Annotated in this window: 52 protein-coding genes (2 of these 52 only partly in view); 22 read left to right on the forward strand and 30 right to left on the reverse strand. The window is 59.1% G+C overall.

Annotated features, from left to right (window positions below; genetic code table 11):
- Positions 1–84: 84 nt before the first annotated feature.
- The 5 genes from relA to ACRC4F_RS20945 all read right to left on the reverse strand — a co-directional run bounded on the left by relA (position 85) and on the right by ACRC4F_RS20945 (position 7,057).
- Positions 85–2,328, reverse strand: coding sequence for a GTP diphosphokinase (relA, locus tag ACRC4F_RS20925; RefSeq protein WP_438661055.1), 2,244 nt, complete (start codon positions 2,326–2,328; stop codon positions 85–87).
- A 75-nt stretch (positions 2,329–2,403) separates the two neighbouring features.
- Complete coding sequence (gene rlmD / locus ACRC4F_RS20930) at positions 2,404–3,804, reverse strand: 23S rRNA (uracil(1939)-C(5))-methyltransferase RlmD (protein ID WP_438661056.1); 1,401 nt, start codon at positions 3,802–3,804, stop codon at positions 2,404–2,406.
- Positions 3,804–4,706, reverse strand: coding sequence for a cysteine synthase CysM (cysM, locus tag ACRC4F_RS20935; protein ID WP_169374307.1), 903 nt, complete (start codon positions 4,704–4,706; stop codon positions 3,804–3,806). Before cysM ends, rlmD begins: the two co-directional genes overlap by 1 nt.
- Positions 4,707–4,923: 217 nt before the next feature.
- On the reverse strand, positions 4,924–6,348 hold the full coding sequence (locus ACRC4F_RS20940) for a histidine kinase sensor domain-containing protein (RefSeq protein WP_438661057.1): 1,425 nt from the start codon (positions 6,346–6,348) through the stop codon (positions 4,924–4,926).
- Positions 6,335–7,057, reverse strand: a complete 723-nt coding sequence (locus ACRC4F_RS20945) for a response regulator transcription factor (protein WP_438661058.1) — start codon at positions 7,055–7,057, stop codon at positions 6,335–6,337. The genes ACRC4F_RS20940 and ACRC4F_RS20945 overlap by 14 nt, the downstream gene beginning before the upstream one ends.
- A 214-nt stretch (positions 7,058–7,271) precedes the next feature.
- Between ACRC4F_RS20945 and ACRC4F_RS20950 the strand changes: the two genes are divergently transcribed.
- Together ACRC4F_RS20950 and ACRC4F_RS20955 are read left to right on the forward strand one after the other, a co-directional pair.
- Complete coding sequence (locus tag ACRC4F_RS20950; RefSeq protein ID WP_438661059.1) at positions 7,272–10,025, forward strand: response regulator; 2,754 nt, start codon at positions 7,272–7,274, stop codon at positions 10,023–10,025.
- Between the two features lie 224 nt (positions 10,026–10,249).
- Entirely contained in the window at positions 10,250–11,239 is a 990-nt protein-coding gene (locus ACRC4F_RS20955; protein WP_438661060.1) for a 2-hydroxyacid dehydrogenase, read from the forward strand.
- A gap of 5 nt (positions 11,240–11,244) precedes the next feature.
- Here ACRC4F_RS20955 and ACRC4F_RS20960 read toward each other — a convergent pair whose 3' ends face one another.
- On the reverse strand, positions 11,245–11,658 hold the full coding sequence (locus ACRC4F_RS20960) for a hypothetical protein (RefSeq protein WP_438661061.1): 414 nt from the start codon (positions 11,656–11,658) through the stop codon (positions 11,245–11,247).
- Positions 11,659–11,792: 134 nt separating this feature from the next.
- Here ACRC4F_RS20960 and ACRC4F_RS20965 point away from each other — a divergent pair, with 134 nt between their 5' ends.
- Together ACRC4F_RS20965 and ACRC4F_RS20970 are read left to right on the forward strand one after the other, a co-directional pair.
- Complete coding sequence (locus ACRC4F_RS20965; protein ID WP_131060340.1) at positions 11,793–12,227, forward strand: hypothetical protein; 435 nt, start codon at positions 11,793–11,795, stop codon at positions 12,225–12,227.
- A complete protein-coding gene (locus ACRC4F_RS20970) occupies positions 12,227–12,631 on the forward strand; it encodes an META domain-containing protein (protein ID WP_438661062.1) in 405 nt (134 codons plus the stop codon). Before ACRC4F_RS20965 ends, ACRC4F_RS20970 begins: the two co-directional genes overlap by 1 nt.
- 235 nt (positions 12,632–12,866) lie before the next feature.
- Here the strand turns inward: ACRC4F_RS20970 and ACRC4F_RS20975 are convergent, their stop codons facing one another.
- Positions 12,867–13,334, reverse strand: a complete 468-nt coding sequence (locus ACRC4F_RS20975; protein WP_438661063.1) for a TlpA disulfide reductase family protein — start codon at positions 13,332–13,334, stop codon at positions 12,867–12,869.
- A 114-nt stretch (positions 13,335–13,448) separates the two neighbouring features.
- On the opposite strand from ACRC4F_RS20975, the gene arsC reads away from it, so the two are divergent.
- The 3 genes from arsC to ACRC4F_RS20990 are packed head-to-tail and all read left to right on the forward strand — an operon-like array spanning position 13,449 to position 14,822.
- Positions 13,449–13,802, forward strand: coding sequence for an arsenate reductase (glutaredoxin) (arsC, locus tag ACRC4F_RS20980; RefSeq protein WP_438661064.1), 354 nt, complete (start codon positions 13,449–13,451; stop codon positions 13,800–13,802).
- Positions 13,799–14,395 (forward strand): NAD(P)H:quinone oxidoreductase, encoded by a 597-nt coding sequence (wrbA, locus tag ACRC4F_RS20985; protein WP_438661065.1) that lies wholly within the window; start codon positions 13,799–13,801, stop codon positions 14,393–14,395. The genes arsC and wrbA overlap by 4 nt, the downstream gene beginning before the upstream one ends.
- 1 nt (position 14,396) lies before the next feature.
- Positions 14,397–14,822 (forward strand): DUF2069 domain-containing protein, encoded by a 426-nt coding sequence (locus ACRC4F_RS20990; RefSeq protein WP_438661066.1) that lies wholly within the window; start codon positions 14,397–14,399, stop codon positions 14,820–14,822.
- Positions 14,823–14,921: 99 nt separating this feature from the next.
- Here ACRC4F_RS20990 and ACRC4F_RS20995 read toward each other — a convergent pair whose 3' ends face one another.
- Both ACRC4F_RS20995 and ttcA read right to left on the reverse strand, forming a co-directional pair.
- Complete coding sequence (locus tag ACRC4F_RS20995; RefSeq protein WP_438661067.1) at positions 14,922–15,596, reverse strand: DNA-3-methyladenine glycosylase I; 675 nt, start codon at positions 15,594–15,596, stop codon at positions 14,922–14,924.
- 131 nt (positions 15,597–15,727) lie between these two features.
- Positions 15,728–16,552 carry a tRNA 2-thiocytidine(32) synthetase TtcA gene (gene ttcA / locus ACRC4F_RS21000; protein ID WP_438661068.1) on the reverse strand — a complete coding sequence of 275 codons (825 nt, stop codon included), beginning with the start codon at positions 16,550–16,552 and terminating at the stop codon, positions 15,728–15,730.
- A 439-nt stretch (positions 16,553–16,991) separates the two neighbouring features.
- Between ttcA and ACRC4F_RS21005 the strand changes: the two genes are divergently transcribed.
- Together ACRC4F_RS21005 and ACRC4F_RS21010 are read left to right on the forward strand one after the other, a co-directional pair.
- Complete coding sequence (locus ACRC4F_RS21005; RefSeq protein WP_438661069.1) at positions 16,992–17,594, forward strand: Yip1 family protein; 603 nt, start codon at positions 16,992–16,994, stop codon at positions 17,592–17,594.
- Between the two features lie 151 nt (positions 17,595–17,745).
- Positions 17,746–18,240, forward strand: coding sequence for a SprT family zinc-dependent metalloprotease (locus tag ACRC4F_RS21010; RefSeq protein WP_438661070.1), 495 nt, complete (start codon positions 17,746–17,748; stop codon positions 18,238–18,240).
- 100 nt (positions 18,241–18,340) lie between these two features.
- Here ACRC4F_RS21010 and ACRC4F_RS21015 read toward each other — a convergent pair whose 3' ends face one another.
- On the reverse strand, positions 18,341–19,522 hold the full coding sequence (locus tag ACRC4F_RS21015) for a CaiB/BaiF CoA transferase family protein (protein ID WP_438661071.1): 1,182 nt from the start codon (positions 19,520–19,522) through the stop codon (positions 18,341–18,343).
- 145 nt (positions 19,523–19,667) lie between these two features.
- A complete protein-coding gene (locus ACRC4F_RS21020; RefSeq protein WP_438661072.1) occupies positions 19,668–21,002 on the reverse strand; it encodes a dicarboxylate/amino acid:cation symporter in 1,335 nt (444 codons plus the stop codon).
- 338 nt (positions 21,003–21,340) lie between these two features.
- Between ACRC4F_RS21020 and ACRC4F_RS21025 the strand changes: the two genes are divergently transcribed.
- The gene (locus ACRC4F_RS21025; RefSeq protein ID WP_438661073.1) at positions 21,341–22,339 is read left to right on the forward strand and encodes an AraC family transcriptional regulator; all 999 of its coding nucleotides are present in this window, start codon (positions 21,341–21,343) and stop codon (positions 22,337–22,339) included.
- A gap of 150 nt (positions 22,340–22,489) precedes the next feature.
- Here ACRC4F_RS21025 and ACRC4F_RS21030 read toward each other — a convergent pair whose 3' ends face one another.
- The 4 genes from ACRC4F_RS21030 to ACRC4F_RS21045 all read right to left on the reverse strand — a co-directional run bounded on the left by ACRC4F_RS21030 (position 22,490) and on the right by ACRC4F_RS21045 (position 26,152).
- Positions 22,490–22,846 carry a DUF6124 family protein gene (locus ACRC4F_RS21030; RefSeq protein WP_438661074.1) on the reverse strand — a complete coding sequence of 119 codons (357 nt, stop codon included), beginning with the start codon at positions 22,844–22,846 and terminating at the stop codon, positions 22,490–22,492.
- 513 nt (positions 22,847–23,359) lie between these two features.
- Positions 23,360–24,706: an ATP-binding protein gene (locus tag ACRC4F_RS21035; protein WP_438661075.1), complete on the reverse strand. Its 1,347-nt coding sequence runs from the start codon at positions 24,704–24,706 to the stop codon at positions 23,360–23,362.
- Positions 24,703–25,380 (reverse strand): response regulator, encoded by a 678-nt coding sequence (locus ACRC4F_RS21040; RefSeq protein WP_438661076.1) that lies wholly within the window; start codon positions 25,378–25,380, stop codon positions 24,703–24,705. Before ACRC4F_RS21040 ends, ACRC4F_RS21035 begins: the two co-directional genes overlap by 4 nt.
- Before the next feature lie 169 nt (positions 25,381–25,549).
- Positions 25,550–26,152, reverse strand: a complete 603-nt coding sequence (locus ACRC4F_RS21045) for a hypothetical protein (protein ID WP_438661077.1) — start codon at positions 26,150–26,152, stop codon at positions 25,550–25,552.
- A gap of 147 nt (positions 26,153–26,299) precedes the next feature.
- Here ACRC4F_RS21045 and ACRC4F_RS21050 point away from each other — a divergent pair, with 147 nt between their 5' ends.
- Positions 26,300–27,091: a dienelactone hydrolase family protein gene (locus ACRC4F_RS21050; RefSeq protein WP_438661078.1), complete on the forward strand. Its 792-nt coding sequence runs from the start codon at positions 26,300–26,302 to the stop codon at positions 27,089–27,091.
- 211 nt (positions 27,092–27,302) lie between these two features.
- Positions 27,303–28,028 (forward strand): 4'-phosphopantetheinyl transferase family protein, encoded by a 726-nt coding sequence (locus ACRC4F_RS21055; RefSeq protein ID WP_438661079.1) that lies wholly within the window; start codon positions 27,303–27,305, stop codon positions 28,026–28,028.
- A gap of 141 nt (positions 28,029–28,169) precedes the next feature.
- On the opposite strand, the gene ACRC4F_RS21060 is transcribed toward ACRC4F_RS21055, so the two are convergent.
- Positions 28,170–29,780 (reverse strand): ATP-binding protein, encoded by a 1,611-nt coding sequence (locus ACRC4F_RS21060; protein WP_438661080.1) that lies wholly within the window; start codon positions 29,778–29,780, stop codon positions 28,170–28,172.
- Positions 29,777–30,490: a response regulator gene (locus ACRC4F_RS21065; protein WP_438661081.1), complete on the reverse strand. Its 714-nt coding sequence runs from the start codon at positions 30,488–30,490 to the stop codon at positions 29,777–29,779. Before ACRC4F_RS21065 ends, ACRC4F_RS21060 begins: the two co-directional genes overlap by 4 nt.
- Positions 30,491–31,222: 732 nt before the next feature.
- Between ACRC4F_RS21065 and ACRC4F_RS21070 the strand changes: the two genes are divergently transcribed.
- Complete coding sequence (locus tag ACRC4F_RS21070) at positions 31,223–34,117, forward strand: ribonucleoside-diphosphate reductase subunit alpha (protein ID WP_438661082.1); 2,895 nt, start codon at positions 31,223–31,225, stop codon at positions 34,115–34,117.
- Between the two features lie 222 nt (positions 34,118–34,339).
- Here ACRC4F_RS21070 and flgE read toward each other — a convergent pair whose 3' ends face one another.
- The 6 genes from flgE to ACRC4F_RS21100 all read right to left on the reverse strand — a co-directional run bounded on the left by flgE (position 34,340) and on the right by ACRC4F_RS21100 (position 39,450).
- Positions 34,340–35,653 (reverse strand): flagellar hook protein FlgE, encoded by a 1,314-nt coding sequence (gene flgE / locus ACRC4F_RS21075; RefSeq protein ID WP_438661083.1) that lies wholly within the window; start codon positions 35,651–35,653, stop codon positions 34,340–34,342.
- Between the two features lie 31 nt (positions 35,654–35,684).
- Positions 35,685–36,410 (reverse strand): flagellar hook assembly protein FlgD, encoded by a 726-nt coding sequence (gene flgD, locus ACRC4F_RS21080; RefSeq protein WP_438661084.1) that lies wholly within the window; start codon positions 36,408–36,410, stop codon positions 35,685–35,687.
- Positions 36,411–36,425: 15 nt separating this feature from the next.
- Complete coding sequence (flgC, locus tag ACRC4F_RS21085) at positions 36,426–36,869, reverse strand: flagellar basal body rod protein FlgC (protein WP_010457154.1); 444 nt, start codon at positions 36,867–36,869, stop codon at positions 36,426–36,428.
- 3 nt (positions 36,870–36,872) lie between these two features.
- A complete protein-coding gene (gene flgB, locus ACRC4F_RS21090) occupies positions 36,873–37,280 on the reverse strand; it encodes a flagellar basal body rod protein FlgB (RefSeq protein ID WP_010457156.1) in 408 nt (135 codons plus the stop codon).
- Between the two features lie 363 nt (positions 37,281–37,643).
- On the reverse strand, positions 37,644–38,471 hold the full coding sequence (gene cheR, locus ACRC4F_RS21095; protein ID WP_010457158.1) for a protein-glutamate O-methyltransferase CheR: 828 nt from the start codon (positions 38,469–38,471) through the stop codon (positions 37,644–37,646).
- Positions 38,472–38,517: 46 nt separating this feature from the next.
- The gene (locus tag ACRC4F_RS21100) at positions 38,518–39,450 is read right to left on the reverse strand and encodes a chemotaxis protein CheV (RefSeq protein ID WP_403106493.1); all 933 of its coding nucleotides are present in this window, start codon (positions 39,448–39,450) and stop codon (positions 38,518–38,520) included.
- Between the two features lie 82 nt (positions 39,451–39,532).
- On the opposite strand from ACRC4F_RS21100, the gene flgA reads away from it, so the two are divergent.
- The 4 genes from flgA to ACRC4F_RS21120 all read left to right on the forward strand — a co-directional run bounded on the left by flgA (position 39,533) and on the right by ACRC4F_RS21120 (position 42,141).
- Positions 39,533–40,294, forward strand: coding sequence for a flagellar basal body P-ring formation chaperone FlgA (gene flgA / locus ACRC4F_RS21105; RefSeq protein WP_438661085.1), 762 nt, complete (start codon positions 39,533–39,535; stop codon positions 40,292–40,294).
- Between the two features lie 165 nt (positions 40,295–40,459).
- Positions 40,460–40,786, forward strand: coding sequence for a flagellar biosynthesis anti-sigma factor FlgM (gene flgM, locus ACRC4F_RS21110; RefSeq protein ID WP_438661086.1), 327 nt, complete (start codon positions 40,460–40,462; stop codon positions 40,784–40,786).
- Between the two features lie 48 nt (positions 40,787–40,834).
- A complete protein-coding gene (locus ACRC4F_RS21115) occupies positions 40,835–41,302 on the forward strand; it encodes a flagella synthesis protein FlgN (protein ID WP_438661087.1) in 468 nt (155 codons plus the stop codon).
- Positions 41,303–41,394: 92 nt separating this feature from the next.
- A complete protein-coding gene (locus tag ACRC4F_RS21120) occupies positions 41,395–42,141 on the forward strand; it encodes a flagellar brake protein (RefSeq protein WP_438661088.1) in 747 nt (248 codons plus the stop codon).
- Between the two features lie 64 nt (positions 42,142–42,205).
- Here the strand turns inward: ACRC4F_RS21120 and ACRC4F_RS21125 are convergent, their stop codons facing one another.
- The 4 genes from ACRC4F_RS21125 to ACRC4F_RS21140 all read right to left on the reverse strand — a co-directional run bounded on the left by ACRC4F_RS21125 (position 42,206) and on the right by ACRC4F_RS21140 (position 47,615).
- Positions 42,206–43,576 (reverse strand): MFS transporter, encoded by a 1,371-nt coding sequence (locus tag ACRC4F_RS21125; protein ID WP_438661089.1) that lies wholly within the window; start codon positions 43,574–43,576, stop codon positions 42,206–42,208.
- 70 nt (positions 43,577–43,646) lie between these two features.
- A complete protein-coding gene (locus ACRC4F_RS21130; RefSeq protein WP_438661147.1) occupies positions 43,647–44,888 on the reverse strand; it encodes a glutamine synthetase family protein in 1,242 nt (413 codons plus the stop codon).
- A 433-nt stretch (positions 44,889–45,321) separates the two neighbouring features.
- Complete coding sequence (locus ACRC4F_RS21135) at positions 45,322–46,014, reverse strand: sensor histidine kinase (protein ID WP_438661090.1); 693 nt, start codon at positions 46,012–46,014, stop codon at positions 45,322–45,324.
- Positions 46,011–47,615 carry a response regulator gene (locus ACRC4F_RS21140; RefSeq protein ID WP_438661091.1) on the reverse strand — a complete coding sequence of 535 codons (1,605 nt, stop codon included), beginning with the start codon at positions 47,613–47,615 and terminating at the stop codon, positions 46,011–46,013. Before ACRC4F_RS21140 ends, ACRC4F_RS21135 begins: the two co-directional genes overlap by 4 nt.
- Before the next feature lie 206 nt (positions 47,616–47,821).
- On the opposite strand from ACRC4F_RS21140, the gene ACRC4F_RS21145 reads away from it, so the two are divergent.
- Positions 47,822–51,970 (forward strand): CheR family methyltransferase, encoded by a 4,149-nt coding sequence (locus ACRC4F_RS21145; RefSeq protein ID WP_438661092.1) that lies wholly within the window; start codon positions 47,822–47,824, stop codon positions 51,968–51,970.
- Position 51,971: 1 nt separating this feature from the next.
- On the opposite strand, the gene ACRC4F_RS21150 is transcribed toward ACRC4F_RS21145, so the two are convergent.
- Entirely contained in the window at positions 51,972–52,511 is a 540-nt protein-coding gene (locus ACRC4F_RS21150; RefSeq protein ID WP_438661093.1) for a hypothetical protein, read from the reverse strand.
- 416 nt (positions 52,512–52,927) lie between these two features.
- A complete protein-coding gene (locus ACRC4F_RS21155; RefSeq protein WP_438661094.1) occupies positions 52,928–53,158 on the reverse strand; it encodes a hypothetical protein in 231 nt (76 codons plus the stop codon).
- Positions 53,159–53,658: 500 nt separating this feature from the next.
- Between ACRC4F_RS21155 and ACRC4F_RS21160 the strand changes: the two genes are divergently transcribed.
- Positions 53,659–54,453 (forward strand): hypothetical protein, encoded by a 795-nt coding sequence (locus tag ACRC4F_RS21160; protein ID WP_438661095.1) that lies wholly within the window; start codon positions 53,659–53,661, stop codon positions 54,451–54,453.
- 701 nt (positions 54,454–55,154) lie between these two features.
- Here ACRC4F_RS21160 and ACRC4F_RS21165 read toward each other — a convergent pair.
- Positions 55,155–56,177 (reverse strand): hypothetical protein, encoded by a 1,023-nt coding sequence (locus ACRC4F_RS21165; protein ID WP_438661096.1) that lies wholly within the window; start codon positions 56,175–56,177, stop codon positions 55,155–55,157.
- A gap of 779 nt (positions 56,178–56,956) precedes the next feature.
- Here ACRC4F_RS21165 and ACRC4F_RS21170 point away from each other — a divergent pair.
- The gene (locus ACRC4F_RS21170) at positions 56,957–57,421 is read left to right on the forward strand and encodes a DUF5681 domain-containing protein (protein ID WP_438661097.1); all 465 of its coding nucleotides are present in this window, start codon (positions 56,957–56,959) and stop codon (positions 57,419–57,421) included.
- A gap of 128 nt (positions 57,422–57,549) precedes the next feature.
- Positions 57,550–57,671 carry the 5' portion of a hypothetical protein gene (locus ACRC4F_RS21175; RefSeq protein WP_438661098.1) on the forward strand. Its footprint extends 1 nt past the window's final position, so the window shows 122 of its 123 coding nt (coding positions 1–122); it begins with the start codon at positions 57,550–57,552; only part of the stop codon is in view: it crosses the right edge, with 2 bases visible at positions 57,670–57,671.
- Positions 57,659–57,671: the start of a hypothetical protein gene (locus ACRC4F_RS21180; protein ID WP_438661099.1), read on the forward strand. Its footprint extends 209 nt past the window's final position; only the first 13 of its 222 coding nucleotides appear in the window; its start codon is at positions 57,659–57,661; its stop codon lies off the right edge, out of view. Before ACRC4F_RS21175 ends, ACRC4F_RS21180 begins: the two co-directional genes overlap by 14 nt.

Here is a 57,671-nt window from a genome sequence, read left to right on the forward strand (position 1 = left end):
CTGCCAGCGATGGCATCACCTCGACTCTACTGAAAGATCGAGGTGCCTGCATCGCTGGCAGGCCAGCTCCCACATTGGTCATCATCAAGGCGTACGGTTACGTCGGGTTTCGATGATGTTCGGCAACTGGGAAATCCGCCCCAGTAACCGACCCAGTGCATCCAGCCCCGGAATCTCGATGGTCAGGGACATCAGCGCGGTGTTGTCCTCTTTGTTCGAGCGGGTGTTGACCGCCAGCACGTTGATCCGCTCGTTGAGCAGCACCTGCGAAACGTCACGCAGCAGACCGGACCGGTCGTAGGCGCGGATGATGATGTCCACCGGATAAGTGAGCACCGGCACCGGGCCCCAGCTGACCTGAATGATCCGCTCCGGCTCGCGCCCCGCCAGCTGCAACACCGAGGCGCAGTCCTGACGGTGAATGCTCACGCCGCGGCCCTGGGTGATGTAACCAACGATGGCGTCGCCCGGCAACGGCTGGCAGCAACCGGCCATTTGCGTCATCAGGTTGCCCACACCCTGAATCTGAATGTCACCACGCTTGCCCGGTTTGTAGCCGGTGGCTTTGCGCGGGATCAGTTCCAGCTGCTCGTTGCCGCGTTCCGGCTCGACCAGTTGCTGCGCCAGGTTCACCAGTTGCGCCAGGCGCAAATCGCCTGCACCCAACGCGGCGTACATGTCCTCGGCGGTCTTCATGTTGGCCTTGTCGGCCAGCTTGTCGAAGTCCACCGCTGGCAAGCCAAGGCGACTGAGCTCGCGTTCGAGCAAGGTTTTACCGGCCGCGACGTTCTGATCGCGGGCCTGCAATTTGAACCAGTGAACGATCTTCGCCCGCGCTCGCGAGGTGGTGATGTAACCCAGGTTCGGGTTCAGCCAGTCGCGGCTCGGCGTGCCGTGCTTGCTGGTGATGATCTCGACCTGCTCACCGGTTTGCAGGCTGTAGTTGAGCGGTACGATGCGTCCGTTGATCTTCGCGCCACGGCAGTTGTGACCGATTTCGGTGTGCACGCGGTAGGCGAAGTCCAGGGGTGTCGCGCCCTTCGGCAGGTCGATGGCATGACCGTCCGGGGTAAAGATGTAAACCCGGTCCGGCTCGATATCGACCCGCAGCTGTTCGGCCAGTCCACCGATGTCGCCCAGCTCTTCATGCCACTCGAGGACCTGACGCAGCCAGGAGATTTTCTCTTCGTAGTGATTGGAGCCGGACTTGACGTCGGTGCCCTTGTAACGCCAGTGCGCGCATACGCCCAGCTCGGCTTCTTCGTGCATGGAATGAGTGCGGATCTGCACTTCCAGCACCTTGCCCTCGGGGCCGATCACTGCGGTGTGCAGCGAGCGGTAGCCGTTCTCTTTCGGGTTGGCGATGTAGTCGTCGAATTCTTTGGGGATGTGCCGCCACAAGGTGTGGACGATGCCCAGCGCGGTGTAGCAATCGCGCATTTCCGGCACCAGCACGCGCACGGCGCGCACGTCGTAGATCTGGCTGAACTCCAGACCCTTGCGCTGCATTTTGCGCCAGATCGAATAGATGTGTTTGGCCCGGCCGCTGATGTCGGCATCGACGCCGGTGGCCTGCAATTCGACTTTCAGCTGGTTCATCACATCGGCGATGAAACGCTCGCGATCCAGACGCCGCTCGTGGAGCAACTTGGCGATCTGCTTGTATTGATCGGGCTCGAGGTAACGGAAGGACAAATCCTCCAGTTCCCATTTGATATGACCGATGCCGAGACGGTGAGCGAGCGGCGCGTAAATGTCGAAGACTTCACGGGCAACGCGGTTGCGCTTCTCGTCGTCGGCGGTTTTCACCGCACGGATCGCGCAGGTGCGTTCGGCCAGCTTGATCAGCGCGACGCGCACGTCGTCGACCATGGCCACGAGCATTTTGCGCAGGTTTTCCACCTGGCCCTGGGTGCCCAGCACCAGCGATTGACGGGGGCTCAGGCTGGCGCTGATCGCCGCCATGCGCAACACGCCGTCGATGAGTTTGGCGACCACCGGACCGAAGCGCTGGCTGACCGCCGGCAGTTCGATCTGACCTTCGCGCACGCCACGGTACAAGACCGCCGCGACCAACGAATCCTGATCCAGTTTGAGGTCGGCGAGAATCTCGGCGATCTCAAGGCCCGTGCGGAAACTCGAGGTCCCTTCAGACCATAGATTCTTCGCCGCATTGGCCTGTTGTTCAGCCGCGCGAGCAAACTCGCACGCTTCCTTCAAGGCTTCGCGATCCAGTGCCAGATCGACACTGACCGCATGATCGAGCCAAGCCTCGAGATTGATACTGCCGTCGGTGTTGATCGGCTGGTGTGCTCTCACCTGTACCATCTTGCTTACCTTCCCTACGACGCAGATTCAATGCGTCAAATCGCTGACCTTCATTGCCCGATGGCCCTCACTGGGCTAAGTGCGAGAGCTGCCCGGGCGGCCAGTCGGACCAGACGAGCCGTCCTGGCTCGCTTCAAATAACGCCATGGCCTCGACATGTGCCGTCTGAGGAAACATATCGAGAATCCCGGCACGTTTTAACCGGTAGCCCTGCTTGATCAATTCCGCCGTATCGCGCGCCAGCGTTGCCGGGTTGCACGACACGTACACCAACCGCTTGGCACCCAGGGACGCCAGCTTGCGCACGACCTCGAAGGCACCGTCACGCGGTGGGTCCAAGAGTACCGCACAAAAGCCTTCGCGCGCCCATTCGGCATCGGACAAAGGCTGGGATAAATCGGCCTGAAAAAACGTCGCATTATGAAGATTGTTGCTAGCGGCGTTCGCGGCTGCCCGCTCGACCATCGCCTGCACACCTTCGACCGCCACCACTTCGCGAACCGTTTTGGCCAGCGGCAACGCAAAGTTACCCAACCCACAGAATAGATCGAGAACCCGCTCCTCAGCTGTCGGCTTCAACCAGTCCAGCGCCTGGGCAATCATCGCTTCGTTGACCCCGGCATTGACCTGGATGAAATCCCCCGGTCGATACGCCAGGTTCAAGTCCCACTGCTCCAGGCGATAACCCAGCGACTGATCGGCCTCGACGGGTTGCGGGTCGCCGTCCCCATGCAGCCACAATTGGGCGTCATGGAACGTGCAGAAATCCTTGAGGATCGTCAGGTCAGCGTCCGACAACGGCGCAATGTGCCGCAACAAAACCGCCAACGACGATCCGGCGAACAATTCCACATGCCCGAGGGCCTGAGGTTTGCTCAAGCGTCGCAGCATTTCCGGCAAGCGGGTCATGATCGGCTGCAACGGCTGGACCAGCACCGTGCATTCGTTGATTGCTACGATGTCCTGACTGCCCGCCGCGCGGAAACCGACTTCGAGCTTCTTCGCTTTCATGTCCCAACGCACCGCCACTCGGGCGCGACGACGGTAACCGAATTCCGGACCGCTCAACGGCGCTGCCCACTCTTGGGGTTCGACACCCGCGACCTTGGACAGTTGCTCGGCGAGCATGCGTTGCTTGAGAGCCAGTTGTTCGCTGTGCGGCAAATGTTGCACGCTGCAACCACCGCAACGACCGGCGTGCGGGCACGGTGCCGGGCGACGCAATTCGCTGGCCTGGAACACACGTTCGGTGCGCGCCTCGACCACTTTGCCGTGGGCACCCAACACGCGCGCCTCGACTTCTTCACCGGCCAATGCGCCGATGACGAACCAGGTGCGACCTTCGAAAAACGCGATACCGCGACCGTCATTGGCCAGGCGCTCGATGCTCAAGCGCTGCTTTTTGCCGGTCGGAATTTGCGGTGCCTTGCTGCCACCGGTGGGTTGGAAGCGCAGGCCTCTCTCTTGCTTGGCCATCAGTTGGGCGCGTCGAAAATGCCGGTCGACAAGTAACGGTCGCCACGGTCGCAGATGATCGCGACGATCACTGCGTTTTCAACTTCTTTGGACAGGCGCAGCATCGCTGCCACGGCACCGCCCGAGGACACGCCGCAGAAGATGCCTTCTTCGCGGGCCAGACGACGAGTCACGTCTTCGGCTTCGCTTTGCGCCATGTCGACGATGCGGTCCACGCGGTCGGCCTGATAGATCTTCGGAAGGTATTCCTGCGGCCAGCGACGGATGCCCGGAATCGCCGAGCCTTCCATCGGTTGCAGGCCGATGATCTGCACGTTGTCGTTCTGCTCTTTCAAGTAGCGCGAGACGCCCATGATGGTGCCGGTGGTGCCCATCGAACTGACGAAATGAGTGATGGTGCCCTCGGTCTGGCGCCAGATTTCCGGGCCGGTGGTGGTGTAGTGCGCCTCGGGATTGTCCCCGTTGGCGAACTGATCCAGCACCTTGCCACGGCCTTCAGCTTCCATTCGCTGGGCGAGGTCGCGCGCGCCTTCCATGCCTTCTTCCTGGGTGACCAGAATCAGCTCGGCGCCATAGGCCGTCATCGCGGCTTTGCGTTCGGCGCTGGAGTTGTCCGGCATGATCAGGATCATCTTGTAACCCTTGATCGCGGCAGCCATCGCCAGCGCAATACCGGTGTTACCCGAGGTCGCTTCGATCAGCGTATCGCCGGCGTGGATCTGCCCGCGCAATTCAGCGCGGGTGATCATCGACAGCGCCGGCCGGTCCTTGACCGAACCCGCCGGGTTATTCCCTTCGAGCTTGAGCAAAAGGGTATTGCTGGTGGCGCCAGGCAGGCGCTGCAAACGGACCAGCGGAGTGTTGCCGACGCAATCGGCGATGGTTGGGTACTGCAAGGTCATGGCGTATTCGCAATCCAGACTGCGGGGGCGCCTATCATACCGGCAAACCCGCGCAGGCCATATCACGCAAAGTGCGGTGCTTATGGCTTATGGGAATAAGCAACGATGATCAGGGTGCGGCCAAGGAATTGTCGCACCGGTGGTGCGACATTTACTTGATGGTGACCCGACAGGCCTCATCGCGAGCAGGCTCGCTCCCACAGGGGTGCGGGATTGCTTACACAATTTGTGGTCGACACACATCCACTGTGGGAGCGAGCCTGCTCGCGATGGCGTCATAGCTGACGCTATCCATCTCAGCCACTAACCGCATATTCAGCCGCAACCCCGCTTCGGTATTCTCAGCCCAAAGACTCCCGCCCTGACGTTTCACCGCATTCCTGGCAATGCTCAATCCCAACCCGAAACCGCCATCCCCCGGGCGCGAACCATCGAGCCGAATGAACGGACAGAAGATCCGCTCAAGATCCGCCTCAGCCACCCCGCCGCCCTCATCCTCCAGCCACAAATGCCAGAAGTCGCCGTCACGCTGACCACCGAGCCGCACGATGCCGCCGCTCGGTGAATGACGAATGGCATTGCGCAGAATGTTTTCCAGCGCCTGTGCCAAGGTGTTGAGATTGCCCCGCACCCAGCACGAAGAATCCACCACGCACTGCAACTGGCTCGCCGGCCAGCCGCTTTCATAGCAGGCGTTTTCGGTGAGCATTTCCCACAGTGCCTGGACCTGAATCGCTTCGTCGGGTAAAGGCGCGCGTTCGGTGTCGAGCCAGGCCAATTGCAGCGTATCTTCTACCAGCCGCTGCATGCCATCGACTTCCCGGCCAATGCGCTCGCGCAACTGCGCCAGCCCTTGCTCACTTTCGCTGGCAACCCGCAGACGACTCAGCGGCGTACGCAGTTCATGGGACAGGTCGCGCAGCAATTGCTGTTGCAGGGCCACGGTGCTTTGCAGGCGCTCGGCCATGTGGTCGAAAGCCCGGCCCAGTTCACCGAGTTCATCCGTGCGATTGGTGGTGCTGCTCGACACGCGCACGCTCAGCTGGTCGGCGCGCCAGGCATTGGCTTGTTCGCGCAGGCTGTTCAATGGCACAACCAGCAGCCGATACAGACCGACGCACAGCAGCAGCGTGAACAATCCCGGGATGATGCCGTTGGTGATCACGCGCCAGAACACCCGATATTGTCCGGGCATGAAGCGCTGGGGCAGTTCGATGACCAGGCTGCCGGCGTAGGAATCACCGGGGAACGGCACGCGCAGCCACGGCAGGCGTTTCTTGTGAATAGGCCAATCCAGGCCGCGCAGAAAAGTCAGGTGTTCGATTTCCTTGTCCGTCAGCGGCAGGCTGCTCAACGACTGCAAATCACCGCCAATGACGCCAACCCAGCCTGTCTCGCGCTGTTTCATACCTTGCAGCCAGGCATCAACCCCCTCGCTCTGCCCCTGACGCCACGCCTGTTCGGCCTCGGCGGCATACCCCGTCAGCGTGCCTCGGGCCTGATCCGAGAGGAACTGGTTTCGTTCCTCCATGTAGCGGCCCCAGGACCAGCTCAACCAGATCATCAGCAGACAGAACGCTACCAACAGACAGGCCAGTTTCCAGAACAGCGAGTGCCGGCCTGGCAGGTCAGACCATTTCATCGGCCGCACTCAATACGTAACCCTTGCCCCAGACCGTACGCACTTCCCGCTCGGTGTAGCCGATGCTTTTGAGTTTGCGGCGGATCTGGCTGATGTGCATGTCGAGGCTGCGGTCATGGGCGGCGTAACCGCGTTGCAGCACATGCTGATAAAGGAAGGCTTTGCTCAGCACTTCGTCGCCATTGCGATTCAGTGTTTCCAGCAATCGATACTCACTGCGGGTCAGGCCGGCGGCGTGTTCGCTGTAGAAAACCTCGCAGAGTTCGTCATCGAAACGCAGGCTGTCGACCGGGGACGCGACCGCTGCCGGCTCCGGCCGACGGTCGAGCGCCACCCGGCGCAGGATCGCCTCGATGCGCACCCGCAATTCGGCGATGCTGAAGGGTTTGGGCAGGTAATCATCGGCCCCCAGGCGAAAACCGCTGATGCGATCGGCCTCGGCGCCCAGCGCTGACATCAATACCACCGGGGTCGAATGGCTCTGGCGCAATTGCGTCAGCACGTTCAACCCGTTCAGTCCCGGCAGCAAAATATCCATCAACACCACGTCGAAGGACTGCTGACGGGCAATGTCCAGGCCTTCCTGCCCGTTCTGGCACCAGGTCACCTGAAAACCGCAACGGCCTAAATGCTCGTGCACATAAGCACCGAGGACCAGGTCGTCTTCGATGGACAGGATGCGGGGATGGCCAACAGAGATGGGAGTCATGAGTATCTGCAAATAATTCTCAGTTGGCGATTATTCAAGATTGCCTGCCGATGGGCAACCCAAGGTTTGCCCATGGCGCAAAAGCGCTGGTCCGGCCGACGAATGACGACATCAATTTTACGAAGATTGCCTGCCTGCAAATCGCTACACTGGCCCGGTGGCGCGTGCCGGACGTACGCGCAGGTCAATCAATAGCTGGATGCAGGAGAGATGCGTGCTCAAGAAACTGGGAATTAAAGGCCGCGTGCTGTTGCTGACCCTGTTGCCGACCACTCTGATGGCGCTGGTTCTGGGCGGCTATTTCACCTGGACGCAGCAATCCGACCTACAAACCCAATTGATGCAGCGCGGTGAGATGATCGCCGAACAGCTCGCACCCTTGGTGGCCCCGGCCATGGGCCACAAAGACAATGAGCTGCTGGAGCGCATCGCCACCCAGTCGCTGGAAACAGCGGACGTACGCGCGGTAACCTTCCTTGCTCCCGACCGCACGCCCGTGGCCCACGCCGGCCCGACCATGCTCAACCCGGCTCCGATGGGCAGTGGCTCCCAGATGCTGCGCCGCAGTGGCAACGATGCGACGCGTTATCTGCTGCCGGTATTCGGCAAGCACCGCAACCTCGCGGGCGATTTGATCCCGGATGAAGCCGAGCGCCTGCTGGGCTGGGTCGAGCTCGAACTGTCCCACAACGGCATGCTGCTGCGCGGTTACCGCAGCCTGTTCGCCAGCCTGCTGCTGATCGGCGCGGGCCTGGCCGGCGCGGCGTTGCTCGCCTTGCGCATGGGCCGGACCATCAACCGGCCGATCAGCCAGATCAAACTGGCGGTGGCGCAACTCAAGGACGGGCATCTGGAAACCCGCCTGCCGCCCCTTGGCAGTCAGGAACTGGATGAGCTCGCGTCCGGCATCAACCGCATGGCCGGCACGTTGCAGAACGCTCAGGAAGAATTGCAGAACAGCGTCGACCAGGCCACCGAAGACGTGCGCCAGAACCTGGAAACCATCGAAATCCAGAACATCGAACTGGACCTGGCGCGCAAGGAAGCCCTGGAAGCGAGCCGGATCAAATCCGAATTCCTGGCCAACATGAGCCATGAAATCCGCACGCCGCTCAACGGCATCCTCGGCTTCACGCACCTGCTGCAAAAAAGCGAGCTGACCCCGCGCCAGCTCGACTACCTGGGCACCATCGAAAAGTCTGCCGACAGCCTGCTGGGAATCATCAACGAGATCCTCGATTTTTCGAAAATCGAGGCCGGCAAACTGGTGCTCGACAATATTCCGTTCAATCTGCGCGACCTGTTGCAGGACACGCTGACCATCCTCGCCCCGGCCGCCCACGCCAAACAGCTTGAATTGGTGAGCCTGGTGTATCGCGACACGCCGTTGTCGCTGGTGGGCGATCCGCTGCGACTCAAGCAGATCCTCACGAACCTGGTGAGCAACGCGATCAAGTTCACCCGCGAAGGCACGATCGTTGCCCGGGCCATGCTTGAAGAAGAACACGAAGACAGCGTGCAACTGCGCATCAGCATTCAGGACACCGGCATCGGCCTGTCGAACCAGGACGTGCGCGCTCTGTTCCAGGCGTTCAGCCAGGCCGACAATTCGCTGTCCCGTCAGCCCGGTGGCACCGGTTTGGGGCTGGTGATTTCCAAGCGCCTGATCGAACAGATGGGCGGCGAAATCGGCGTCGACAGCACGCCGGGCGAAGGTTCGGAGTTCTGGATCAGCCTGAGCCTGCCCAAGACCCGCGACGACGCTGAAGACCTTCCCGCCCCACCGCTGCTCGGGCGCCGCGTGGCGGTGCTGGAAAACCATGAACTGGCGCGTCAGGCCTTGCAGCATCAACTGGAAGATTGCGGCCTGGTCGTGACACCGTTCAATACCCTGGAAAGCCTGGCCAATGGCGTGACCGGGGCGCACCAGACCGATCAGGCGATCGATCTGGCGGTGCTCGGCATCACCAGCAACGACATGCCGCCGGAGCGCCTCAACCAGCACATCTGGGACCTCGAGCACTTGGGCTGCAAAGTGTTGGTGCTGTGCCCGACCACCGAACAGACGCTGTTCCACCTCTCGGTGCCCAACCCGCACAGTCAGCTTCAGGCCAAACCGGCCTGCACCCGCAAGTTGCGTCGGGCATTGTCCGATCTGGTCAACCCGCGCCAGCAGCGCAGCGAACCCGGCGAACCGGTTTCCAGCCGCGCACCAAAAGTGCTGTGTGTCGACGATAACCCGGCCAACCTGCTGCTGGTGCAAACCCTGCTCGAAGACATGGGCGCCAAGGTACTCGCAGTGGAAAGCGGTTACGCGGCGGTCAAAGCGGTACAGAGCGAAACCTTTGACCTGGTGTTGATGGACGTGCAAATGCCCGGCATGGACGGGCGTCAAAGCACCGAGGCGATTCGTCAGTGGGAAAGCGAGCGGCATTGCACGCCGCTGCCGATCGTCGCCCTCACCGCCCACGCCATGGCCAACGAAAAACGCGCGCTGCTGCAAAGCGGCATGGACGACTACCTGACCAAACCGATCAGCGAACGGCAACTGGCCCAGGTGGTGTTGAAGTGGACCGGCCTGGCGTTGCGCAATCACGGGCCGGAGCGCTCCAGCGACAGCCATGCCGGCGCTCATGAATTGCAGGTGCTCGACCACGACGAAGGCTTGCGCCTGGCCGCCGGCAAGGCCGATCTGGCAGCGGACATGCTGGCGATGTTGCTGGCCTCGCTGGAAGCCGACCGCGAGGCGATTCGCCTGGCCCGGGAAACCAATGACCATAACGCCCTGATCGAGCGCGTCCACCGGCTGCACGGCGCAACCCGCTATTGCGGCGTCCCGCAACTGCGCGCCGCCTGCCAGCGCAGCGAAACCCTGCTCAAGCAACAAGACCCGAAAGCCCCCGGCGCGCTGGAAGAACTCGACCGGGCGATCAATCGCCTGGCCGCCCATGCCCGAATAAACGCTTGATGCAGCGCAATGGTGCCCAAAGCATAACCGCTAAACTCACCGGGCTCTGTAGCAGCTGGCGAAGCCCAGTGGGAGCGAGCCTGCTCGCGATTGCGGTGGGTCAGGCAACACAAATGTCGACTGACACTCTGTCATCGTCGGAACGCCGCCCGGAGCAGGCTCGCTCCCACAGGGCTTCGCCAGCTGCTACATAAGAGCGTGACCGGTTTATCCAGGAGGACCGTATGCGCACGATTCTTTTCAGCAGCCAGACCTACGACCGCGACAGTTTTCTCGGCGCCAAGCTGCCCGCCGGTATCGAGTTGCACTTTCAACCGGCGCGGCTGAGCCTTGATACGGTGGCGTTGGCGGAGTATCACGAAGTGGTCTGTGCGTTCATCAATGATGACTTGAGCGCCCCGGTGCTGGAACGTCTGGCTGCGGGTGGCACACGCTTGATTGCCTTGCGTTCGGCCGGCTACAACCATGTCGATCTGGCGGTGGCGAAGTTGTTGGGGCTTTCGGTTGTGCGGGTCCCGGCCTACTCGCCGCACGCGGTGGCCGAACACGCGGTGGCGTTGATCCTGGCGCTCAACCGTCGTCTGCACCGCGCCTACAACCGCACCCGCGAAGGGGATTTCAGCCTGCACGGCCTGACCGGTTTCGACCTGGTGGGCAAGACCGTCGGCGTGGTTGGCACCGGGCAGATCGGCGCGACCTTCGCGAAAATCATGAACGGTTTCGGCTGCCGGTTGCTGGCTTATGACCCCTACCCCAACCCGCAAGTCGAAGCCCTCGGCGCTCGCTATCTGAGCCTGCCGGAGCTGCTTGCCGAGTCGCAGATCATCAGCCTGCACTGCCCGCTCAACGAGCAGAGCAAACACCTGATCAACCGCGAATCACTGGCACACATGCAGCCCGGCGCGATGCTGATCAACACCGGGCGTGGCGGTCTGGTGGACACGCCGGCACTGATCGACGCGTTGAAGGACGGCCAGTTGGGTTATCTGGGGCTGGATGTCTATGAAGAGGAAGCGCAGCTGTTCTTCGAGGACCGCTCCGACCTGCCGCTGCAGGACGATGTGCTGGCGCGGTTGCTGACCTTTCCGAACGTGATCATCACCGCGCACCAGGCTTTCCTGACGCGCGAAGCCCTGGACGCGATTGCCACGACGACCCTGCAGAACATCGCTGCCTGGGCCGCCGACACGCCGCAGAATCGGGTCGAGGGCTGAGCCGATCAGGCTTTGGACAAGACGATCATCAGGCCCAGCCAGCCGAAACCCAGCAAGCGTTGCCCAAGCGTATGCCCGCGACGCAGCAGGAACCAGACAAAAAACGGCGGCAGAAAGAAAATCATCAGCTTCAGCCACAGCTCCACCGGACGCACGCCGTTGGAGGCGGGCATCGGCGAGGACAACGGCGCCGCCGTCTCGGCCGTGACTTCGGTTTTACGTTTACGTCCAAACGCGGCCGGGGTCACCCGGGCCACTTTTTCATCGGCCGGTAAACGCCCGAAAGAAAGGGGTGCCTGCGCAGGCGCTGCCGTCGACGTAGACGCTTGCACCGTTCTTGTCGGTGCACCGCAATGAATGCAAGCAGGCGCCGTGGAGCTGATGCTTTGCTTGCACTCATAACATTCGATTAACGCCATGTCCGTTCCCTAGAAATGCAAAAGCGGCAGTGTGCCATGAGTCGGTCGGTAATTTGAACCAGATCGAAGGTCATCTGCCCGCGCCATGCTGCGTGCAGGCCCGTGATAGCATACCGCGCATATTTGGAGGACCCATGGTCGAACACGATTTCCGCTACAACCTGATGAACCCGCAACACACCCTCACCGAATGCCGCGCCCTCGTGCCGGGGCGTTATCAAGTCACCGGCAACGGCGGCTCGATTCGTAACAATGACGTGCTGGTCGTGACCCTCAAGGGTGCCAAGGACTTGTCCATGCGCCTGACCGTGGAAACGGTTCGCCACTTGATCAACCCGCCCGGCCAATGGGTCGCGGTGGCCAGTGGTCCGGTGTTCGGCGAATTGGCGATCCACACCTGGAAAGTCAACTGCGACAGCTGCGCCAAAGAGCTGAGCTTCGAATTCGCGGTCGACGCCAAGCTGGGCAACAAGGCTGAAAAGCCTGCCGCCACCGCGCGCATTGCCGAACTGGGCTGGACCACCGTTGGCGAGAAGCACCTGTGCCCGAAATGCCAGGAGCCCGCGTGATGAAACGCCTCGCCCTGACCGCCCTGGTCGGTGCCAGCCTGCTGGGCTGCGCCGCCGAGCCGGTGAAATTGCAACAAAACCGCAGCTACATTCTTGAATGGATCGGCGAGCGTCCGTTGATGGACTACAGCCACCTGACCATCACCCTCGGTGAGGACGGTCGGGCCTACGGCAACGGCGGCTGCAATCATTGGTTCGCGCCGTACACGCTGGAAGGCGACAAGCTGAGCTTCGGCAAGATCGGCAGCACCCGCAAAATGTGCGCGCCGGCCGTGATGGAGCAGGAAAAGCGCTTCATGCAGGCCTTGGAAAACGTGCAGCGCTGGGATGTGTCGCCGATCGAGCAGATGCGCTTCTGGCCGGCGCAAGGCAAGCCGTTGCGTTGGTGGCTGGAAGAGGGTTGATTGGCTGTTGGAAGTATTTCTTCAGTTAGATCCACCCCTCACCCCAACCCTCTCCCCATAGGGGAGAGGGGGAAGGGAGCCGATCGGGGGCTTTTCAGAACTCAAGTTCAACTCGATATTTCAGGTCGATGTGGCTCTAAGAACAACTCGGTTAGTCCCCTCTACCCTCTGGGTAGAGGGTTAGGGTGAGGGGTGGATCTAAAATCCACCACATAACTCAAGAAAACTCGCCCCTTCAGTTCTTCGCCTGCAACGCCTTAAGCTTCTCCATCACCCCCGCCGCAGTCTGCTCGCCCATCAACTGTTCCCGAACTTTGCCCTTGTTATCGATGATGTAGGTCACCGGCAACGCCTCGCTGCGCGGCAACTCGAAAAGATCCGCCGGGTCCGACGCCAGCACGGTGAACTTGATCCCCAGTTTCTCACTGGCGCTTTTCAGCTCTTCCCCCTGCACATTGTCGAAATTGACCCCGAACACACCTATCTTCTTGTCCTTCAACTGATCGGCCAGCACATTCAACTCTGGAATCTCGGTCCGGCACGGGCCACACCATTCGGCCCAGTAGTTGAGCACCACCCATTGTTTGTCCAGACGTTCGGCGGCGACTTTGTGGCCGTTCTGGTCGATGCCATAGTCGTTGCCGCAGCCCCCCAGCATCAACGCACCCATGATCGCCAATGCCGCTGCCAGTCGTCTTGTCATGTCGTAATCCTTGTTCAAAATTGAATGCGCCTGCGACCCATCGCCTCCCGAGGTTCTGGATTACGCGCTGCACAGTTAGAATAGCCGCCACCTTACGCAAGATGCGACCCGCACATGACCGATCTGACGCTTTATCACAATCCGCGCTGCTCGAAATCCCGCGGTGCGCTCGAACTGCTGGAAGCCCGTGGCCTGACGCCGACCGTGGTCCGCTACCTGGAAACCCCGCTGGATGCCACGCAAATCCAGAGCCTGCTGATAAAGCTCGGCATCAGCGCCCGGCAACTGCTGCGCACCGGCGAGGACGAGTACAAAAACCTCAACCTGGCCGACAGCAGCCTAAGCGAGGCGCAATTGATCGCCGCCATCGCCGCCAATCCGAAACTCATGGAGCGTCCGATTCTCGAAGTCGGCGACAAAGCCATCATCGGCCGTCCGCCGGAGAATGTGCTGGAGTTGCTGCCGTGAGTACACCGTACATTCTGGTTCTGTATTACAGCCGCAGCGGCTCGACCAACGAGATGGCCCGGCAGATTGCCCGTGGCGTCGAGCAGGCCGGGATGGAAGCGCGTCTGCGCACGGTTCCGCCGATTTCCACGGAATGCGAAGCCGTGTCGCCGGACATTCCCGACGAAGGCGCGCTGTACGCCAGCCTCGACGACCTGAAGAACTGCGCAGGCCTGGCGATGGGTAGCCCGACCCGCTTCGGAAACATGGCCGCGCCGCTCAAATACTTCCTCGACGGCACCAGCAATCTTTGGCTGACGGGCGCCTTGGTGGGCAAACCGGCCGGCGTGTTCACCTCCACCGCGAGCCTGCACGGCGGTCAGGAAACCACCCTGCTGTCGATGATGTTGCCGTTGTTGCACCACGGCATGCTGATCACCGGCCTGCCCTACAGCGAATCGGCGCTGCTGGAAACCCGTGGCGGCGGCACGCCGTATGGCGCAAGTCATCACGCCGGGGCGGATGGTAAACAGGGTTTGAATGAACACGAAGTCGCGCTGTGCCGGGCCTTGGGCCTGCGTCTGGCGAAGACTGCGCAAAAGCTGGGGAACTGACGTGGCGAAAAAGCCGAAGATTCTGCCTTCCATCGAGTGGCTCGAACCGCGAGTCCGGGCAATGCGCGTGATCAGCCTTTTGTGCTTTTTCGGGCTGGTGGGGCTGCTGTGCGCCTATTACCTGGTGTTTGCCGACCTGCATGGTGCGCGGCCATGGGTGATTTTGCTGATCGAACTGGTGCCGCTGCTGTTACTGGCGCCGGGGATGATCATCGGCAGCGCGCGCGGGCATTCGTGGATGTGTTTTGTGGTGAACCTGTATTTCATCAAGGGCGCACTGGCCGCGTATGACCCGAACCGGCAGCTGTTTGGCTTGCTGGAGATGGGCGCGAGCCTGGCGGTGTTTTGCTCGGCGCTGTTGTATGTGCGGTGGCGGTTTCAGTTGAATCGCAAATTGGCTGGCGAGGGCGAGATCTCCGCCGCCTGACAGATTGCAATCGCTAGCAGGCTAGCTCCCACAGGGGTTTTGTGAACGACACAGATCCAATGTGGGAGCCAGCCTGCTGGCGATTGCCGCAACTCGGTCTTAATGGTTGACGGTATAGGCCAGCATCATCGAAATCTGGCTCATCGCCCGCCCGCCACTCTGTTCATGCCACTGGTTGAACACATCCTGCACCAACGCCAGGTCGCGCAAACTGGTCGGCACCTTGTCGACGATCTTCTGCGCGTTCAGCCCTGCGACCACGTCGTAGCTCGGCACGAACGTGTCCTTGCCGACCATGCGCAGGAAGCGCGGTGCCGACAACCCGCCCAATTGATGGCCGCGCTTTTTCAGGAAGGTCCACAGCCCGACGATATCGGTGACCGGCCAATCGGCAATCAATTCGCCAAAGCTGCCCTTCTCATGCGCCACATCCAGCACGAACTGCGCATTGCGCGGCACGCTCTTGAGCTTGCCCAAGTGGCGGATGATCCGCGCGTCCTGCATCAGGCGCTCAAGGTGTTCGGCGCTCATCAGCACGACCTTTTCCGGGTCGAACTTGAAAAACACTTCTTCGAACGACGGCCACTTGGCGTCCACCAGGCTGTGCTTGAGCCCGGCGCGAAACACCCGCAGCGCCATGGTCGAGAGGTAGCGGTCATCGCTGATCTTGCGCAATTGCGCCGGGGTCTTGGGAACGGGCAGATGGGCTTCCAGTTCAGCTGCCGAGCCGAAGCGGTTCAGACAGTATTCGTGCAGCCACTTGTAATCGCGCATGCCCTCTCCTGATGAATAAGTGAATAGACCCCTGTGGGAGCCAGCCTGCTGGCGATGGCGGTAGGTCAGTCGACAATGATGTGTCTGACCCACCGCCATCGCCAGCAGGCGGGCTCCCACAGAGATTGTGTTTAGAGGTTGACGACGTTGACGAACCGCGAAGCCGCCGTTTCATCGATCTTGAGGCTGGTGAAGTCGAACAGATTACGGTCCGCCAGTTGCGACGGTTGCACGTTCTGCAAGCTGCGGAAAATGCTTTCAGTGCGGCCAGGAGTTTTACGCTCCCACTCTTGCAGCATGTCCTTGACCACCTGACGTTGCAGGTTTTCCTGGGAACCGCAGAGGTTGCACGGAATGATCGGAAATTGCTTGAAGTCCGAGTAGGCCTGGATGTCTTTTTCGTTGCAGTAAGCCAGCGGGCGGATCACCACGTTACGGCCATCGTCGGCGCGCAGTTTTGGCGGCATGGCCTTGAGCGAACCGTTGAAGAACATGTTGAGGAAGAACGTCTCGACGATGTCGTCGCGGTGATGACCGAGGGCCATTTTGGTCGCGCCGATTTCGTCGGCAAAGGTGTAGAGCGTGCCGCGACGCAGGCGCGAGCACAGGGAGCAGGTGGTCTTGCCTTCCGGAATCAGCTCCTTGACCACCGAGTAAGTGTCTTTCTCGACGATGTGATACTCGATGCCCAGCTCTTTGAGGTAGGCCGGCAGCACGTGCTCAGGGAAGCCCGGCTGTTTCTGATCCATGTTCACGGCCACGATCTCGAACTTGATCGGAGCGACCTTCTGCAAGTGCAAGAGCACATCGAGCATGGTGTAACTGTCCTTGCCACCGGACAGGCAAACCATGACCTTGTCGCCGTCTTCAATCATGTTGAAATCGGCAACGGCCTCACCGGCCTGACGGCGAAGGCGCTTTTGCAGTTTGTTCTGGTTGACCGTGAGAGTGCCCATGACGCGAAATCCGTGAGGTGTGACGAAAGGCCGGCATTTTACGCAAAAACTCATCGTCGGCGAAGTACCTGGCGACGGTACTTTATCTGAGCTGAGCATACCCCCGTGGCGAGGGAGCTTGCTCCCGCTGGGTCGCGCAGCGGCCCCGGAATCGTCTGTCCCATTGTGTCAGGCAAGCCCCGCCAGCTGTTTTTTGCGACTGCTGCGCAGCCGAGCGGGAGCAAGCTCCCTCGCCACAATGCTTGCGCAAGACCCTGCAGCGATTAGCAGCCGTGTTTACAGCGCGATTTGCTCTAACGCCCTACAACCCGTGCGGGTAAGACCTTTCTATACTGCGACATAAGGTCGCACACATATCCAGACCTTTTACTTACTTGGCCACTTTGGCCTGTAGGCGCTCCACTGGGGGGCGACGGTAAAAACAAGAGGAGTGACTGGCATGATCCATCACGTAGTGGGGCTCTTCACCCACCCCGACCAGGAATGGAAAGAAATTCGTGGCGACCAAGAGGAAAGCATCAGCCACATGTACCTGACTCACACGCTGATTCTGGCGGCGATCCCCGCTGTGTCGGCGTTTATCGGCACCACTCAGGTCGGCTGGGTCATTGGCAATCGGCCACCGGTGATGTTGACCCAGGAAAGCGCGCTATGGATGACGATCATGTCGTACCTGGCGATGCTCGGCGGTGTTGCGGTCATGGGCGCATTCATCCACTGGATGGCCCGTACCTATGACGCCAATCCAAGTCTGGCCCGCTGCGTTGCATTTGCGACCTATACCGCGACCCCGCTGTTCATCGGCGGTCTGGCGGCGCTGTACCCACACATGTGGCTGGGGATGATCGTCGGGACGGCGGCCATCTGCTACACGGTGTATTTACTGTATGTGGGGCTACCCACTTTCATGAACATTCCATCAGACGAGGGCTTCCTGTTTTCCAGTTCGGTACTTGCCGTAGGCCTTGTGGTGCTGGTCGCCATCATGGCGTTTACAGTGATTGTCTGGGGACTCGGCGTGGGGCCGGTCTATACGAATTAGCAACACTCTCCACCCAAAACAAGATCTGCCAACACAGGCCGCCGCAAGGCGGCCTTCTAATGTGTGAGGGGGTAACGACCATTCGGCGCCTCGGCGATTCGCAAGGCCCCGGCGTTGCGGCATACTCGACGTCTCTGGAGATCCATCAAGCATGCCCGAGCAACTCAATACCCGCGTCGAAGACTGTTACCAGTTGGCCGAATCCTTTTTCAAACGAACCTTCAAACGCCCTGTCGTGAGCCTAAAGCTGCGCGGGCAAAAAGCCGGTGTCGCGCATTTGCACGAGAACCTGCTGCGCTTCAACCCGCAGCTGTACCGGGAAAACTCTGAAGATTTCCTCAAGCAGACCGTGGCCCATGAAGTGGCGCACCTGATCGCCCATCAGCTGTTTGGCGACCGCATTCAGCCGCACGGCGAAGAGTGGCAATTGATCATGCGTGGCGTGTACGAACTCCCGCCCAATCGCTGCCACACCTACGACGTCAAACGCCGCAGCGTGACCCGCTACATCTACAAATGCCCCTGCGTCGACAGCGATTTTCCGTTTTCGGCGCAGCGCCATGGCCTGGTGCGCCAGGGACGGCGGTATTTGTGCCGGCGGTGCCGGAGCACGTTGGTGTTTAGTGGGGAGATGCGGGTCGAGTAGTGGGATTTGTGGTGTTTGGGCCGGCCTCATCGCCAGCAGGCTGGCTCCCACAGGATCCATTGTGGGAGCCAGCCTGCTGGCGATGGCGGCCTGACAGGCACTAGAGAATCACCTTGGCACGGCGCAACTCTTCAATCTGCTCAGCATCAAACCCCAACTCCCCCAACACCTGATCCGTATGCTGCCCCAACGCCGCGCCGGTTCGCCGTGGCGCCGGCAACCCCTCGGAAAACTTCAACGGACAGGCCATTTGCGCCTGCGTGGAACCATCCCCTCGCGGCACCTGCGCCACTAGCTCCCGCGCCTGAAACTGCGGATGCTGCACCGCTTCGCTCAAGCTCAACACTGGCTCGACACAGGCATCAACCCCGGCAAACAACTCGCACAGCTGCGTAAAGTCATGCTTCTCGAATTCGGCTTTCAACTCATCCTTGAGCGCCTGTTGCTCGGCGGGTTTGGGCGACAGGCCCTTGGCCGCCAGTTCGGGGCGCCCCAGCGCCGTACACAGTTGCTGCATGAATGCCGGCTCCAGACTGCCCACCGATAACCAGCGCCCGTCTCGTGACCGGTAATAGTCGTAGAAGCTGCCGCCATTGAGCATCTGATCTTCCCTGCCCGGCTCCACGCCACAGGCCAGATACCCGGCACCAGCCATCGCGTTGAGGCTGAAGACACAGTCGGTCATGCTCACATCAAGGTATTGCCCCACCCCGCTTTGCTGCCGGGCGATCACCGCCGCCAGCAAGCCGATCACCCCGTGCAGCGATCCGCCGGCGACATCCGCCACCTGCATGCCCAACGGCAGCGGCCCACTCTCGCTGCGGCCGGTGTAGCTCGCCAGCCCCGCCAGCGCCAGGTAGTTGATGTCGTGGCCGGCGCGGTCCTTGTAGGGGCCGGTCTGGCCATAACCGGTAATCGACACGTAGATCAGCCGTGGATTGATCGCCTTCAAGGCTTCATAACCCAGGCCCAGACGCTCCATCACACCGGGGCGGAACTGCTCCAGCACGATGTCGTGGTCCGCCAGCAACTGCTTGATCACCTCCAGCGCCTCAGGCTGCTTGAGGTCCAGCGCCAGGCTGCGCTTGTTGCGATTGAGATAAGCGTGGCTGGCCGACACCCCGTGATCGTGCGGCGGCAACACCCGCAGCAAATCCATGCGGGTCGGCGATTCGATGCGCAAGACTTCCGCGCCCATGTCCGCCAGCAACAACGAGGCAAACGGCCCCGGCAGCAGCGTCGAGAAATCCAGAACCTTGAGTGATGCCAGTGGACCGGGCATGAGCAACCTCCGTGAACGATGTCTCCAGCCTAGGCAGGCGAAGCCATTGCAGCAATCACCTGAAGTGTCAGCAGCTGTGACCGTTACGCTCAAATTTCCGGCAAGAAAAAACCCGCCGAAGCGGGTTTTTCATGACAGCGAGTCTTTACTTGACGTTGCTTGGGGTTGGGCCTTCGGCCACGCCCAGGTCGTCTTCTTCACGCTCGTCGGAGATACCGCGACCGCCGGAAGCCAGTTCGACTTGCAGCTTGTCTTCGTCCAGCTCTTTCACCCACTTGGCCACGACCAGGGTCGCAACAGCGTTACCAACGAGGTTGGTCAGCGCACGGGCTTCAGACATGAAGCGGTCGATACCAAGGATCAGCGCCAGGCCGGCAACCGGCAGGTGACCCACGGCAGACAGGGTAGCGGCCAGCACGATGAAACCACTGCCGGTTACGCCCGCTGCACCTTTGGAGGACAACAACAGCACCAGCAACAGGGTGATCTGGTGAGTGATGTCCATGTGGGTGTCGGTCGCCTGAGCGATGAACACTGCAGCCATGGTCAGGTAGATCGAAGTACCGTCGAGGTTGAACGAGTAACCCGTCGGGATAACCAGACCGACAACGGATTTCTGCGCGCCCAGGCGTTCCATCTTGATCAGCATGCGAGGCAGAGCGGATTCCGAAGAGGAAGTACCCAGCACGATCAGCAGTTCTTCACGGATGTAACGGATCAGCTTCAAGACGCTGAAGCCGTGGACGCGGCAGATGGCGCCCAGGACAACCACCACGAACAGGATGCAGGTGATGTAGAAGCAGATCATCAACTGACCCAGTTGCACCAGCGAGCCTACGCCATAAGCACCAATGGTGAAGGCCATGGCACCGAAGGCACCGACTGGGGCGAGCTTCATGATCATGTTGATGATGTTGAACATCACGTGAGCAAAACGATCAATGAAGTCCAGCACCGGCTTGCCGTACGCACCCAGGCGATGCAGGGCAAAACCGAAGATCACCGAGAACATCAGCACTTGCAGGATATCGCCATTGGCGAACGCGCCGACGATGGTGTTCGGGATCACATTGAGGATAAAGGCCACGATGCTCTGGTCTTTACCGGCCGAAATGAAACCAGCGATTTTGCTGGTGTCCAGCGTCGTCACATCGATGTGCATGCCGGCGCCCGGTTGCACGACGTTGACCACGACCAGACCGATCAGCAAGGCAATAGTGGAAACGATTTCGAAGTAGAGCAGCGCATAACCGCCGGTCTTGCCGACCGACTTCATGTTCTGCATGCCGGCGATACCACTGACGACCGTACAGAAAATGATCGGCGCGATGACCATTTTGATCAGTTTGATGAACCCGTCACCCAGCGGCTTGAGGGCCACACCGGTCTGCGGATAGAAGTGGCCGAGCAGGATGCCGATGGCAATTGCAACGATCACCTGGAAATACAGGGATTTATACAGTGGCTGACGAGTCGTCATTGCAAGTTCCTCAAGAGTGGCCGGTGACAACATCCATCTGTTGCCCAGGACACTTCAATTGCGAACCCTCCTGCACTGGAGGGATTTGTTTTGTCGAGCTGCGCAACGGCAGGCATCTGCTCGTTGTATCGCAAGGCTCGTGCCACCTTCGTCAAAATGCCTGCAAGCCTTTTGACATCAAGGGTTACGGGTTTTTCTGGGTCACTGTTCGGTGACATTGGTGTGGCGGATTTCCGCCCATCTTCCAGACCTCGTCCTACAATTTGGCGGATATCCGCCTGTTCAACCTTCAGGCCGACAGCTACCATCCGTCGTTCAATGGGTCGGACCTGCCTGCCATGCGTGAACGCACCATCGCCAGTCATTTCGCCCGTGCCGTCCTCGGTGGCGCGCGCCGGTTGGGTTATGACTATTCAGAGTTGTTGCAGCAATTGGGGATCAGCCCCGAGTTGCTGGAGGAGCCGCGTGCACGGATTGCGCCGGAACAGTTCACGCGATTGATCCAGGGATTGTGGCTGGCCCTCGACGATGAGTACCTCGGTTTCGGGCCGACCCCCAGTAAAACCGGCACCTTCGCGATGATGTGCCACGCCGTGATCCACTGCCGCAACCTCGATAAGGCGCTGCATCGCGGGCTATTGTTTTATAGCCTGTTCCCCGACGGTCCGCGCCTGACCCTGACCCGCGAAGACGAAATGATTCGCCTGAGCCTCGATGATTCGAGATTCCAGGACCCGGACCATTTCCTCACGGAATGCCAGTTGATGGTGTGGCATCGCCTCGGCAGCTGGATGATCGGCCAACGCATTCGGCTGGAGCAGGCAACGTTCAGTTATCCAAGACCGGAACACGGCGCCGAATACGACTTGCTGTTCCCCTGCCCCATGGAATTTTCCGCGGCGCAGAGCAGCCTGCTGTTTCACAGCCGCTACCTGCACATGCCGTTGTTGCAGGACGAACGCACCCTCAAGCATTTCCTCCAACACTCCCCCGCCGACCTGCTGTCGCGTCCGGATGATGGCGACAGTTTGAGCAGTCAATTACGCCGTTTGCTCAGCCGCGACAGTGCGCGCTGGCCGGACCTGGAAGCCGTAGCCGCGCACCTGCACATCAGCCCGCAGACCTTGCGTCGGCATTTGCGTGAGGAAGGGTCGAGTTTTCAGGAGTTGAAGGATCAGCTGCGGCGGGACATTGCGATTTATCACCTGGGACGGGCGGATCTGTCGTTACAGCAGATTGCCGAGCAACTGGGGTTTTCAGAGCCTTCGGCGTTTCATCGGGCGTTCAAGAAGTGGACGGGGTTGACGCCTGGGGCCTATCGCGCGCAGGAGAATTGATTTTTTGGGTTGTATTGGCTGGCCCAATCGCGAGCAGGCTCGCTCCCACATTTGATCGGTGTGAACGCAAATTATGTATTCACTGAAGATCTCCTGTGGGAGCGAGCCTGCTCGCGATTGAACGATGACGCGATCTACCTGACTGAACGCCTACGGCGGATCAAGCCTGTCCAGCATCCGGTTCACCGCCAGCTCCCCCAGCATCACCACCTGCTGAATCCCCAGCACGGTACTGCGATGCGGCCCCTCCATCAACCCCGCGAAATTACTCAGCATCACACTCGCTGATGCCATGGATTCACAGGCATTGACCAGCAGAGTTTCGTCATCGGTATCAGGGGCGACGAAGTAAATCGTGCTGGGTTTGCGTGGCGTGTCTTTGGGAATGACCGGTTTGAGGTAGTAATCGAGGGCGCGGTCGGTGGCTTCGTTGAGTTTTTTGGAGTCAGTGGAATCGTACGGCGAAACGTCGTCGGTTTCGGGTGGGTTGGGCGTAATTTTGAACATGTGAAGCTCCGTGGTTGGTTGAGCCGCCACGACCTATCGCTAAACAAGTAAAGGTGGCGGCTGTACGCAGGTTAGCGATCCGGGTCATAGAAACCCCGGTAGACTCGAAGGTCTCCCACGCACAGCCACCATTACGCGTATTGCAGGCACTGAAAACTGCAATCGAACTTGGGCGCTTTTGCGTCTGTGATGGGATCGGATCGCTAAACCCGATCGCTGATTCGTCAGCGACCCGCAAACGATAGAACCCACCCCCCAGACGCACAAGCCGGCGGATTCTGGCGTAGACGTAGGCAGCGGCGCAAGGATGTGTAGCCTGAGTGAGTGTCTGGAGATGTGTTTTAAACACCGCTGTTTATTGCTGAGCGTCTGCGGGATTTGTGTTGTATGGGCGGGCCCCATCGCGAGCAGGCTCGCTCCCACATTTGGATCTGCGTCGCTCGCATAATCTGGCTACACAGGAGATCCCCTGTGGGAGCGAGCCTGCTCGCGATGAGGCCCGCAAGATCACCATCAAACCACCGGAAAATGAATCCGGAACGCCGCCCCGCCCATCGGCGAATCCCCGAGCGTCAGCTTCGCGCTGTAGCTCTCGATAATGTCTTTCACCACCGCGAGACCAATCCCCTGCCCCGGGTGCTGTCGATCCAGCCGTTCGCCTCTTTGCAGAATCCGCGCGCGCTGGTCCGGCGGCACGCCCGGCCCGTCGTCTTCTACGCACAACTCAATGCCGCTCAGGGTTTCGCGCACGCTGATGCGCACTTCGCTCAGGCACAGGCGATAGGCGTTTTCCAGCAGGTTGCCCATCATTTCCAGCAGCGCGCCTTGCTCGATCGGCACATAACACTGATCCGGCAGGTCGAAAGCGACGCGCACGCGTTTGTCGCGGTAGACCTTGTCCAGGGTGTCGCACAGGCTTTGCAGCACCGGTTGCAGGCGCACTTGATGGCGCACCAGACCGCTTTTACGCAGACTGGCGCGTTGCAGTTGATAGCCGATCTGCTGGCTCATGCGTTCGATCTGGGTTTGCAGCACCCACGCCTGATCGCGGTCTTCCGGGCGTTGGGCCATGTCTTCGCTGACACCTTGCAACACAGCCAGCGGGGTTTTCAGGCTGTGGGCCAGGTCGTCGAGGGAGTCGCGGTAGCGGCTGCGCTGTTCGCGTTCGCTGTGCAGCAAGCGGTTGAGCGAGCCGGTCAGGCGCAGCAGTTCGCGCGGGTGTTGTTCGCTGAGGCTTTCGCGGGCGCCGCTTTCGATTTCGTCGAGTTCCTGACTGAGCCGGCGCAAGGCCTGCAAACCCCAGGTCAGGCCAATCCACAGCAATGCCAGCAGCACCAGCAACGCGGCGCCGAAACCGAGGTAGAGGTTTTCGCGCAGGCCTTCGAGGGTGACTTCGTACTCGCGCACCGGTTGCAGGGCGACGATGCTGAACGCCGCACTTTTGCCGCCGAGCAGTTTGACTTCGACGTCGTAGACAAAGAATTCCTGACCATCGGCCTCGCGAATTCGCGCGAATTCGTTGCCCCGTCCGTCGTATCGCGGTTTGTAGTTGATCTTCTCTTCGCGCGTGGCCTTCGAGCGCCACACCAAATGACCTTCGCGGTCATAGATGTAACCGACCAGGCGGCTGTCGGTCAGATTGAAGCGCTCATCAGGCAACTGCGCCGGCATCTGCAGGGTGTTGTTTTCCACCCGCGCAGCGGAGATCAGCGTGGTGACGTCCGACGCCAGGCGTTGCTCGATGGAATCCTGCAACGCCAGGCTGAATGCGCCCTGCATCGCTGGCAGCAACGCCAGCATGAACAGCACCGCCAGCGTGGCGGCGGCGAGCATCAACCGGACCCGAAGAGAACGAATCAAGTGCAGCGCTCATTGAACAAGTAGCCGAGCCCACGCACGGTGTCGATCGGCTTGAAACCGGACGGGCCTTCGAGTTTGCGGCGCAGACGGCCGACCAGCACTTCGATGACGTTTGGATCGCGCTCGTCGTCGTCGGGGTAGAGCTGTTCCATCAAGCGGTCCTTGGCCACCACTTGCTGGTGATGCCGCATCAGGTACTCGAGGATTCGGTACTCGTAGGCGGTCAGCGCCAACGGTTGTTCATCGAGGGACGCCTGTTTGCGATTGAGGTCCAGCAGCAACGGCCCGGCGACGATGGTCGACTGGGTGAACCCGCTGGAGCGGCGCAACAAGGCATTCAGGCGTGCGTCGAGTTCTTCGAACTGGAACGGCTTGACCACGTAATCGTCGGCACCGGCGGCGAGGCCTTCGACCTTGTCCTGCCAGTTGCCGCGCGCGGTGAGGATCAGGATCGGAAAGGTCTTGCCGCGCGAGCGCAGTTGGCGGATCAGGTCGAGCCCGCTCATGCCCGGCAGGCCGAGGTCGATCACCGCCAGGTCATGGTTGAATTGCTCGGTCTGGTACAGCGCCTCTTCGGCGTTGGCCACGGATTCGACCACGTGGCCGCTGTCCGTCAGGCGGGTTTGCAGGTGATGGCGCAACAGCGCTTCATCTTCGACGACCAGCAGTTTCATAACGCTCTCCCAGGCAAATCGTTATCTCCAGCAGCACAGTTCTCAGTCACACCGCAGAACCCTGTAGGGCGAGCCTGCTCGCGATAGCGGTGTGTCAGTCGACATCAATGTCGAATGTGCTGGCCGCATCGCCGGCAAGCCGGTCTCGCTCCTACAGGGGTTGCGCCTATCAGAAAGCGTAGTTCGCCGACAGGTACGTCTGGGCGCTGCTGGTCAGGTTCAGCGAACCCTGTTTGCTGCCACCGCGCTCGCTCATCTCGGTGCTGGCGTTGCTGCGCAGGTAACGGTAACCCATCTCGACCGAGGTGTTTTGCGACACTTGCTGCAACACGCCAACCTGGCCGCCGACGGCGTAACCGATGTCGCTGTCGCGGCTGAAACCCGGGGACTCCTGGGTCATTTTGGTCAGGCCGGCCGTGGCACCACCGAACAATTGGGTGCTGCCGCCCACCGGGTAGAACAGATCGTAGCTGCCCAGGAGGTTTTCCTGACGCAGTTTAATGCCATTGTGCGAGCCCGACACGTTGTCGTACGTGGCGTAGTAGCGGCCCTGGCTGTTTTGCTGACCCAGACGCACACCCCAGGTGGTGTCCTTGCCGATCACACCGTCGGCGTTCGGGCTGTTGAGGTTGTCGTTCAAGGCGTGGGACTTTTTGACCTTGTTGCTGGTCTGTCCAAGAGTAAGGCTGGCGAAATTGTCGTCGGAGGCAAAAGCGGCGGTGCTCGCGCCCAGGACGGTGAAAGCCAGAAGCAGTTTCTTGAAACTAGTCATTGGGGAATTTCCTCATGCGCTATTTGCTTTTTGGGTACGGGGCAAGGTTACGCACCCCGCCCTGAACTCCCCCTGAACGCACTCTGAACCTGAGCTGAACCAACGCCACCCAGCTGTTTTAATGACTTTTATGCAGGAGATCCGACCATGCGCGTTTTCCTCGCCCTCGTTTTACTGGCCTTGAGCGGGCTTAGCCAAGCCGCGATCAAGACTCAGGAAATCCCCTATCAGAGCCCCGACGGCACCAGGCTGATCGGCTATTACGCTTACGACGACGCTATAAAAGGTCAGCGGCCGGGCGTGGTCGTCGTGCATGAATGGTGGGGCCTCAACGACTACACCAAGCGCCGCGCCCGCGATCTGGCCGGTCTGGGCTACAGCGCGCTGGCCATTGATATGTATGGCGACGGCAAGAACACCGAGCACCCGAAGGACGCCATGGCGTTCATGCAAGCGGCGTTGAAAGACAGTGCCGCGTCCAGTGCGCGCTTCCAGGCCGGGCTCGACTTGCTGAAGAAACAGCCACAAACCAATCCGGATAAAGTCGCCGCCATCGGTTACTGCTTTGGCGGCGGCGTGGTGCTGAATGCGGCACGCCAGGGTGTACCGCTGGCGGGGGTAGTGAGTTTCCACGGGGCGCTGGCGACCAAAACGCCGGCAACGCCGGGCAGTGTCAAGGCGAAGATTCTGGTGGAGCATGGTGCGCTGGACAGCATGATCACCCAGGACAACGTCGCAGCGTTCAAGGCGGAGATGGACAAGGCCGGGGCTGACTATCAGTTCGTCAGCCTTGAGGGCGCCAAGCATGGGTTCAGCAATCCGGATGCGGACCGGTTAAGCCATGGGGATCATGCCGGGCCAGATATTGGCTACAGCAAGGCAGCGGATGAAAAGTCCTGGGCCGATATGCAGGCGTTCTTCAAGAAGATATTTAGTTGAACAAGTGAAACCTGTGGCGAGGGGCTTTGTGGTGAGGGGATTTATCCCCGTCCGGCTGCGCAGCAGTCGTGAAACCAGCGCATTCGGTGTATCTGATACACCGAGGTTGCAGGTTTTGGGGCGGCTTCGCCACCCAACGGGGATAAATCCCCTCGCCACAAAAGCCCACTGCCACTACCCAGCCAAAAGGCAACCCGGCAAAATGCCCGTCATGAATCCCGCCCCCGCCCTCCCCGTCTGCTGTACCCCGCTCGATGCCCATTGGCCGCTGCCGTTTGTGCTGCCCGATACGGTGCTGTTGAGCACTCACTTCGATACCTCGCAACTGGCCAGCGATGATTTCCAGCGCAGCGCCATCGAGCCGCCGGCCAGCATCCAGCGTTCAGTCGCCAAGCGTCAGGCCGAGTTTCTCGCCGGGCGGATCTGCGCCCGGGCGGCGTTGCAGCAATTGGAAGGGCTGAGTTTCAGCCCGACCATCGGTGAAGACCGTGCGCCGGTGTGGCCCGCGCATATCAGCGGCTCGATCACCCACAGCACCGGCCGGGCTGCGGCGATTGTGGCGAACAAGAGCCACTGGCGTGGATTGGGGATGGATCTGGAGAACCTGCTCAACCCGGAACGGGCCGAGCGCCTGGCCGGGGAAATCCTCACACCGCCAGAGTTGCAGCGCATGGCCGCAGGCCCTCGTGATCAATTGGCCAAGCTGGTGACGCTGACGTTTTCGGTGAAGGAAAGTCTGTTCAAGGCGCTGTATCCGATTGTCCAGCAGCGGTTTTATTTTGAACATGCCGAGGTGCTGGAGTGGACCGAGGCGGGTGAAGTGCGGTTGCGGTTGCTGACTGATCTGTCCAGCGAATGGCGCAATGGCACTGAGCTGGATGCGCAGTTCGGGGTGATGGATGGGCAGTTGTTGAGTCTGGTCAGTATCAAGGCCTGAAGATTTTTGGTGTTTGGGAGGGCCTCATCTTCGGAACGCCGCCCGGAGCCGGCTCGCTCCCACAGGGGATTTTCGGTGTGGCATAGATCCAGTGTGGGAGCGAGCCTGCTCGCGATGGCGGCAGATCATTCACCACACCTCTCAGCGTTTCTCCTGATTCCGCGGCCAACTCAGGCTAAAACAAGCCCCGCCCAGACTCTTGCTCTTGCTGATCAACGCCCGCCCGTCATGCCAATGGATGATCCGCCGCACGATTGACAACCCCAACCCATGCCCGCCAGACGCCCGGGTTCGGCTGTCATCGAGACGCAGGAACGGCGTAAAGATTTTCTCCCACGCCGACTCCGGCACGCCCGGTCCGTCGTCTTCGATATCCACCCGGCAGCGCTGCTGCCCCACCTGATAACTGACGGTCACCCGCGACGAGGCATGGCGCATGGCGTTGCTCACCAGGTTCTGGATCGCCCGGTGTAAATAGCGCGGTTCAGCCTCGACCCAGGCGTCGTCGCAATCAGCGGCGGACAGGCAAAGCCCACGCTGCACCGTGACATCGGCGCGTAACGGCGCCAGTTCTTCGATCACTTGATTGACCAACGCATCCAGATCGATCCGCTGGAAATTCAGCGCCGGCGAACCCTGCTCCAGCCGCGCGTAGGTCAGCATCTCGTCCACCAGCTTGTCGAGGTCCTCGATGTCGTGGTCCATGCCTTCGCGATACTTCTCCAGGGCCTGTGGCGTGGTGGCCGAGCCGATCATCTCCAGGCCAAAACGCAAACGCGCCACCGGCGTACGCAACTCGTGAGACACGGCGCGCACCAGTTCACGCTGGATCGCCAGCAACTGTTGCAAGTGCTCGGCCATGCCATTGAACGCCGAGGCCAGTCGCCCCACCGAATCCGCGCCACGCGCCGGCACGCGAGTTTCCAGGCTGCCCTTGGCGATGCGCGTGGCGGCGGCTTCGAGGCCACGCAAGCGGCGCTCAAGCTGTCGCACCAATAGATAGACGATCAAACCGATCAGACTCAAACCCAGGGCCGCGATCAGCACCAGCCATTCCGGTGGATACGGATTCATCTGATACAGCGGACCGATTTCCAGCACCCACGGTGTACCGACCATACCGGCAAACACGCGGATCGAGTCGCCGCCCTTGCCCAGCGCCATCACCGTGTCGCCTTCGGAAATCCGGCGGCTCTGGTCTTCGTCCATGTCCGCCTGGTCGACGGTGACCAGCCGCAGGTCGAATCCGAAGCCCTTGTCTTGTTTCAACTGCGCCAGGCGTTTTGGCTGCTCAGCCACCGGCACGCGCACCAGTTCGTCGGCGAGCAGGTAAATCGTCGCTCGCGCCAGTTGCTCGCTGATCTGCTGCACCTCGCCCGTGAGGACAAGCTGTTCCTTGTCGCTGACCAGGCGATAGACTCTTGCCGCGTGCGGGCCGGTCTGTTCTACCAACGCCTGGCCACGCAGCACGCGGGTGCGCTGCGTCAGGTCGAGGTCAGTCTGGGCAAAGGTCTTCAGCGCCAAGGGAATTCCGAGCAAACGCTCCCACACCAGCAAAGCCCGGTGGCGCTCGGTTTCGTTCATCGGGTTCAGGTTGTCGGCCATCAGCGAAAAGGTGCCGTGGGCCAAGCGTTCGCGGTATTGCTCGCTGCGCACCTGATTGAGCAGGTGCAACGCCAGTACGCCGAGCACCGCGACCAGAATCAGCGCCGCGCACATGCCGCCGTAGATGCGCAGGAAGATCGAGTTCACAGGGTGCAGGCTTCCGGAACGAACAGATAACCTTTGCTGCGGATGGTTTTGATCAGTCGTGGATGCTCCGGGTCGTCGCCAATTTTCGGGCGGATGCGCGAGATGCGTACGTCGATGGAGCGGTCCTGGCCGTCATAGCCGATGCCGCGCAGCGCGGTGAAGATCTCTTCCCGGGACAGGATGCGCCCGGCGTTGGCCACCAGCAGCCACAGCAGATCAAATTCGGCGCTGGTCAGTTCGATGCCGCTGTCATTCAGCCAGGCCTCGCGCAAGGCGTTGTCCACCACCAGCGGACCGAACTGCAGGCGCCGTTGTTTTTCCGGGGCCACTTCGGGGGCTTCGCTGCGGCGCAACAGTGCCTGGATGCGCGCCAGCAGCAGGCGTGGGCGAACGGGTTTGCACACGTAGTCGTCAGCGCCCAGGTCCAGGCCAAGAATCTGATCGGTGTCGTCGGTGCGGGCGGTGAGCATCAGGATCGGGCCGTCATATTTGTCGCGGACCTTGCGGCAGATGCTCAGGCCATCTTCGCCGGGGAGCATCAGGTCGAGGATCACCAGGTCCGGCTTTTCATTAATGATGCGGGCCGCGGCCAGGGCGCCATTGCCCTCGATCGAGACGCGCAGGCCATTGGCTTCCAGGTAATCGCGGGTCAGTTCGGCCAGACGCTGGTCGTCCTCCACAATCAATACCTGCCAGGCTTCTTGCTCCACGGTGACCTCTGCTTGCCAACAACACTTATAAGGAAGGATCCACCCGTCTTTTTGTAATGATTGGGGAGGATAAGAATGCGTACACACTGGCCGATTGTATAAACGCCGAACGCCGAGAACACAAGTCGGCAAATGCGTTCGGACAACCCGGTTTTTTGTGATAGGGTTCGCGCCCTTAAAAATCCGAATGACTGTTTTCAATCGCTGAAAATCAGTGAAAAACGGTTCGCTCCAGCTAGGTCGCGGCCTACACGCCTGTTCCCTCTTTCACACACAATTTACGCACAGGTTTATCCACAGGTAGTACGTTGCAACACCCTCCAAAACGCATTATCTTGTAGCACGGCGCCAAAAAAACCCTACATGTAGGGTTTTGGCTTAAAAAGCCCAACCACATTTCAGACCAGAAACTCAAGCGCTTTATTGCTGTTTCCGGTTGAACCAAGCGTGATTTTGAAAGCCCAAACCGCACCTGCGGATGGCACCGTTTTTTTAGGCCAGAACAGCCGGAACGGTACGGGTGTTGCAGTCATTACTGTCACCCAGAATGGAATCCGGTTTCGGGCCCTGGCTCGCGACCAAAGACTTCGGCAAGGAAGCGGCATCATTAGCCTTTTCCTACTGTCCCGAAGTTGTTATGCCCGACGCCCGTCGGTTGTAGTGCTTCAGGACAGAACGGTGGGCACCATGAAGGTGCTCAAACAAACATAGAGAATGTGGAGACACACCCCCATGCAAACCGACACAACTCGCGAGAACCCGCAGGGCACCTTGCCGCAGGCCGCTGATTCGACTTCGGATCTGTCCGCCACCGCGCCTGGCCAACTGCGCGTGATCAAGCGTAACGGCACCGTCGTTCCTTACACCGACGACAAGATCACCGTCGCGATCACCAAAGCGTTTCTCGCAGTTGAAGGCGGCACCGCTGCCGCCTCGTCGCGAATCCATGACACCGTTGCCCGCCTGACCGAACAAGTCACCGCGACTTTCAAGCGTCGCATGCCTTCGGGCGGCACCATCCACATCGAAGAGATCCAGGACCAGGTTGAACTGGCCCTGATGCGTGCCGGCGAGCAGAAAGTGGCCCGCGACTACGTGATCTACCGTGACGGCCGTTCGAAAGAACGCGCTGCCCACGCACCGGCCGAAGAAGCAGTCAACGCTCACCCGTCGATCCGCATCACCCGCGCCGATGGCACCTTTGCTCCTCTGGACATGGGCCGCCTGAACACCATCGTCACCGAAGCGTGCGAAGGTCTGGAAGAAGTCGATGGCGACCTGATCCAGCGCGAAACCCTGAAAAACCTGTACGACGGCGTGGCCCTGACCGACGTCAACACCGCCCTGGTGATGACCGCCCGTACCCTGGTCGAGCGTGAGCCGAACTACTCGTTCGTGACCGCCCGCCTGCTAATGGACACCCTGCGTGCCGAAGGCCTGAGCTTCCTGGAAGTTGCCGAAAGCGCGACCCACCACGAAATGGTCGACCTGTACGCCAAGGCGCTGCCTGCGTACATCGCCAAGGGTATCGAATTCGAATTGCTGAACCCGGTCCTGGCCACTTTTGACCTGGAAAAACTCGGCAAGGCAATCAACCACGAGCGCGATCAGCAGTTCACCTACCTGGGCCTGCAAACCCTGTACGACCGTTACTTCATCCACAAGGACGGTATCCGCTTCGAACTGCCGCAGATCTTCTTCATGCGCGTGGCCATGGGCCTGGCGATTGAAGAGAAGCAGAAAGAAGACCGTGCGATCGAGTTCTACAACCTGCTGTCGTCCTTCGACTACATGTCGTCGACCCCGACCTTGTTCAACGCCGGCACCCTGCGTCCACAGCTGTCGAGCTGCTACCTGACCACCGTGCCGGATGACCTGTCGGGCATTTACCACGCGATCCACGACAACGCCATGTTGTCGAAATTCGCAGGCGGCCTGGGCAACGACTGGACGCCGGTTCGTGCACTGGGTTCGTACATCAAGGGCACCAACGGCAAATCCCAGGGCGTCGTACCGTTCCTGAAAGTAGTGAACGACACTGCCGTCGCCGTTAACCAGGGTGGCAAGCGCAAAGGCGCTGTCTGTGCCTACCTGGAAACCTGGCACATGGACATCGAGGAGTTCATCGAGCTGCGCAAGAACACCGGTGATGATCGTCGTCGTACCCACGACATGAACACCGCCAACTGGATCCCGGACCTGTTCATGAAGCGCGTCTTCGATGACGGCAAGTGGACCCTGTTCTCGCCGTCCGAAGTACCGGATCTGCACGACCTGACCGGCAAGGCTTTCGAAGAGCGTTACGAGTACTACGAAGCCCTGTCCGAGTACCCGGGCAAGATCAAGCTGTTCAAGACCATCCAGGCCAAAGACCTGTGGCGCAAAATGCTGTCCATGCTGTTTGAAACCGGCCACCCATGGCTGACCTTCAAAGACCCGTGCAACCTGCGCAGCCCGCAGCAGCACGTGGGCGTGGTCCACAGCTCGAACCTGTGCACCGAGATCACCTTGAACACCAACAAGGACGAGATCGCCGTTTGCAACCTGGGCTCGATCAACCTGCCGAACCACATCGTCAACGGCAAGCTGGACACCGCCAAGCTGGAACGCACCGTGAACACCGCCGTTCGCATGCTCGATAACGTGATCGACATCAACTACTACTCGGTGCCACAAGCGAAGAACTCCAACTTCAAGCACCGTCCGGTTGGCTTGGGCATCATGGGCTTCCAGGACGCTTTGTACCTGCAGCACATCCCTTACGGTTCCGACGCGGCCGTCGAGTTCGCCGACAAGTCGATGGAAGCGGTCAGCTACTACGCGATCCAGGCTTCCTGCGACCTGGCCGACGAGCGCGGCGCTTACGAGACGTTCCAGGGTTCGCTGTGGTCCAAAGGCATCCTGCCGCTGGATTCGCAACAGATCCTGATCGAGCAACGTGGCCAGAAGTACATCGACGTTGACCTGAACGAATCCCTGGACTGGGCACCAGTTCGCGCCCGTGTGCAGAAAGGCATTCGTAACTCCAACATCATGGCCATCGCACCGACTGCAACCATCGCCAACATCACTGGCGTGTCGCAGTCAATCGAACCGACCTACCAGAACCTCTACGTGAAATCGAACCTGTCGGGCGAATTCACCGTGATCAACCCGTACCTGGTTCGCGACCTGAAGGCTCGCGGCCTGTGGGACTCGGTCATGATCAACGACCTGAAGTACTACGACGGTTCGGTGCAACAGATCGAGCGCATCCCGCAAGAACTCAAAGAGCTCTACGCGACTGCCTTCGAAGTGGACACCAAGTGGATCGTTGACGCGGCCAGCCGTCGTCAGAAGTGGATCGACCAGGCTCAGTCGCTGAACCTGTACATCGCTGGCGCTTCGGGCAAGAAACTGGACGTGACCTACCGCATGGCCTGGTACCGTGGTCTGAAAACCACTTACTACCTCCGTGCCCTGGCCGCGACCAGCACCGAGAAATCGACCATCAACACCGGCAAGCTGAACGCTGTTTCCAGCGGTGGCAACCACGGTGAAGATTCGGTCCTGGCAGCACCTGCCGGCCCTGCTCCAGTGCCAAAGGCCTGCGCCATCGACGAGCCGGATTGCGAAGCTTGCCAATAAGCTGAGCCGGTAGGCGCCGCGAGGCGCTTATCTGAAACCCCCGATCAGTCCTCTGGATGGGTCGGGGGTTTTCTTTTGCCTCAAAGAAAGTGGTGCCCCGGGCGGCGTTCCGACGATGAGGCCAGTACAGACAACCAGAACTTCAGCTACTGACAAAATCCCGACCACAAAAAAGCCCCTCTTCCGAGGGGCTCCTTGTGAAACAGTGTCATCCAACCCGCATCAGGTCATCTGAATGATGGTCTGCATGATAGTGCTCTGGGTGGAGATGGTCTTGGCGTTTGCCTGGTAGTTGCTCTGCGCCTTGATCAAGTCAACCAGTTCGTTGGTCAGGTTGACGTTGGACTCTTCCAGGGAGTTGGACACTACCGCACCCAGCGTACCGGTTTTCGGTGCATCGACACCGGCCACGCCCGAGGCGAAGGTTTCTTTCCAGCGGGTACCACCGATTGGCTGCAAGCCTTGCTCGTTGGCGAAGCTGGCGACCGCTACCTGGCCGATGGCCTTGGTTTGCTGGTTACTGAAGTTGGCGGTCATGATGCCGTTTTCGTCGATGGTCAGACTGGAGATCTGGCCAGTGGCGTAGCCGTCCTGATACTGCTGGGTACGGGCAGTCGGCGAGTTGAAAGAGGTGGTCTTGGTCATGTCGAAGGTCAAGCCACCGGTGGCCGGAACCGAACCGTTCGGACCCCAGACTTTCGGCGTCACGCTGGCATTGGTCACCACGCCCGGCACCCAGCCGGTCAGCCTGAAGGTTTTGCCGGTCACGGCAAAACCCGCACTGCCGGTCATGGTGTTGACGGTGCCGTCAGAGTTGAAGGTCACGTTGGCAGTCACTGGCACCGGTGGCTCGGTGGCCGGGTTGGAAGGCGAACGACCGTCCACGTAGGTGTACACGGTCCATGCGTTGGTGCCGGTTTTCACGTAGTACTGGTCCAGGGAGTGCTGGTTACCCTGGCTATCGTAGATCGGAGTGGAGATTGGCTTGGTGTAGCTCAATGGCTCGGCCGGGTTGAACGGCGTAACGGTCGGAAGGGTATCCGAGGAGTTAAGGTTCATGGTCTGGTCGACGCGAGTGGTCGCCTTTGGCGACAGGCTCGATGTGTCGATTTTCAGGTCAGTCAGCACACCATTGATGATCTTGCCGTTGTCATCAACGCCGTAACCTTGCAGACGGTTACCGTTGTTATCGACGACATAGTTTTCAGCGTCAGTCTTGAACGCGCCGGCACGGGTGTAGCTCAGGGAACCGTTGTCGCTGAGGATGAAGAAACCGTTGCCCTGGATGCCCATGTCCAGCACGTTGCCGGTGTTGTTCACATCGCCCTGACCGAACTGCTGGGCAACGTTGGCCAGACGCACGCCGTTGCCGACGGTCTTGCTGCCGGTACCCAGGCGCGTGGCCGAGTACACGTCTTCGAATTCTGCACGGGACGATTTGAAACCGGTGGTCGCGACGTTGGCGATGTTGTTGCCGGTCACGTCCAGTTGTTTGTTGGCTGCATAGAGACCGCTAAGGCCGATATTGAAAGACATATTCCACTCCTTTGTGCCGTGTTAGTCGGCTCTATATACCAATGGTCTGTACTTTGGACAGGGCAACACTGCCCAGGCCTGCCAGGTTCAGCATCAACTCACCGCCGGTCTGGCTGATGGTCACGCTGTTGACGGTGGCCGGCAGATAAGTAACCAGCGAGGTCGCCTGGCTGTCGTAGGTCGCGGTGGCGGCAAATTTGTAAGTGCCGGCCTTGGCCACTTCGCCCGCATCGTTTTTGCCGTCCCAGATGAAACTGGCGTTGCCGGCCTTCTGGCTGCCCAGGTCGATGGTGCGGACCACTTTGCCATCGGCGTCGGTGATCTTGACCATGACCGGATCCACCGATGCCGGGACAACGGCCGTGCCGTTGAAGCTCTTGGAGGTATCGACAACCGCTGTGTCGGTCTGCGCGACCACCGAACGGCCCACCAGCGAAGACGCTTGCAGCGCCTGCGAGGAGTTGTAGTTGCCGGCAATGCCGCTGACCGTATCGTTCAGCGTGGTGATGCCTTCCAGGCTGCTGAACTGTGCCAGCTGAGCCACGAAATCACCGTTATCCTGCGGCTCGAGCGGGTTCTGGTTCTTCAGCTGGGTAACCAGCAATTGCAGGAACGCATCCTTGCCCAACGCCTGCTTGCCGGTGGCGCTGTTAGTTGCCGCGGCCAGGCCGTCGCTGCTGGTGTTGTTGGTCTTGACCGAAGAATTGGCCAGGACGTCCTTGATGTTCACGCCGCTGGTGGTATCGGTAACACTCATCTGAGTCGCCCCTTATCACTGACCGAGGGTCAGGACCTTCTGCATCATGGTTTTGGCGGTGTTCATCATTTCGGCGTTGGTCTGGAACGAACGACTGGCGGAAATCATGTCGGCCATTTCTTCGACGACGTTGACGTTCGGGTAGTAGACATAGCCCTTGGCATCGGCGGCCGGGTGGTTCGGCTCGTAACGTGCGTCAAGGTTGCTCTGGTCTTCGACCACGCCCAGCACTTGCACGCCTTGACCGGCGGCGTCCTGATTCTGGAACAGCGAATCGCTGCCGCCGCTCTGGCCGCCCTGGAACATGGTGGCGAATACCGGGTGACGGGCGCGATAGGTCTGGTCGATGCTCGACGAGACGGTTTCGGCGTTGGCGATGTTCGAGGCCACGGTGTTCAAGCGCGTGGTCTGAGCGCTCATGCCGCTACCGGCAATGTTGAAAACACTGGATAGGGACATGAATTACTCTCCGCGCAGGGCTGACATCAGCCCTTTGAATTTGCTGTTGAGCAGGGTGAAGCTGGCCTGGAAGCCGACGGCGTTTTCCGCGTAGTTCGACTGTTCCAGCTGGGCATCCACGGTGTTCTGGTCGATCGACGGCTGCATCGGCGTGCGATACATCAGCGACTCGTCGCCATTGCCCAGGCCTTCGGCCTCGATATGACGGTTGTTGGTCATGTTCAAGGCAAACGTGCCGCCCTTGGTTTTCTCGTTCTGTGCGGCGAGCACCTTGGAGAATTCCAGGTCCCGAGCCTTGTAGTTCGGGGTATCGGCGTTGGCGATGTTGTTGGCCAGGACTTCGGCACGCTGAGCGCGGAAGCCCAGGGCTTGTTCGTGGATACCGAGCGCTTTATCGAAGCTGATGCTCATGTCGGGAAACCTTCGGGTGACCTGATTTTTCGTAACAGAGACATAGCAAGCGGCGTGCCAATTCAAAAAAGCCCGTAAACCGGGGCTTTGCGGGTGGTGGCAAGGCGGCAATGCCAGAAAAGCGGCAACCGATTTCCGCCGCCTGCCGCTTTTCTGCCGCTTATACCCCTCCAAGAACACCACCACCCCCTGTGGGAGCGAGCCTGCTCGCGATGGCGGTGTAACAGATACATTGATGTTGGCTGACACGGCGCTATCGCGAGCAGGCTCGCTCCCACAGGGGATGGCGGTGGATTGTAGAAATCATCAGGCAAAAAAAACGGGAGCCGCTGAGGACTCCCGTTTTTTTATGCTGCCAACGAATCACTTCGCCTGGTAAATGATCCCCGGGCTGCACTGGACCATCTGGTAATGATCCGGCAAACCGTTCAGCGCTTCGGAGGCGCCGAGGAACAGATAACCGCCTGGCTTGAGCGTGCTGTGAATGCGCAACAGGATGTCTTTCTTCACCTCGGCGGAGAAGTAGATCAGCACGTTGCGGCAGAACACGATGTCGAACTTGCCGAGGGCCGCATAGCTGTCCAGCAGGTTGAACGAGCGGAACTCCACGCGACTCTTGATCGGCGCCTTGATCGCCCAGCGTCCCGGCCCTTTCGGGTCGAAGTAACGCTGAAGGCGCTCGGGCGACAGACCACGGCCGATAGCCAGGCTGTCGTACTCGCCGGTCTTGCAGTTGGTCAGCATGGTGCCGGAGAGGTCGGTCGCGACAATTTGCGCGCCCATCTTCAGCTGGCCCATGTTGACCCGCTCGAACTCATCGATGGACATCGACAGCGAATACGGTTCCTGACCCGACGAGCACGCCGCCGACCAGATCCGCAGGCGCTGGCCGGGGGCAGCCTTGATCGCTTCGGGCAGCACCTTGTTCTTCAAGACTTCAAACGGATAGGTGTCACGAAACCACAGGGTTTCGTTGGTCGTCATGGCATCCACCACCATCTCGCGCAAACCGCTGCGCGGCTGGGTCTGGATGCGCTGAACCAACTCACCCAGGGACTTGATGCCTTGCTGCTCCATCAGTTTGTTGAGACGGCTCGAGACCAGATACTGCTTGTTTTCACCGAGCAAAATGCCACAGGCTTTTTCCAGGAACACCCGGAACTGTTCGAAATCCAAATTACCCGTAGACAAAGATGCCGCCTCTTAAATCGTGTGAACCGTTAGGGGCAGAAGGCCCCTAGCTGATATCTGCTGCTTTGATCCGGTCGACTACCCGGGATGCCAAGTCATCAGGACGGAATTTGGCAAGGAAGTCATCCGCACCGACTTTCTTGACCATTGCCTGATTGAATACACCCGACAACGAAGTATGCAGGATGATATGAAGCTTTTGCATGCGCGGGTCGTTGCGGATCTCGGCCGTCAGTGTGTACCCGTCCATTTCCGGCATCTCGATGTCGGAAATCATCATCAGGAACTCTTCTTCAGGCTTCTTGCCCTCATCGACCAGCTTGCGCAAGTAATCCAGCGCTTGCCTGCCGTCGTTCAACGCCACCACTTCGACGCCGACCGTCTGCAGGCAACGGGTCACCTGCTTGCGCGCCACCGACGAGTCATCGACCGTCAATACGCGCAACGACAACGCCTTGTGCTGGGTTTCGACATCCACCACGCCGACTGAAATCGCTTCCGGTGTCGGCGCCACTTCCGCCAGCACTTTCTCGACGTCGATGATTTCGACTAACTGATTGTCGACCCGAGTCACAGCCGTCAGGTAATGATCGCGTCCCGTGCCCTTGGGTGGCGGATGAATCTCCTCCCAGTTCATGTTGACGATGCGCTCCACCGATCGCACCAGGAAACCCTGGGTCTTGGTGTTGTATTCCGTGATGATCACGAACGGGTTGCTCTGATCTTTAAGTGCGCCGGAGCCGGTCGCCATTGCCAGATCCAGAATCGGAATGGTCGCCCCCCGGATATTTGCCACACCGCACACGACAGGACTGGACTTGGGCATCAGGGTCAGTTTGGGGCATTGCAGCACTTCCCGAACCTTGAACACGTTGATCCCATACAGCTGCTGGCCGTCGAGACGGAACAACAACAGCTCAAGGCGATTCTGCCCAACCAGTTGCGTGCGCTGGTTTACCGCATCCATTACACCAGCCATGCACAGACTCCTACACCAACGCTTAAGTGTGTTGCGACGCACATTTATTGCTAAACGGCACGGCGCTTGCTTTTTAACTCTTATGAACACAGAACCGACATTTTTCCGACGCCTGACATCAACTTCCCGCAAATTGCTTTGCGCGATGTCGGCCGTTTGCCTGTTCAACGCTGGCAGCCCTGCCCTTGCTGACGCGGTTACCTTGCCTGACATGCTTATCGGCGTCACTCAGGGCTTTCTTGAATTCACCGTAGAAGACTATTTGGCTACCAGTCAAACGGAGGGACGCTACGAAATCGAGGTCAACCAGCTCGATCCGCGGATGCACATGCCCATGTGCGACAAGGAATTGACAGCCACCCTGGAGAGCCCGGCAACCCCGATCGGGCGGGTAACGGTCAAGGTCCGCTGCGACAGTGCGGCCCCCTGGACAGTCTTCGTGCCCGCTCAAGTCCGCCTGTTTCGGGACGTTGTCACGACCACGCGGCCGCTCAAGCGCGCCGGGGTCATCGAGCCCGGCGACGTCATGTTGCGCGAGCGGGACATCAGCCAGATCAACCAGGGTTATTTCACTTCCCTGGAACAGGCCGTGGGGCAAAAACTTACCCGACCAACGGTCGCCAATCAGGTGCTGACGCTGGTCCACCTCGAACAGGCGGAAGTCATCAGCAAAGGCGATCAAGTGGTGATTACCGCCCGCAGTGGTACGCTCAGTGTGCGGATGCCGGGCGAAGCCCTGTCCAACGGCGGCCTGCGTGAACAGATTCGTGTGAAAAACCTGAACTCCCAGCGTGTCATCAAGGCGCAAGTCATGGCGCCTGGCCAGGTGGAAGTGGCCATGTAGAACGATCTGTGGGTGAAAGATGGCGCGCCGCCCGGCTGTTCCCTAAACTGTGCCGCAGGCAGGACAAGCGCTGGCGCATGCAAGCTCATTGATAAATGGGCCTAAAGTTTTCGCAGGGAGAGCCGAAAACATGGCAAGCGTCCAAATACCCAGAGGTTTTTTATCATGGTCATCGATTTCAGCCGTTTGAACAGTTCCTCGTCACTTACCGGTAGTACGCGTACCAGCACCGCGAAGGAAACTGCCGAAGCCGGCAAATCCGCGCCGCTGAATACCCCGGCCGAACAGGCCAGTACCGCCAAAAGCGGGGAATCGGTACACCTCAGCAATGAGGCTCAACAGTTGCAGAAGGTCACTGACAAGCTGCGCGATCAGCCTGCCGTCGACAACGCCCGCGTGGCCGAGTTGAAAGCAGCGATTGCCGATGGCAGCTATAAAGTCGACAGCAACCGTGTAGCCAGCAAACTGCTCAACTTCGAAGCCCAGCGCTAGGCCACGGCCTGCGCCAGGCTTTTGGACGCTTAAACCCCAAGGCCAGCCATGCACGACACTAATTTACTGCAACTGATCATCGACGACTTTGCTCCAGCGCAATACTTGCTGGAGTTGCTGCAAACCGAATCCATCGCTTTGCATGGTCGCGACATGCCGCTGCTGGAAGATATTCTGGCGCAGAAACAGGCAATGATCATTTTGCTTGAACAACATGGCCGCAAGCGCAGTGAAATCCTCGCCAGCCTGAACCTGCCGACCAATCGCAGCGGCCTGGAGCAACTTGCCAGCCAGTCGAGCATCGGCGATCAGTTGCTGGCACAGAGCGACGTGCTGACCGATCTCCTGGCTCAATGCCAGGCGGCAAACGTCAATAATGGCCAGTCGATCCTGGTCCAGCAGGCCGCCACGGCCAATCAGCTGAAAATCCTCACCGGCGGCGAACCGCCAGCGCTTTACGATGCCCGCGGATCAACCTCCATGCTAGCGAAGCCGCGCCCGCTCAGTCAGGCTTGAGCCTGTTGATGAGCAGGCTCTATCAAGACGTGTCGCATACTGGCAGTATGCTAGCAAGTCGCAGTCAAATTTTGTCTGGAGAAGGATGAACCGTGTTCAATGCCTTAAACGCGGATGACGCTCCGCAGCCACCCAAGGTGCTATCCACGCCGATGGAGATTGCCGGCAACCTGCGGCAGCTGCAAGAAAGCCACGACCCGCTGATCATCACGTTCCATGAACGTAGCCAGCGCTTCCAGAGTTATCTGGTGGACGTCGACCGTGAAAGCAACATGATTGCCCTGGACGAGATGGTGCCGCGCGACGGCGAGCGCTATCTGCTGGCCGGCGAATCCTTTCGGGTCGAAGGCTTTCACGACGGCGTGCGCATCGCGTGGGAAAGCAACGGTACGCTGACCATTGACGAATCCGCTGGCGGTCGCTGCTACCGTGGCACCCTCCCCGACGAAGTGGTCTACCATCAGCGCCGCAATGCCTTCCGGGCAGCGTTGAAGCTGGCGCAACTGGTCAATGTCGAACTGGTGGGTGAAAAGCTCAAGTTTCCGGTCAGCGGAAAGCTGCTGGACATCTCCGCCACGGGCTGCAAGCTGCGCTTTGAAGGCGACATTACCCCCCGCTTGCAATTGGGTCAGGTCTACGACCGCTTCAGCGCCGACCTGCCCTTCGGCAAAATGACCGCGCCGGTGGAACTGCGTTATCTGCATTTCGAAGAGAGAATCTCCACCACCTTCGCCGGCGTGCGCTTTCACAACATGAGTGGTCAAGTGCAGCGCCAGGTCGAGCGGTTCGTCTATCAGCTTCAACGCGAAGCGCGCCGCTTCGATAAAGACGACATGTAATACGGCGCCTCAACAAAAAACGGGCAGTCCCTTGCGGTGACTGCCCGTTTTTTTATGCGCCTGATTAAGGCCTGGCCTCGGTAAAGCTTTGCTCGCGACCCGCGTCCGGGTCTTCCGGTGGAGGATCGGTTTCGGGATCCGGTTCGGGCTCAGGCTCCGGCTCAGGGTTGATGGGGTTTTGCATCTGATCCTGCACCACTTGCTCGTCAACCCGCGGGTCGAGGCACGCCACCAGTGGCGAACTCGACATGCTGTCCGGCATGGCCACGTGATGCAGCGGCGCATCTTCGACCTGATGCAGATTGGTGACCGCTTTCGGGCGGATCCGCCACACCAGCACCAACGCGAAGAAACTGAAGAAGGCATACAGCATGTGGCTGCCAAACAGCTTCATCAGCACCCCGGCCACCAACGGCCCGATACTGGCACCAACGCCGTAGGTCACCAGCAACATCGCGGTCAGGGACACACGACGATCACCTTCGACGTGGTCGTTGGAGAACGCCACTGCCAGCGGATACAGGCAAAACATCACCAGCGAACAGAAGAACCCGGCAACGAACAAAACCTCCAGCGGGACCTGTTGCATGATTGCCAGCGGCAGCGCAGTCAGAGCCAGAACCACCGCAAAACAGCGGATCAACAATGCCCGGTCATAGCGGTCGGACAACCAGCCCAGCGGCCACTGCACCAGCAATCCGGCGAAAATGCAGCTACCCATAAACAGACCGACCTGCTCGGTGGACAACCCTTGCTGCGAGGCATACAGCGGCGCCAGACCGTAGAAGGAGCCAATGATCAGCCCCGCCCCCAGCACCGTACTCAACGACTGCGGCACCCGCTTGATGAAGAACCGCGGCTCCATCGGCGCGGGATGCAGCGGCGCCGGGTGAATGCGACGAGTGAGGGCCACCGGCACCAGGCACAGCGCGAAGCACAAGGCGACCAACATCAGCAGCTCCAGGCCCAGGGCCGGGTGCATGACCAGAATCAGCTGACCGAGCACCAGCCCCAGGTACGAGGCGATCATGTAGCCGCTGAACACCGTGCCGCGCTGCGAGGCTTCGGCCTGCTCATTGAGCCAGCTTTCGATGACCATGTACTGGCACATCATGCCGAGGCCGACGATCACCCGCAGGAATATCCACGCTGGCAACCAGTCGACCAGGCCATGACCCAGCACCGCCGCGCCGACAATCCCGGCGCAGGCCGAATAGGCGCGAATGTGCCCGACCCGGGCGATCAGTCGGTGACCGATCTTGCCGCCCAGTACCAGGCCGAAATAGTTAGCCGCCATCAACGCACCGACCCACAGGCTGTCGACGTTATCCGCCGCCAGGCGCAAGCCCAGGTACGTACTCAGCAAGCCTGAGCCGATCAACATCATCAGCGAGGCAAAATAAAGCGCTCGAAAAGGTTTCCAGATTTGGCGCATCGGCGTTCCGAGCGGCTCCTTGCGGTGAGAAACGGGCTACCCGAAAAGATAGTCCGAAGACGACAGGTCGTCAGGCCTGGGCCGCCAGGACACGGCGCTCCCAGGGAGTAATTTCATCAAAGAAGCTGGTCAACTCCATGGTCTTCGAAGCGACGTAGCCTTCGATGAACTCCTTGCCGAACAGTTCCTTCGCCAATTGGCTACGTTTCAGACGTTCAAGAGCGGCATGCAAGGTACACGGCAACGAAAGATTATCCGGGACTTCGAATTCGCCCTGGATCGCCGCGCTCGGCTCCAGTTGGTTTTCGATGCCATATAAACCGGCGGCAAGGCTGGCGGCAATCGCCAGGTACGGGTTCGCATCGGCCCCCGGCAAGCGGTTTTCGACCCGACGAGCGGCCGGCGAACTGGCCGGAATGCGCAATCCGGCGGCACGGTTGTCGTGCGACCAGCAGGCATTGTTCGGCGAGGCAAACGGATGGCACAAGCGCTGATAGGAATTCACGTTCGGCGCGAACAGCGCGGTGAAGTCCGCCATGCCAGCCTGCTGACCACCGATGAAATGACGGAAGGTCGCCGTCGGTTCGCCGGCCTCGTCGCTGAACACGTTCCGCCCGCTGCCGATCTCGACGATGCTCTGGTGAATGTGCATCGAACTGCCCGGCGTGTGCGCCAGCGGCTTGGCCATGCACACCACGGTCAGACCGTGCTTGAGCGCGACTTCTTTAAGCAAGTGTTTGAACAGGAACGTCTGGTCAGCCAGCAGCAACGGATCGCCGTGCAGCAAGTTGATCTCGAACTGGCTGACGCCCATCTCGTGCATGAAGGTGTCGCGTGGCAAACCCAGGGCCGCCATGCAGGCATAGACTTCAGTGAAGAATGGCCGCAAGCCGTTATTGGAACTGACACTGAACGCCGAATGACCGTCCTCGCGGCGACCGTCCAGACCGAGCGGCGGCTGGAACGGTTGCGTCGGGTCGGGATTGGGCGCGAACACGAAGAACTCCAGTTCGGTCGCCACCACCGGCTCCAGGCCCAGGGCCGCGTAACGGGCGATGACCGCTTTGAGCTGCCCACGAGTCGACAGCTTCGAGCTTTCGCCGGTCAGTTCATCGGCGTCGCAAATGGCCCATGCCCGCGGTAGCTGGCTCCAGGGCAAACGGTGGATGTGTGCAGGGTCAGGCACCAGCGCCAGGTCGCCATCATCGCTGCCGTAAAAACGGGCTGGCGGATATCCGCCCATAATGCATTGCAGCAGCACACCCCGCGCCATCTGCAAACGCCGTCCTTCAAGAAACCCCTCGGCGGTCATTACTTTGCCGCGAGGCACGCCGTTCAAATCCGGCGTGACACATTCAATCTCATCAATGCCCGTCAATCGCTGTGCGAGTGACCGATGGCCATCGGTTGTCATGACGCAATCCTTTGTAATTGTGCGAGCCGCGAACGGCGACCCGTACAAAATAGGCTCCGCCTGTTCGGAATATCAAGCAGCGCACACAAAGAAATCACGCTCCCCGTAAGGCAATATTGTTTACCTAACTCCGGTCACCCACATTTGTGGCGAGGGGATTTATCCCCGTTGGGTTGCGAAGCAGCCCCTTCGACCGTTCAGACGGACCGAGTGGGGCAGACTAACGACTGCTTCGCAGCCGAACGGGGATAAATCCCCTCGCCACAGGTTTCTTGCTCGACTGAGCATTGTCTTAATGTGAACAGTATTGCCCCGCAGGGCGCATTTTTTATCAGGGCAGATAGAGGCTGAACAGACCGCCGCCCAACGGGCCGCCGTTGCTGATCCGGGTGCGCCCGCCCACGCCATTGCGCTGGTGCAGCGCGGCGATCCGTCCGGCGAAGTACAGGCCCAGGCCGGTGCTGCTACTGCTGTAGTTGATGCCCTGCACGTAGTCCGCCTGAAGCTCGATCATCTGGGCTGGATAACCGTCGCCATCGTCGTTGATGGTCAGCACCAGCTGGCCGTCCTCATCGCTGACGCTGATCAACAGCGCCTGGCGGGCGTAACGAATGGCGTTGGTGATGGTGTTGGCCAGCACCGAGGCCACCAGCTCCCGGTCGAAGAAACCCAGGGGGCTCAACGGGTCGACTTCATAGGTCGCTACAATGCCGCGACTGGCGAACACTTCCTGATGACAGGCCAACTGCGCTTCGAGGAAGTCATCCAGATCATGGTAGGCCGGCTGCAACGGCATCTGATTGACGCCCAGCTTGTACAGCCCCAGCAACTGCACCAGCATGCCGTTGAGGTGAGCGAACTCGTACTCGATGACGCCCTGCTCCGGGCTGTGCCGCTCGGGATCGGGCAAGCGCGCCAGCCAATGGCTGTGGGCCTGCATCAGCATGGCCAGCGAGTTCTTCATGTCGTGCACGGTGGAGGCAATCACCGTAGAAAAATCCAGTGCAGAGTTGTCTTGGCTCATCCGCTGAACGCCTTGATTTTCAGTTTCTGGTAGCGCGGATAACGCGCGTCGGTGTCGGGCATCATGCCGACCAGTTTCAGGCAGGCCCGGCATTCATCCAGTTCGGCCGACGGTACGCTGGTGTCCGTGCCATGCAGCAACGACTGCGCCATGTTCAGCGCGATACTGATGTTCTTCGGCTGCATGTGCAGGGCCTTGCGAAACACCTCCCGGGCTTCCGCCAGCTTGCCGGTCTTGTACACCTGCACGCCTTGACGGTTGAGTTCGGAAGCCGCGTTGCTCTGGCTTAGGATCGTAGGGTCATCGGTCAGTTTGGCGATGCCTTGCATTACCACCGGATCGTCACCGTAAATTTCCGCACAGTTTTTCAACATCGACGCACCGGCGCTCGCTTGTCCTAGCATTTGCAGCTGCTTGGCCACCAGCAGCGCCGCTTCGGCGCTCATGAACTGCTCCATGCCGTCGAGGCGCATCATCGCCTGCTCGGTGAGCTTCTCGGCGGTTTCGGCGTCGTTGAGCAACAGGCTGGTGGCTTTCATCAAGCGCGCACGAATCTGCAAGCCCGGGTCGGAAGGATTCTCCTTGGCCACCAGACTGAGGGTCGTGTTGATTTCCAGTCGGGTGCGGGTATCCAGACCTTTCTCGCTGCCTTTGCTGATCAACGCGTGGGCCAGGCCCAGGTTGCTTTCGGCATCCTTGAAGCGCGATTGAGCACCTTGGGACACGGCCTGGCGATAAGCCTTGGAGGCCGTGTCGAAATCTTCGTTGGTCATCGCCAGTTTGCCCAGCAACGCTTGGCGGCGCACCGCCAGCGGCGACAGGCGAATCGCCTCTTCCAGGACTTTCTGCGCGCCCTTGGTATCCCCTTCGACCACCAGCACATCGGCCATGCCGTCATACAGCGCCGGCATCATCGGAAACACTTTCAGGGCTTTTTCGTAGATGCCTTTGGCCTGGCTGACCTGGCCGCGCTTGAACAACAACTTGCCCAGTCCGGCAAACGCCCACGGCAAGGGACGATCGGCAATGATGCTGTCGTAGAGGCGTTCCAGCGCTTCGTTCTGATTCAGGTCGCGCAAGGCGTCTGCGCGGTAACGCAGGCACAGCGGCGAATAACGGATGTCCTTCTTGCACAGCTCGATGCAGGCATTGAGCACTTCGAGCGGTTTGCCACGATCGAGCGCTTGCAGGATCGGCTTGAGCAAGTTCTTGCGTTGTTCCAGTCGCTCCAGACGCTGGGCCAGGCCGGAGCGGTTGAACGGCTTGGTCAAATAAGCGTCGGGTTCGTGTTCCAGCGCGCTGAGCACCATGGCCTGGCTGGTTTCGGCGGTGACCATGACGAACACACTTTCATGGCTGATCAGCTTCTCGATCATCAAGTCTTCGAGGACTTGCTGACCGTTCTTCTTGCCGTCGCCGAGGTGGAAATCCTGCAGGATGAAATCGTAGGCTTTTTGCGAACACATGCGCAGCGCCTGCTCACCGGTGTCCGCAGTATCAACGTCCTTGACCCCCAGTTCACGCAGCATGGACCTGACGGAACTGCGGAAATCCGAGAAATCATCGACGATCAGAAAACTCTTTTGGTGATACGACAACATCGAAGATTTCCAGGCAATTTGAGAAGAAGAGCATGACCGTTCGGGTTATCGGCCAGGAGTGCCGTTCCCTTGAGAAATCCCGCCATTCAAGTGTCTCTAAATATTTGAAGGTGTTATTGAAAAACGGGATTATCCTGCTTTATTGCAGTGCGCTTATCTCTTCTTGAACTCAACTCATCCCCCGTTGCCGGTAAAAGGCTGAAGTCATGACCACCACTCCCCCACCCTCCACCCATGCTCCTGAGCGAAAGGCCCTGAGCCCCAGCACACTGGACTTCCCGGTGGTGGGCATTGGTGCGTCGGCGGGCGGACTGCAGGCCATCAAACTGTTTTTCGAGAACATGCCGCACGACAACGGCATGGCCTTCGTGATCATTCTTCACCTGTCGCCCGATCACCAGAGCATTGCGGACAGGATCGTCCAGGAATCGACCCGGATGCCGGTCCTGCAGGTCACCGAGACCGTGCGCATCGAGAAAAACCACATCTACGTCATCTCACCGGCTCAGCGCCTGACGATGAACGACGGCGCGCTTGAGGTCAGCAGCAACGACCCGCGCGAGGGCCGCCACGCTTCCATCGATCTGTTCTTCCGCGACCTGGCCGAAGTCCACCGTGAACGCGCCTTCTGCCTGGTGCTCTCGGGCAGCGGCTCCGATGGCGCAGTCGGCTTGTCGCGGATCAAGGAACATGGCGGTATCACCGTGGCCCAGGCACCGGAAGATGCCGAGTTCGACGGCATGCCCCGCGCCGCTATCGAGACCGGCAATGTCGATCTGGTGTTGCCGGTGGTGGAGATGCCGCAAAAGCTGCTGGAGCTATGGCACAACTCACAGGAAATCAGCTTGCCCACCGCCAATGACCCGGAACTGCAAACCTTCGCTTCCGTGTCCGAGCGTGACGCAGCGATCGCTGAACAGATGCTCCACGATATTCTGATCCAGTTGCGCACCGGCACCGGTCATGACTTCAAGCACTACAAACGCGCGACCGTGTTGCGACGGATCGAGCGCCGGATGCAGGTCACGGCCCAACCCGACCTGGGGGCCTATTTCCGCTACCTGCAACAAAACCCCGAAGAAACCAAAGCCCTGCTCGGCGACATGTTGATTGGCGTCACCAACTTTTTCCGTGATCGCGAGGCGTTCGAAGCCCTGGAACGGGACGTGCTGCCGCAGCTGGTCAATGCCGCCGTGTCGGCGCAGCCCGAGAAGGAAGAAATCCGCGTCTGGTCAGCCGGCTGTTCCACCGGCGAAGAAGCCTACAGCCTGGCGATCCTGCTCAGCGATCAATTGCAGCTGGATGCCAGCAAAGCCACGCTGCAAGTGTTCGCCACTGACATCGACGAGCGCGCCATCAGCATCGGTCGGGGCGGTCTCTATCCGCAAGCGATCGTCACCGATGTACCGCCGACGCGCCTGCGGCATTACTTCGTCAAGGAAGACGAGCATTTCCGGATCCGCAAGGAGATCCGCGAAAAAGTCCTGTTTGCCAAACACAGCCTGTTGTCCGACCCGCCTTTCTCGCAAATCGACCTGATCGTCTGCCGCAATCTGTTGATCTATCTGGATCGCGAAGTGCAGCGCGAAATCCTGCAGATGTTCCACTTTGCGCTGCGCCCGGGCGGTTTCCTGTTCCTGGGGTCTTCCGAGAGCGCGGACGCTTGCCATGAGCTGTTTGCCCCGGTGGACAAGCGTAACCGGATCTTCCGCGCCAAGACCGGTACAGCCAACAGCCGACGCACCCCGACCATGCCGCGCGGTGGTTACGTTCGCACCAGTGTTTCCCGTGAGGCACCGCAAAGCGCGGTCCAGCGCAAGCTGTCCTTCGGCGACATACATCAGCGCGCCCTCGAACGCGCTGCGCCACCGAGCATGATTGTCGATGCCAATGCCGACATTCTGCACATGAGCGAAAGCGCCGGGCGTTTCCTGCGCCATGTCGGCGGTGAGCTGTCACGCAACCTGCTGACGCTGATCCTTCCCGAGTTGCGCCTGGAGATTCGCACCACGCTGTTTCAGGTCCAGCAGAGTGGCCTGGTGGTGAAATCCCGTGCGGTGCCGATCACCCGTGACAATCGACGATACAAGGTCGACCTGCTGGCCCAGCCTTATAAGGACGAAGAGTCGGACGGCGAGTACGTCCTGGTGATTTTCGAAGAGGCCGAAGTCGATCCTTCCGAACAGGCCATCACCCTGCTGCAAACCGAAAGCCAGGTGCTGTCCAACCTTGAACGCGAACTGCAACGCACCAAGTTGCACCTGCAGGACACCATCGAACAATCGGAAGTCTCCAGCGAAGAGCTCAAGGCTTCCAACGAAGAAATGCAGGCGATCAACGAAGAACTGCGCTCGGCTACCGAAGAGCTGGAAACCAGCAAGGAAGAATTGCAGTCAATCAACGAAGAGTTGCTGACGGTCAACTACGAGCTGAAAACCAAAGTTGAAGAAACCGACAAGATCAACGACTACCTGACCAACCTGATTGCGTCGACCGACATCGCCACCGTGTTCGTCGATCGCAGCATGCGAATCAAATGGTTCACTCCGCGCGCCACAGACATCTTCAGCATGTTGCCGGTCGATACCGGCCGCTCGTTGCTCGACATCACGCATCGCTTGCACTACGACAATCTGGCCGGCGACGCGGCACAAGTGTTCGAGTCATTGAACATGATCGAGCGCGAGGTCAGCAGCACTGACAACCGCTGGTACATCGCCCGCCTGCTGCCCTACCGCTCCAGCGAAGATCATATCGACGGCACGGTCCTGACTTTCATCGACATCACCAAACGCCGGGCGGCGGAAGAAGAACTGCGCCTGGGCGAAGAGCGCATGCGTCTGGTGGCAGAAAGCACCCGCGATTACGCGATCATCACCCTTGACGAACAAGGGGTGATCACCAGCTGGAACAAGGGCGCCGAGCTGATTTTCGGTTACAGCAAGACCGAAGCCGAAGGCGCCTACTACGATTTCATTTTCTCGCCGGAAGACCGCGCCGCCGGTGTGCCTGATAGCGAACTGCTGGCTGTGCGCACTCACGGCCGCAACGATGACGAACGCTGGCACCTGCGCAAGGATGGCAGCCGGTTCTTTTGCAGCGGCGAGGTGACCCTGCTCAGCGGTGACAATCTGCGAGGCTACGTGAAGATCGCCCGGGACCTGACCGGGCACAAACGTCAGCATGAAGCCCAGAGCCAGGAGCTGGCCGAGACCCGCAACACCAACTACCTCAAGGACGAGTTCTTTGCGGTCATGTCCCACGAACTCAAACATCCGCTGAATCTGATCCAGCTCAACGCCGAACTGCTGCGGCGTCTGCCGGTGACCAAATCCCTGGCACCCGCCGCCAAGGCTGTCAACACGATCTGCGACGCCGTCAACAGCCAGGCGCGAATCATCGATGACCTGCTGGATGTCGCCCGGGTCCGTACCGGCAAACTCAAGCTGCAACCGGTGACCGTGGACCTGGTCAGCGTATTGCAGGACATCCATACCGTCGTCCTCAACGAACATCACGAAACCACGGTCGAGTTGCACGCGCCTTCTCAGCCATTGATGGTCCACGCCGACCCGACGCGCCTGGAGCAGATCATCTGGAACCTGGTGAACAACGCACTGAAGTTCACCCCTGCCAGTGGCCGTGTGCAACTGATCGCCAGTCAGGACGGGGGGCGGGCGCGACTTGACGTCAAAGACAACGGCACCGGCATCGCTGCCGAGAACCTTGAGCATGTATTCGACCTGTTCGGGCAGGCTGAAAAGCAGCACATCACTCACAACCGTGAAGGGCTGGGGATTGGCTTGTCACTGGTACGCCAGCTGACTGAGGCGCAACGGGGCACGGTCGAGGTGAGTTCACCAGGGTTGGGCGCAGGCTGTACGTTCAGTGTTTATTTGCCGATGGCCAAATCCGAAGATGAAGCTCAAGACGTTGCGCGGATCGACGATGCTGCAGGCAGGTTGAGCGGGCTGACGATCCTGCTGGTCGATGATTCTGCCGAAGTACTTGAAACCCTGAAGATGCTGCTGGAAATGGAAGACGCACAAGTGATTGCCTTCGACCGCCCGGTGGCCGCTCTGGATGCAGCACAAAGCACGTCGTTCGATCTCATCATTTCGGACCTGGGTATGCCTGTCATGAACGGTCACGATCTGATGAGGGCGTTACGTCAACTCCCGCGCCTCAAGGATGTGCCGGCCATCGCGCTGACGGGCTACGGCGCCGGCAGCGATATCCAGAAATCCCGGCAGTCGGGCTTTGACCAACACATTGGCAAACCGGTGTCCTACGATGACCTGATCGAGACCATTGAGGCGCTACGACGCTCTTCGAGCTTGCCAATTGGGAAATGATTCAGCGCAAATAAGCGCGTTGCACACTGACGCGCCGATCAATCGCCTGCCGCAGTCGCTCCTTATGGTCCGCCCAGACCGTGGGATCGACTTTGGTGGCGCGCATCAGCTCAAGCATCGCGGTCTTGGCCGAAAGGTATTCCGACCACGCGTCTTCGGAGCGGATCTTCAAACGCTCCCGATCCGTCATTTCCATCCGCCGCAGCGCCAGCGTCGGCTCATCGGTGATCACCGTCGCCAATGTAACCTGGACCCGATGCGGCGCGACAAACGCCTGAGTGTCCGCCACCAGCTCTCTCGCCCGCTGAGCGCCCCATTTCAGCGCGGTGCAGTAATACTCACCCATCGTCCTGTCATGAAACTCCTCGCAAATTGCCCAGCCAGTGTCGGCGTAAATACCGATAAACACCTGGGTAACGCCCTCATGACTGACCCGCGCCTGCACTTCGACCTGCACCCCATCGCTGAGCACTTCTTCATGGACGTGGAGAGGTAACCGGGTGTTGGTCCATAACCAGAAATGTGCACCTCTGCGTCGCATCGCTTCGCTCCCTGAGTGGTACGAGGAGTAAGGCACAGCAATGACGGACTTGCCATGTAGGTCGTCGGGTGATCGGGCACAAAAAAGCCCCGCCGGAGGATGACTCCGGCAGGGCTTTTTCTTACAGCGCAAGCCTGAAAATCGGATGGTGTCCCAGGGCAGGTTCGAACTGCCAACCTTCCCCTTAGGAGGGACAATTTAGAATCAGCCCGGCCTGAGGCACACCAGTATTTACGGGGCTTTTCGTCCGGTTGCGTCCGTAAAAACGGCCCCGTATAGTTCTTTTTGCTGCCACGGTGCTACGTGTGCCTCTAAGCTTCGTCGTGTGATCGCCAGGTCGCTGTTAGCGCAGCGGCCCGGCACCTCTTCTGTGATGGCCCATTTCTGGACCATCAATGAGCGGAAATTTCCGCCGATTACTTCCGTTCCTTCTCTTTGATCCAGCCCGCTGCCCAGCTCAGGGGGTCTTTGGACGCCATCGGTTTGAGTGGCTTGCCGTCTCGCGCAGCCTGCTTGCCCTCCTCCTCTGTCTCCGTGTGAATCCATACTGTTGTGTGCTTGAAGCCGTCAGCAACTCGTCGCGCCTTGAGATCCTTCTGTCTCTCGTTGCTGGTCTTCGGCTGCATTGGTTTATCGTCTTGGCTCATCCGCAATCTCGTTTGTACTAACGTGAATCCATACTCACACAACGTTAGTACTAACACAACAAGGTATGCAAAATAATTGCAGACCTAGAAGATGCGCTCAGTTTTGAGCACATCTAAACTTGAGATCTGGAAGCTGTAGAGACGCGCTGGACAGCAATAGTGGGAGGTGGGCTAGAAAACTGCGACTGCCCGACCGTCGCGCCAGGTACCCAAAACTGAGCGCTTACCTAGAGGAAGGGGATGAATTTCATGCCATTTTGCCCCTGGATAATTGCGAAACATTTAGTGCAAGCCGGGCTACGCTGACTACCAAGGGAATCTTTGACACACATTGCTTTCCAAAAACGTAAGGACGCCTTTAGCTAGAGTCATACGTGTAAATACTGTTGACGTTAAGGCAGTGAAAAAGCTGTAATTGTCCACGGCACTGTGATTATCCTGTGGATAACCTGTGCATAAAGTTATCGCTGCTTTGGATGGCGGCGAATTTTGGAGAGGCCATGGCAGTCCCGAAGACAATTGCATCTGAACTCATTGACCGCTTAAATGCATTGAGCGCCAGTGGAGAGCAATTGAGTGTTTTTGAGAAAGCAAGTTTTAAACGTGATATTGAGGCGTTGAAAACTAAGGATGCCAAAGTTGGCTTTATGGCTGCCGGCGTTTTTTTTGCGTTGACTGGCGACACTACTAAATCGTTTGAAAACCACGAAACATCGCTTCGCTATAGCGGCTACCACCCGATGATGCTGAAAAATTTTGCGATATCGCTCAAGCATCTCGGATATTATACTTTAGCATTTGATCGATATTGCGAAGCATTAAAAAAAGACACGACCGATAAAATCTGCACCCTAAAAGCAGCAGAGCTAGTTAGTTGCACAGGAAAGTTCGAGGCATTTGAGACACTACTAGGTTCATACATTAAAGCAGCTCAGGACGAGGCTATAATGAACGAGTACAACATTGGACATTACATAACAGCCAAGAAAGCTGCTCAGCGACTGAAGATATCGGACGACAACTATAATCACGCTTTCATGAAGGCAGAAGAAGTTTTCAGAAAGCACGATGTTCGTCCCATTGAGTGTATAGCTAACACAATTAACTCCGACGGTCATGACTACCTTTCTTTAGAGCTTAGGGTAAAGTGCTCTGGTGAGACACTTGCTCAGATGAATGAAGATATGGCATCGCTCGTTGCCGAGGACTTCGAGTTTGAGGAGTGGAATCGCATGATCTATGCATTCACTTATGCAACTCGCACCCCAATACCTTCTGACAATGCTCAAAATTAAGAGATAAGGACATCTTATGCCTGTAACAAATTACTGTTTCATTGAAGAAGCAGATCGTACGATGGCCTCATCTACGGGAAATGAAATCTCGTATAGAAATGCATCAAGCCGAGCTTATTACGGCCTGTATCATTGCGCTCTCGCTTATGCTGATACATTGCTTACCCCCCCTCTTTCAGCGTGCGGAGGTAGCTCTCATAAAAAAGTTTCCGACTTTTATAAGGTTGAGCTGGCACCAAGTCGCGAAAAGACGGTGAAATTCAGAAAGGTGAGTTACCAACTGCTTCAACTTCACAGTCAACGTATCAGAGCTGATTACAGGCTAGATGCTGAATTCCATGAGGCTGATGCTGTCTCGGTTTTAATTGGGGCGAAGGCCACTTTTCAAGACCTGGTGAATTTGGGAGCGTCAGTCTAGGCTGCGCTCTACGTGTATTGGCAGTTTGATTCCAACTACAGCATACGACTCAGGCTGGGTAAGCTCCATGGTCGGTGCACTATAGTCTGGTCATAGCCGGTGCATGGACGAATGTGAGCAGAAATCCACACATCTGGCTAACGCCCTCAGTTTTGAATACATCTCCCCTCCCGGAAAAAAGCCCTGCGATAGCTCGCCTCCACAGTGGAATGTCGCGATGTGTGACGTTTTGGTCTCAGTGAGATGCTTCGGTCACACTGATCGGCTTGCTTCCAGGTATGCGTTACAAGGAAGTCTCTGTTGGCGTAATCCAAGGAGGTGTATCTATGCTAATGAATCGAAGGCCGCCGTCGCTATCCTCTAGCCAGGTGGCATTGCGCCCCTGCACTGGCATCACCTCCTCTAACGAGTAGCCTAAAAAAAACATTAGCATTTCAGCCATATCTTCGGCCTCCCAAGTTCCAAAAACCGGAGTCGATGATAGTCCCGCTATTGAAAGAACACTGAAGTTAACACCTTGGGGAGACTCTCCAATTAAAACTTTTGGAGTACGATTAAAAACTCGAGCCTTCATAAAAAGGTTTGCTCCGAGCTCTCCAAACTGAACTGGATGTAGAGGGTGCCCTTGGTATCGTGAAAAGAAGCCTGTTCCAGCAAACGTCTGTGCCCCCATATCAAATGCAGCGAGTATCCCCACCCCACCCAACCTGAGATACATAGTACGATGAGCGATATCATCCTTGTAATCAAACCGTATATCAGCATTTGCTGGCTCTTGAACCTCAAACACAAATAACGATGCAGGAATATCACTTTCCATTATTGAAAATTGCATCGGCACGCGGCATGACTGGAGAATTAAATGAAGCAGTTGAAATTGCTCCATATCTTCTGTACTGACAATGTTGCCCGCACTTGGCTCCCGACGATCTAGAGAAAGAAACAGCTCCCGATAAAGCAACCCATAGAAAATTTTCAGGACCCACACAAGCAAACGCCCACGATCCATAGACGCCACTTCAGCCGCACCAACAACAAAGCGCTCTTGAACTTCTTGTTCTATACCGGACAGACACTCATTATTACAAGTCTGACAGCAAGGAATCACCAGTTGCCTGTACGCCAATTTTGTTCCGTTCAGTAGCGTCATCGGCTTATCCCAAAGCCCAAAATGGTGCAGAAGCCATTTAGGAAACACGTGCTCCCGGCTTTTCATATTATTCTCAACGTCACTACCACATAAAAAGCACGTTGTTTCTGAAAAGTCGTGATCTCGTATAGCATTATAAAGTGACGGCTTAGACATCTTCTGCTCCTTGAGCGGTGCGTTTGGCACGGGCTGAGTCCTTCCTTAACATTACCCGCCTGACAGCAGGCTGGAGCAGGTGTGATTGAATTGTGATCATGCTCACGTTTGAACCACGGGGTCGTGAACCGCTACCCTACCAAACTTTGCCCGCCGGTCCGAGTTTTCACGAAACTCCGTGGCATCTCTTTCGCGACACGTTTTCATAATTCGCAAAACGTGTCGCGACACCTGACATACCGAAATGGAAGGCTGGGTCCGCACCCACATTGGGGTTGGATGATTTGAAATCTGACCAACTCCGCCGACGAGAAGTATTGCTCAGATTTAGGGCGACCCGCCGCTCTCCAAAGCGCTCCAGTAATCACCCGACCTCAGATTGAGGGTGGATGACTGAGCCGAAAACCCAGCCCCGTATCACTTTGCCTATATCCGACTTACTGCAACAAAAACACCCTCCTCACTCCCCTGCAAACCAACAATTTCAGTCCCGTTTAATCCGGTTGCGTGTAGCAACTAGAGTGCACCTAAAAAGCACTGGATAAATGATCAGATCATGCCTAATGTGAGTTTTTGAGCTATTCAAAACCCCATTCGAGGCCACCCATGAACACAGCCAAGCCCGCTAGAGGACGCCAGCACAAACCAACTCGCTCTGAAGTTGCTGCAGCCTGGGGTCGACTCCGCGAAGCCGCGGCCGACGGAAGCGTTCAAGCTTCCGCCCTGCTGATCGCTCTCGCAGAAAACAAACCGGTCATTGCTATGGAATCGCCCACCGCATGACTGAGCGCGACAAGGGCGGTAAATGGAAGCCCGGCCAATCAGGTAATCCCGGGGGACGCTCTGGCCAGACGCAGGAAATCCGCGCCCGACTCGCCGAGGGCGCAGACGCCGCTACAAAGAAGGTGCTGGCAGCGGCCAAGAAAGGCGATATGCAGGCCTGCCGTTTGATCCTTGAACGCCTTGTGCCGCCAATCAAGCCAACCTCCGAGCCCGTGCAATTCGAACTCGACGATACAGACCTGCCCAGCGCAGCCCGATCAATCATGCGCGCCGTTGCCGGTGGCCAACTCGCACCCGACCAGGGCAAGTCGCTCATCGAGGGCTTGGGCGCTGTTGCCCGAGTGATCGAGGTAGCAGAACTGCAAAAAGGCTGTCGAAGAACTCCGCGAACAGATGGAGGGAATGCAGTAATGATCCGGAAACAGTTGGTCATGTCGTCGACTATCGCATCGCCGGCTTGAACGTCCCGCTCTATTTCCCTTTCTGCGAGATGAACAGCTCAGAAGCCGAGGAGATGGCCAAGTCGATGATCCTTCATGTCCGAGCTGTGGAGCGCTCAGGGAATCCTACACAAGTTGGAATCATGGATATGCGCCCCTTCCCTCCCAGTGGTGCGTGGCAACTCAAGCGGCCGGCCGAAGGCATCAGCTTGGCTGATTACGTTACCGATCAGTACCGCCAGATCGTCGAGGCTCGCAATGAGCGTCCGTA

The sequence above is a fragment of the Pseudomonas sp. genome, from assembly GCF_051660785.1.
Taxonomy (GTDB): Bacteria; Pseudomonadota; Gammaproteobacteria; order Pseudomonadales; family Pseudomonadaceae; genus Aquipseudomonas.

Coding starts and splice junctions, on each gene's coding strand:
- relA (WP_438661055.1), bottom strand. CDS start 2,328: ATGGTACAGGTGAGAGCACACCAGCCGATCAACACCGACGGCAGTATC.
- rlmD (WP_438661056.1), bottom strand. CDS start 3,804: ATGGCCAAGCAAGAGAGAGGCCTGCGCTTCCAACCCACCGGTGGCAGC.
- cysM (WP_169374307.1), bottom strand. CDS start 4,706: ATGACCTTGCAGTACCCAACCATCGCCGATTGCGTCGGCAACACTCCG.
- ACRC4F_RS20940 (WP_438661057.1), bottom strand. CDS start 6,348: ATGAAATGGTCTGACCTGCCAGGCCGGCACTCGCTGTTCTGGAAACTG.
- ACRC4F_RS20945 (WP_438661058.1), bottom strand. CDS start 7,057: ATGACTCCCATCTCTGTTGGCCATCCCCGCATCCTGTCCATCGAAGAC.
- ACRC4F_RS20955 (WP_438661060.1), top strand. CDS start 10,250: ATGCGCACGATTCTTTTCAGCAGCCAGACCTACGACCGCGACAGTTTT.
- ACRC4F_RS20960 (WP_438661061.1), bottom strand. CDS start 11,658: ATGGCGTTAATCGAATGTTATGAGTGCAAGCAAAGCATCAGCTCCACG.
- ACRC4F_RS20965 (WP_131060340.1), top strand. CDS start 11,793: ATGGTCGAACACGATTTCCGCTACAACCTGATGAACCCGCAACACACC.
- ACRC4F_RS20970 (WP_438661062.1), top strand. CDS start 12,227: ATGAAACGCCTCGCCCTGACCGCCCTGGTCGGTGCCAGCCTGCTGGGC.
- ACRC4F_RS20975 (WP_438661063.1), bottom strand. CDS start 13,334: ATGACAAGACGACTGGCAGCGGCATTGGCGATCATGGGTGCGTTGATG.
- arsC (WP_438661064.1), top strand. CDS start 13,449: ATGACCGATCTGACGCTTTATCACAATCCGCGCTGCTCGAAATCCCGC.
- ACRC4F_RS20995 (WP_438661067.1), bottom strand. CDS start 15,596: ATGCGCGATTACAAGTGGCTGCACGAATACTGTCTGAACCGCTTCGGC.
- ttcA (WP_438661068.1), bottom strand. CDS start 16,552: ATGGGCACTCTCACGGTCAACCAGAACAAACTGCAAAAGCGCCTTCGC.
- ACRC4F_RS21005 (WP_438661069.1), top strand. CDS start 16,992: ATGATCCATCACGTAGTGGGGCTCTTCACCCACCCCGACCAGGAATGG.
- ACRC4F_RS21010 (WP_438661070.1), top strand. CDS start 17,746: ATGCCCGAGCAACTCAATACCCGCGTCGAAGACTGTTACCAGTTGGCC.
- ACRC4F_RS21015 (WP_438661071.1), bottom strand. CDS start 19,522: ATGCCCGGTCCACTGGCATCACTCAAGGTTCTGGATTTCTCGACGCTG.
- ACRC4F_RS21020 (WP_438661072.1), bottom strand. CDS start 21,002: ATGACGACTCGTCAGCCACTGTATAAATCCCTGTATTTCCAGGTGATC.
- ACRC4F_RS21025 (WP_438661073.1), top strand. CDS start 21,341: ATGCGTGAACGCACCATCGCCAGTCATTTCGCCCGTGCCGTCCTCGGT.
- ACRC4F_RS21030 (WP_438661074.1), bottom strand. CDS start 22,846: ATGTTCAAAATTACGCCCAACCCACCCGAAACCGACGACGTTTCGCCG.
- ACRC4F_RS21040 (WP_438661076.1), bottom strand. CDS start 25,380: ATGAAACTGCTGGTCGTCGAAGATGAAGCGCTGTTGCGCCATCACCTG.
- ACRC4F_RS21045 (WP_438661077.1), bottom strand. CDS start 26,152: ATGACTAGTTTCAAGAAACTGCTTCTGGCTTTCACCGTCCTGGGCGCG.
- ACRC4F_RS21050 (WP_438661078.1), top strand. CDS start 26,300: ATGCGCGTTTTCCTCGCCCTCGTTTTACTGGCCTTGAGCGGGCTTAGC.
- ACRC4F_RS21055 (WP_438661079.1), top strand. CDS start 27,303: ATGAATCCCGCCCCCGCCCTCCCCGTCTGCTGTACCCCGCTCGATGCC.
- ACRC4F_RS21070 (WP_438661082.1), top strand. CDS start 31,223: ATGCAAACCGACACAACTCGCGAGAACCCGCAGGGCACCTTGCCGCAG.
- flgE (WP_438661083.1), bottom strand. CDS start 35,653: ATGTCTTTCAATATCGGCCTTAGCGGTCTCTATGCAGCCAACAAACAA.
- flgD (WP_438661084.1), bottom strand. CDS start 36,410: ATGAGTGTTACCGATACCACCAGCGGCGTGAACATCAAGGACGTCCTG.
- flgC (WP_010457154.1), bottom strand. CDS start 36,869: ATGTCCCTATCCAGTGTTTTCAACATTGCCGGTAGCGGCATGAGCGCT.
- flgB (WP_010457156.1), bottom strand. CDS start 37,280: ATGAGCATCAGCTTCGATAAAGCGCTCGGTATCCACGAACAAGCCCTG.
- ACRC4F_RS21100 (WP_403106493.1), bottom strand. CDS start 39,450: ATGGCTGGTGTAATGGATGCGGTAAACCAGCGCACGCAACTGGTTGGG.
- flgA (WP_438661085.1), top strand. CDS start 39,533: ATGAACACAGAACCGACATTTTTCCGACGCCTGACATCAACTTCCCGC.
- flgM (WP_438661086.1), top strand. CDS start 40,460: ATGGTCATCGATTTCAGCCGTTTGAACAGTTCCTCGTCACTTACCGGT.
- ACRC4F_RS21115 (WP_438661087.1), top strand. CDS start 40,835: ATGCACGACACTAATTTACTGCAACTGATCATCGACGACTTTGCTCCA.
- ACRC4F_RS21125 (WP_438661089.1), bottom strand. CDS start 43,576: ATGCGCCAAATCTGGAAACCTTTTCGAGCGCTTTATTTTGCCTCGCTG.
- ACRC4F_RS21130 (WP_438661147.1), bottom strand. CDS start 44,888: ATGACCGCCGAGGGGTTTCTTGAAGGACGGCGTTTGCAGATGGCGCGG.
- ACRC4F_RS21135 (WP_438661090.1), bottom strand. CDS start 46,014: ATGAGCCAAGACAACTCTGCACTGGATTTTTCTACGGTGATTGCCTCC.
- ACRC4F_RS21140 (WP_438661091.1), bottom strand. CDS start 47,615: ATGTTGTCGTATCACCAAAAGAGTTTTCTGATCGTCGATGATTTCTCG.
- ACRC4F_RS21145 (WP_438661092.1), top strand. CDS start 47,822: ATGACCACCACTCCCCCACCCTCCACCCATGCTCCTGAGCGAAAGGCC.
- ACRC4F_RS21150 (WP_438661093.1), bottom strand. CDS start 52,511: ATGCGACGCAGAGGTGCACATTTCTGGTTATGGACCAACACCCGGTTA.
- ACRC4F_RS21155 (WP_438661094.1), bottom strand. CDS start 53,158: ATGAGCCAAGACGATAAACCAATGCAGCCGAAGACCAGCAACGAGAGA.
- ACRC4F_RS21160 (WP_438661095.1), top strand. CDS start 53,659: ATGGCAGTCCCGAAGACAATTGCATCTGAACTCATTGACCGCTTAAAT.
- ACRC4F_RS21165 (WP_438661096.1), bottom strand. CDS start 56,177: ATGTCTAAGCCGTCACTTTATAATGCTATACGAGATCACGACTTTTCA.
- ACRC4F_RS21170 (WP_438661097.1), top strand. CDS start 56,957: ATGACTGAGCGCGACAAGGGCGGTAAATGGAAGCCCGGCCAATCAGGT.